At 54.5% G+C, this 57,671-nt stretch carries 45 protein-coding genes (1 of these 45 running past the window's edge); 22 read left to right on the forward strand and 23 right to left on the reverse strand.

From position 1 onward, the window contains the following. Positions 1–231: 231 nt before the first annotated feature. From ROO76_04300 to ROO76_04325, 6 genes are all read left to right on the forward strand, one after another. A complete protein-coding gene (locus tag ROO76_04300) occupies positions 232–420 on the forward strand; it encodes a Thivi_2564 family membrane protein (protein MDT8067367.1) in 189 nt (62 codons plus the stop codon). Between the two features lie 85 nt (positions 421–505). Beyond that, the gene (locus ROO76_04305) at positions 506–661 is read left to right on the forward strand and encodes a DUF3309 family protein (protein MDT8067368.1); all 156 of its coding nucleotides are present in this window, start codon (positions 506–508) and stop codon (positions 659–661) included. 3 nt (positions 662–664) lie between these two features. After that, the gene (locus tag ROO76_04310) at positions 665–1,987 is read left to right on the forward strand and encodes a zinc dependent phospholipase C family protein (protein MDT8067369.1); all 1,323 of its coding nucleotides are present in this window, start codon (positions 665–667) and stop codon (positions 1,985–1,987) included. Between the two features lie 100 nt (positions 1,988–2,087). Continuing rightward, positions 2,088–3,272 carry a hypothetical protein gene (locus ROO76_04315; GenBank protein MDT8067370.1) on the forward strand — a complete coding sequence of 395 codons (1,185 nt, stop codon included), beginning with the start codon at positions 2,088–2,090 and terminating at the stop codon, positions 3,270–3,272. 109 nt (positions 3,273–3,381) lie between these two features. Continuing rightward, positions 3,382–3,609, forward strand: coding sequence for a hypothetical protein (locus ROO76_04320; GenBank protein ID MDT8067371.1), 228 nt, complete (start codon positions 3,382–3,384; stop codon positions 3,607–3,609). Between the two features lie 108 nt (positions 3,610–3,717). Next, positions 3,718–5,094 (forward strand): patatin-like phospholipase family protein, encoded by a 1,377-nt coding sequence (locus ROO76_04325; protein MDT8067372.1) that lies wholly within the window; start codon positions 3,718–3,720, stop codon positions 5,092–5,094. Positions 5,095–5,478: 384 nt separating this feature from the next. On the opposite strand, the gene ROO76_04330 is transcribed toward ROO76_04325, so the two are convergent. The 5 genes from ROO76_04330 to ROO76_04350 form a co-directional block, all read right to left on the reverse strand. Then, positions 5,479–6,546 carry an AI-2E family transporter gene (locus tag ROO76_04330; GenBank protein ID MDT8067373.1) on the reverse strand — a complete coding sequence of 356 codons (1,068 nt, stop codon included), beginning with the start codon at positions 6,544–6,546 and terminating at the stop codon, positions 5,479–5,481. A 140-nt stretch (positions 6,547–6,686) separates the two neighbouring features. Next, the gene (locus ROO76_04335; GenBank protein MDT8067374.1) at positions 6,687–6,956 is read right to left on the reverse strand and encodes a hypothetical protein; all 270 of its coding nucleotides are present in this window, start codon (positions 6,954–6,956) and stop codon (positions 6,687–6,689) included. A gap of 93 nt (positions 6,957–7,049) precedes the next feature. Then, positions 7,050–7,463 carry a hypothetical protein gene (locus tag ROO76_04340; protein ID MDT8067375.1) on the reverse strand — a complete coding sequence of 138 codons (414 nt, stop codon included), beginning with the start codon at positions 7,461–7,463 and terminating at the stop codon, positions 7,050–7,052. Then, positions 7,463–8,041 (reverse strand): hypothetical protein, encoded by a 579-nt coding sequence (locus tag ROO76_04345; protein MDT8067376.1) that lies wholly within the window; start codon positions 8,039–8,041, stop codon positions 7,463–7,465. The genes ROO76_04340 and ROO76_04345 overlap by 1 nt, the downstream gene beginning before the upstream one ends. A gap of 681 nt (positions 8,042–8,722) precedes the next feature. Then, on the reverse strand, positions 8,723–9,349 hold the full coding sequence (locus ROO76_04350) for a hypothetical protein (GenBank protein ID MDT8067377.1): 627 nt from the start codon (positions 9,347–9,349) through the stop codon (positions 8,723–8,725). A 1,134-nt stretch (positions 9,350–10,483) separates the two neighbouring features. Between ROO76_04350 and ROO76_04355 the strand changes: the two genes are divergently transcribed. Next, on the forward strand, positions 10,484–10,633 hold the full coding sequence (locus ROO76_04355; protein MDT8067378.1) for a lmo0937 family membrane protein: 150 nt from the start codon (positions 10,484–10,486) through the stop codon (positions 10,631–10,633). A gap of 1,236 nt (positions 10,634–11,869) precedes the next feature. Here the strand turns inward: ROO76_04355 and ROO76_04360 are convergent. From ROO76_04360 to ROO76_04385, 6 genes are all read right to left on the reverse strand, one after another. Next, entirely contained in the window at positions 11,870–12,244 is a 375-nt protein-coding gene (locus tag ROO76_04360; protein MDT8067379.1) for a hypothetical protein, read from the reverse strand. A 301-nt stretch (positions 12,245–12,545) separates the two neighbouring features. Next, positions 12,546–13,592, reverse strand: a complete 1,047-nt coding sequence (locus ROO76_04365; protein ID MDT8067380.1) for a sialidase family protein — start codon at positions 13,590–13,592, stop codon at positions 12,546–12,548. A 216-nt stretch (positions 13,593–13,808) separates the two neighbouring features. Continuing rightward, complete coding sequence (locus ROO76_04370) at positions 13,809–14,612, reverse strand: aldolase/citrate lyase family protein (protein ID MDT8067381.1); 804 nt, start codon at positions 14,610–14,612, stop codon at positions 13,809–13,811. A 35-nt stretch (positions 14,613–14,647) separates the two neighbouring features. Next, positions 14,648–16,186 carry a sodium:solute symporter gene (locus tag ROO76_04375; GenBank protein MDT8067382.1) on the reverse strand — a complete coding sequence of 513 codons (1,539 nt, stop codon included), beginning with the start codon at positions 16,184–16,186 and terminating at the stop codon, positions 14,648–14,650. 90 nt (positions 16,187–16,276) lie between these two features. After that, entirely contained in the window at positions 16,277–18,709 is a 2,433-nt protein-coding gene (locus ROO76_04380) for an SUMF1/EgtB/PvdO family nonheme iron enzyme (GenBank protein ID MDT8067383.1), read from the reverse strand. 90 nt (positions 18,710–18,799) lie between these two features. After that, entirely contained in the window at positions 18,800–21,514 is a 2,715-nt protein-coding gene (locus ROO76_04385; protein ID MDT8067384.1) for a TonB-dependent receptor, read from the reverse strand. A 557-nt stretch (positions 21,515–22,071) separates the two neighbouring features. Between ROO76_04385 and ROO76_04390 the strand changes: the two genes are divergently transcribed. The 8 genes from ROO76_04390 (at position 22,072) to ROO76_04425 (ending at position 31,067) form a co-directional block, all read left to right on the forward strand. Further along, entirely contained in the window at positions 22,072–22,908 is an 837-nt protein-coding gene (locus ROO76_04390) for an IclR family transcriptional regulator (GenBank protein MDT8067385.1), read from the forward strand. Continuing rightward, the gene (locus ROO76_04395; GenBank protein MDT8067386.1) at positions 22,905–24,071 is read left to right on the forward strand and encodes a mandelate racemase/muconate lactonizing enzyme family protein; all 1,167 of its coding nucleotides are present in this window, start codon (positions 22,905–22,907) and stop codon (positions 24,069–24,071) included. Before ROO76_04390 ends, ROO76_04395 begins: the two co-directional genes overlap by 4 nt. A 43-nt stretch (positions 24,072–24,114) precedes the next feature. Then, complete coding sequence (locus tag ROO76_04400) at positions 24,115–25,083, forward strand: aldo/keto reductase (GenBank protein MDT8067387.1); 969 nt, start codon at positions 24,115–24,117, stop codon at positions 25,081–25,083. Between the two features lie 5 nt (positions 25,084–25,088). Beyond that, positions 25,089–26,318, forward strand: coding sequence for a four-carbon acid sugar kinase family protein (locus tag ROO76_04405; GenBank protein ID MDT8067388.1), 1,230 nt, complete (start codon positions 25,089–25,091; stop codon positions 26,316–26,318). Continuing rightward, positions 26,315–27,277 (forward strand): 4-hydroxythreonine-4-phosphate dehydrogenase PdxA, encoded by a 963-nt coding sequence (gene pdxA, locus ROO76_04410; protein ID MDT8067389.1) that lies wholly within the window; start codon positions 26,315–26,317, stop codon positions 27,275–27,277. The genes ROO76_04405 and pdxA overlap by 4 nt, the downstream gene beginning before the upstream one ends. A 37-nt stretch (positions 27,278–27,314) precedes the next feature. Beyond that, on the forward strand, positions 27,315–28,259 hold the full coding sequence (locus ROO76_04415) for a dihydrodipicolinate synthase family protein (GenBank protein ID MDT8067390.1): 945 nt from the start codon (positions 27,315–27,317) through the stop codon (positions 28,257–28,259). A gap of 3 nt (positions 28,260–28,262) precedes the next feature. Next, complete coding sequence (locus ROO76_04420; GenBank protein MDT8067391.1) at positions 28,263–29,705, forward strand: aldehyde dehydrogenase family protein; 1,443 nt, start codon at positions 28,263–28,265, stop codon at positions 29,703–29,705. Between the two features lie 447 nt (positions 29,706–30,152). Further along, positions 30,153–31,067 (forward strand): YihY/virulence factor BrkB family protein, encoded by a 915-nt coding sequence (locus ROO76_04425; GenBank protein ID MDT8067392.1) that lies wholly within the window; start codon positions 30,153–30,155, stop codon positions 31,065–31,067. Positions 31,068–31,209: 142 nt separating this feature from the next. Here the strand turns inward: ROO76_04425 and ROO76_04430 are convergent, their stop codons facing one another. Beyond that, positions 31,210–32,169: a beta/gamma crystallin domain-containing protein gene (locus ROO76_04430; protein ID MDT8067393.1), complete on the reverse strand. Its 960-nt coding sequence runs from the start codon at positions 32,167–32,169 to the stop codon at positions 31,210–31,212. A gap of 405 nt (positions 32,170–32,574) precedes the next feature. Here ROO76_04430 and ROO76_04435 point away from each other — a divergent pair, with 405 nt between their 5' ends. Beyond that, positions 32,575–32,724: a lmo0937 family membrane protein gene (locus ROO76_04435; GenBank protein MDT8067394.1), complete on the forward strand. Its 150-nt coding sequence runs from the start codon at positions 32,575–32,577 to the stop codon at positions 32,722–32,724. A 139-nt stretch (positions 32,725–32,863) separates the two neighbouring features. Further along, entirely contained in the window at positions 32,864–33,277 is a 414-nt protein-coding gene (locus ROO76_04440; protein MDT8067395.1) for a hypothetical protein, read from the forward strand. Positions 33,278–33,379: 102 nt separating this feature from the next. Here ROO76_04440 and ROO76_04445 read toward each other — a convergent pair whose 3' ends face one another. The 10 genes from ROO76_04445 to ROO76_04490 form a co-directional block, all read right to left on the reverse strand. After that, positions 33,380–34,789 (reverse strand): tannase/feruloyl esterase family alpha/beta hydrolase, encoded by a 1,410-nt coding sequence (locus ROO76_04445; GenBank protein ID MDT8067396.1) that lies wholly within the window; start codon positions 34,787–34,789, stop codon positions 33,380–33,382. Positions 34,790–34,965: 176 nt separating this feature from the next. Then, positions 34,966–36,489 (reverse strand): carboxylesterase family protein, encoded by a 1,524-nt coding sequence (locus ROO76_04450; protein ID MDT8067397.1) that lies wholly within the window; start codon positions 36,487–36,489, stop codon positions 34,966–34,968. A 37-nt stretch (positions 36,490–36,526) separates the two neighbouring features. Then, the gene (locus tag ROO76_04455) at positions 36,527–37,495 is read right to left on the reverse strand and encodes a carbohydrate kinase (protein ID MDT8067398.1); all 969 of its coding nucleotides are present in this window, start codon (positions 37,493–37,495) and stop codon (positions 36,527–36,529) included. 35 nt (positions 37,496–37,530) lie between these two features. After that, positions 37,531–38,715 carry an alpha/beta hydrolase-fold protein gene (locus tag ROO76_04460; GenBank protein MDT8067399.1) on the reverse strand — a complete coding sequence of 395 codons (1,185 nt, stop codon included), beginning with the start codon at positions 38,713–38,715 and terminating at the stop codon, positions 37,531–37,533. 23 nt (positions 38,716–38,738) lie between these two features. After that, complete coding sequence (locus ROO76_04465; protein MDT8067400.1) at positions 38,739–39,824, reverse strand: SGNH/GDSL hydrolase family protein; 1,086 nt, start codon at positions 39,822–39,824, stop codon at positions 38,739–38,741. Between the two features lie 262 nt (positions 39,825–40,086). Continuing rightward, the gene (locus ROO76_04470; GenBank protein MDT8067401.1) at positions 40,087–40,980 is read right to left on the reverse strand and encodes a Nif3-like dinuclear metal center hexameric protein; all 894 of its coding nucleotides are present in this window, start codon (positions 40,978–40,980) and stop codon (positions 40,087–40,089) included. Positions 40,981–40,989: 9 nt separating this feature from the next. Next, complete coding sequence (locus ROO76_04475; GenBank protein MDT8067402.1) at positions 40,990–41,856, reverse strand: Nif3-like dinuclear metal center hexameric protein; 867 nt, start codon at positions 41,854–41,856, stop codon at positions 40,990–40,992. Between the two features lie 17 nt (positions 41,857–41,873). Further along, positions 41,874–42,998, reverse strand: a complete 1,125-nt coding sequence (locus ROO76_04480; protein MDT8067403.1) for an alpha/beta hydrolase fold domain-containing protein — start codon at positions 42,996–42,998, stop codon at positions 41,874–41,876. Positions 42,999–43,120: 122 nt separating this feature from the next. Beyond that, a complete protein-coding gene (locus tag ROO76_04485; protein MDT8067404.1) occupies positions 43,121–46,792 on the reverse strand; it encodes a carboxypeptidase regulatory-like domain-containing protein in 3,672 nt (1,223 codons plus the stop codon). Positions 46,793–47,085: 293 nt separating this feature from the next. Then, complete coding sequence (locus ROO76_04490) at positions 47,086–48,189, reverse strand: GntR family transcriptional regulator (GenBank protein MDT8067405.1); 1,104 nt, start codon at positions 48,187–48,189, stop codon at positions 47,086–47,088. Between the two features lie 220 nt (positions 48,190–48,409). Here ROO76_04490 and gtfA point away from each other — a divergent pair, with 220 nt between their 5' ends. Both gtfA and ROO76_04500 read left to right on the forward strand, forming a co-directional pair. Next, positions 48,410–49,915 carry a sucrose phosphorylase gene (gtfA, locus tag ROO76_04495; GenBank protein MDT8067406.1) on the forward strand — a complete coding sequence of 502 codons (1,506 nt, stop codon included), beginning with the start codon at positions 48,410–48,412 and terminating at the stop codon, positions 49,913–49,915. Continuing rightward, on the forward strand, positions 49,912–51,165 hold the full coding sequence (locus ROO76_04500) for an MFS transporter (GenBank protein ID MDT8067407.1): 1,254 nt from the start codon (positions 49,912–49,914) through the stop codon (positions 51,163–51,165). The genes gtfA and ROO76_04500 overlap by 4 nt, the downstream gene beginning before the upstream one ends. Positions 51,166–51,534: 369 nt before the next feature. Here the strand turns inward: ROO76_04500 and ROO76_04505 are convergent, their stop codons facing one another. Next, the gene (locus ROO76_04505) at positions 51,535–52,482 is read right to left on the reverse strand and encodes a hypothetical protein (protein ID MDT8067408.1); all 948 of its coding nucleotides are present in this window, start codon (positions 52,480–52,482) and stop codon (positions 51,535–51,537) included. Positions 52,483–52,664: 182 nt separating this feature from the next. On the opposite strand from ROO76_04505, the gene ROO76_04510 reads away from it, so the two are divergent. The 3 genes from ROO76_04510 to ROO76_04520 all read left to right on the forward strand — a co-directional run. Further along, entirely contained in the window at positions 52,665–54,398 is a 1,734-nt protein-coding gene (locus ROO76_04510) for a winged helix-turn-helix domain-containing protein (protein ID MDT8067409.1), read from the forward strand. A 307-nt stretch (positions 54,399–54,705) separates the two neighbouring features. Next, positions 54,706–56,046: a Glu/Leu/Phe/Val dehydrogenase gene (locus ROO76_04515; protein MDT8067410.1), complete on the forward strand. Its 1,341-nt coding sequence runs from the start codon at positions 54,706–54,708 to the stop codon at positions 56,044–56,046. Positions 56,047–56,072: 26 nt separating this feature from the next. Continuing rightward, positions 56,073–57,671: the 5' portion of a PEP/pyruvate-binding domain-containing protein gene (locus ROO76_04520; protein ID MDT8067411.1), read on the forward strand. 183 nt of this gene lie beyond the right edge of the window; 1,599 of the gene's 1,782 nt are visible here — the first part of the coding sequence; it begins with the start codon at positions 56,073–56,075; its stop codon lies beyond the right edge, outside the window.

The following is a 57,671-nucleotide window of genomic DNA, read 5'->3' on the forward strand; positions in this document are numbered from 1 at the left end:
CCCGGAATGTGCTGCTGGGCAAAGTAGCTGCACCCGAATCAGCTCACTCTTTCCTGGCCGCTGTCAGGGGCGCAAAGGCACAGGCTGTAGAGGCCGCGAAGGACTAACTCGGCCGGAATGAGCGCAAGCACCCGGGAGCGAATGCCTTGGCAACCGGATATAGAAGATAGGCTATGCGCCAGGTCGAATCGGGAGAAATGGCCTGGCGGAGCAAGGAAGGTCGGAGCACATATGCCGTTAGTTCAATTGCTTGTAGTTCTGATCGTGGTGGGTGTCCTTTTGTGGATGGTGAATCGCTTCATCCCAATGCAGTCAACCATCAAGTCAATTCTGAATGCAGTCGTGGTCATCGGGGTTGTTTTGTGGTTGCTGAATGTCTTCGGGGTTTTGCATTCCATTTCCCGAATCCACGTTGGATGAAAGACTCGCACCGCCGGCATCAAGAGATTTGAGAGCTTAGCTGTCTTTGAATTTTGCCTGCAAGCCGCAGTCAAAAGGAGCAAACATGCTTGTAACCATACTAATCGTGATTTTGATCCTGGCGCTCCTTGGTGCGCTACCAAGATGGCCCTACAGCAGGAACTGGGGTTATTACCCGACCGGAGGGTTGGGATTGATCCTTCTGGTACTGATCGTTCTTCTCCTCCTCGGTCAGATTTGATTTATGCACCCATTGGCAATGTCGTCAGTCGCCAACACCAAGGGTTGGCGACTGCTTTCTGCACACATAGCGGCGCTTCTTCTCCTGGTGCTGATGTTCAGCGGCGGTTTGTCCGCATACTCGGTTCTCACGCATGAGCAAGTCGTCGACCTGCTCTGGGCCGATGAGATCTTGCCGCTTCTTCTCAAGAAATATCCGGGATTGACGGACGAGCAGGTCAGGGTTGCGCACTCCTACGCATACGGTGGCGCTGTTATCCAGGACCTAGGCTATTACCCATTCGGCAGCAGGGAGTTTAGCGACCTGGTGCATTACGTTCGCAGTGGAGACTTTGTTCGCGAGTTGCTGATCGAGAGCCAGGATGTCAATGAGTATGCCTTCGCGCTAGGTGCACTCTCACACTATGCGTCGGACATTGCCGGCCATCCGGCTGTAAACCAAGCCGTTGGCATCGAGTATCCGAAACTTCGAGCGAAGTTTGGTCAATGGGTTCGCTATGCCCAGGACAGGACAGCGCATTTGAAAACGGAGTTCGGCTTCGACACGGTGCAGGTTGCCAAGAATCGCTACGCTTCGCAGCAATACCACGACTTCATTGGATTTCAAGTTTCCAAATCCCTACTCGAACGGGTGTTTCCCGTCGTCTACGGAGTTGATCTGAAGGACGTGCTCACACACGAGGATATGGCAATCGGTTCGTATCGTTTCGCGATTAGCCGAATGATTCCACGAATGACCCAGGTTGCCCTGCAAACCCACAAGAAAGAACTGATGCGCGAGACGCCGAATTTCGCGAAAAAGAAGTTCCTGTATCGTCTTTCTCGCTCTGATTATGAACGGGAGTGGGGAAAAGACTACGTGAAGCCGGGCTGCGGCACCCGCATACTGTCGACACTTCTGCGATTCATGCCGAAGATTGGTCCATTCAAAGGGTTGGCATTCAATAACCCAACCCCCAAGACGGAGGATCTGTACATCAAGAGCATCAATACTACGGTTGATCAGTATCGGGCCCTTCTTGTTGCGGAGCGGAATGGCGCCCTCGTTCTACCCAATTACGATTTTGATAGTGGGCAACCAACCAAGGCAGCGGAATACTCGCTCGCAGACGACACCTACGCAAAGCTGCTGATGCGCTTGGCAGAACGGAAGTTCGATGGGACGTCACCGGAGCTGCGCGATAACATTCTGCGCTTTTATGCCGATCTCACTCTTCCGTTCGAGACTAAGAAGGACAAGGTTCGGTGGCAGAGTGTGCTGGTTGCCCTGGACCAGTTGAAGGCGGTGTCGGCGACACCGACCGTGGCGGGCAATCCCACGCAATGAGAAAACACGCACAGCCCGTCTGGATTAGTAAAACAGGAAGTAAGTTCGGCCTGAATTCAACATGGAACTTGAGTCAGGCAGCCAAAGCGAGGCAGTCGGTATGAAAACCGTTGGAGTTGTTACCACGACGATCCTCTGTTTGCTGCTCGGTGCCCCTGTTCTTGCCTATACACAACAAGAGCAGCAAAGTGACAAGCAGAAGCAAGAGCAGCAGGACAAAAAGAACAAAGAGAAGAAAGCTAAACCGGAGAAGTCAAAGGGCGCGCAACAAGCTGCGCCCCAGCAACAGCAACGCGCTCAGGAACAACAGAAGCAGAATCAGGATAAGCAGCAACAGCAACGCGCTCAGGAAGTGCAGAAGCAGAATCAGGACAAGCAGCAGCAGCGTGCTCAGGAACTGCAGAAGCAGAATCAGGACAAGCAGCAGCAGCGTGCTCAGGAACTGCAGAAGCAGAATCAGGACAAGCAGCAGCAGCGTGCTCAGGAACTGCAGCAGCAGAATCAGGACAAGCAGCAGCAGCGTGCTCAGGAACTGCAGCAGCAGGATCAGAACAAGCAGCAGGAACAGCGCGCTCAGGAACTGCAGAGGCAGAATCAGAACAAGCAGCAGGAACAGCGCGCTCTGGAACAACGGCAACAAGCTCAGCAACAGCAGCGTGCCCAGGAACAACAAGGAGCGCGTCTTTCGCAACAACGTCAGCAACAGCTTGTCGAACAGCAGCAACAGCGCCTGGTGCTGTACCGCCAGCAACTCGATCACCAACAAGTCGTCCTGCAACAACAGACAGCACAGTTACAGCAGCAGAAGCGCATGGCGCAGTATCGGATCCAGGGGGAGTATCTCGAGCACCTGCGCCAACAGCAGGTATTTCTTCAGAATGATCGTCACCCCGATTACGACCGCGATCCTTATTTCTATACGGCTCCAACCTATCGTTATCGTCGTGCGGGCCACTACTACGAGACCAACCAATACGGCGCGGATTATCTTCGCCAAGCCATTAACTATGGTTATCAGGAAGGTTTCCGGGCAGGGCGGGCAGACCGCGAGGATCGCTGGCGTTACAACTACCGAGACTCTTACGCTTATCGGGACGCGAACTACGGTTATAACGGCTATTACGTAGAACGGGACGACTACAACTACTATTTCAGGCAGGGTTTTCGTCGCGGCTACGAAGATGGCTACTACAGTCGATATCGATACGGCAGGTATTACAACGGAAACTATAGCGTTCTGGGGGCCATTTTGTCGCAGATACTGAGATTGGAATCGCTTCACTAGAGGCCGAACTGATTATCGTCACAACACGTGCCCGGCTTTATCGACCAGGTCGGTCGGTGCAGCCGGACAATATCCTGGTTACCTGGCAGAAGATCCAAGGAGCGCTTTTATGAAGATCTTGCTGTATGTGGGTCTACTCATAGTTGTTCTCGGCATCGTATCCCTGTTCGTGCCAATCCCAAGCACCGAGAAGGAGAGCCTTAAAGCCGGAGGTGTGAAGATCGGTATCCAGACCACTCATAGTGAGCGTGTGTCGCCAATTATTAGCGCGGTGCTCATCGTAGGCGGGATTGGGTTGGCGGTTGCAGGAACGCGCAAGCGACCATCGACCAGTTAAGCAGTCGGGGAACATCTAAAGCAGAAGGCCCGCAACGAAGAGACACTCTGATCAACAGAACGGAACAGCCAGAGTTCCTCTTTATTTTACCAACTGGCGGGGAAAGCGATGCGGCAGCTTCTTCTTGCAACGATGATGATGGTCAGCACGTTCGCTTTCGCTCAATCGATGGGTTGTTTACCGGGAGATAGTCGCGCGCTGGTGCTAAGTGGCGGAGGCGCCAAAGGCGCTTTCGAAGCGGGCGCAATATACCATCTCGTCGTGCATCGACATTGTGATTTCAAAGAAATCTCCGGTGTCTCGGTAGGGGCGCTCAATGCAGCCTTTCTCGCACAAGCGGCGAGTTCAAACGATCCGAAACGATCTCTTAACTATCTTGCGGATCAGGCAGAGGAACTGGCAAAGGTGTGGGAGTCGATCAAGGGGCCCCCAGACATTTTCAAGAAACGCTTCCTTGGGATGTTGCGATTCGGTCTCTTCAGGATTGAGAACCTGAATGATTTCACACCTGTGCGGAATCTCATCCACGACAGAGTAGATTCAAAGAAACTTCTAACGGGCCGAACCGTGCGCGTGGGAGTAGTGTCTTTCTGGGATGGCAGCTATCGAGAAGTCGTCGCCTCAAAATCATCCGCGGAAGACAACCAGAGATTCCTCGACTACGTGTTTGCAAGTTCTCTGATACCGATCTATGGCCGTATGCCCCAAATCCAAGATGATCCGGCAATAACAGACAAGAACCAATGGATGCAATTTGCGGACGCTGGGGTGCGTCGAGTGACTCCGGTGAGCAGCTATTTCATGACTTGTGACACCTCCGTGGTCCCGATCGACGGTGGATCAACACCTCCTTGCAACAGGCAGGGAAAGTGGATTCCCGCACACGAAAGACCCATCCGGGAGTTGTTTGTACTTATGACAAGTCCATATTCTCGATCATCAGACGAAGCGGCGATTCCGGACCCCAATGAGTGCTGCAAGAAAGGCACCCGCAAGTTCACCGATGGCCACAAAATACTGAAGCGAACAATAGAGCTGACCGTGGGAGTTCCGTATCGCTGGGACCTGAGTTTTGCTCAGATCGCGAATGAGTTCCTCGCGTGGCGGCAAGAACAGCACAATATGTTTCAACGCGCTGATATCCCCCTTGAATATCTGGAAAAGATCCGGGCCTTCAACGTAGACTTTCCAATTGAGTCCTACAACCCAGGGGACTCGGCTGAAGTACCTAGTCTGCCTTACGGAATCATTCTGATCGTCCCGCATAAGATCTTCGCGGACTTATATGGATTCGACCGACAAAACATTCGAGAGCAGTTGTATTGCGGGTGCATGGCAGCAGATCAGGTGATGTCGCACGGGGACTCTGAACAGTCGATGGCGACGCAATGCGCGCAGCGGTTCCCCAAACCCGCCGCCGGAAAAACACATCCCACAGATTGGGCGGCTGATGTTTGCAGTGTTGCTCAACTCCACGTCAAATAGCGACAACACAATCTATCGTTCCTGGTCAATTGTGATCAGTATTTCAAGTTCTCCATGGTTGATACTGATAATCGTAATGTTCCGCAGGTTATGACAACAATTGACTTGTGGAGTTGGTAGGAGCTGGGGAAGTGATCGGAACCACGACCGGTGAGCGGCAGTTAAGGCCCACCACACTCCCAGCATTGGGTAGCCGAAGCGCTACCACGCTTCGGTAGTCCGCACGAGCCGGCCGTAACGCGCCGGCTCTTTGTTCATCTGCAGTCCTTCAGTCTTCAAAGAGGTTGTGGAACATGTCAACGACTGCTCCCCCATATCAAGTCCCGGGTAGGACTGGCGGCGGTGGAGCTAGGATCCGGCTGGAGACTGACGGGCGTTATTGTGCTACCCGGAATCCTTCGAGGCACCATCTGTCGCGGAGTACTTCTGCCAGCGCTTCCAAACAATGCGGAGTGTAGCCATGATCGGAATTGAAAGATATACCCCGATCACTCCGGCTATCTCTCCGCCAGTGAGAATTGCGAATAACGCCGCCAACGGATGAAGCTCGAGCTTGCCACCCATAATGCGCGGGGAGTTGACATAGTCCTGCACCAACCGCCACGCGGCCAGGAACAAGGCGATGACAAGCAGGTGGTGGTAGCCGGTCAGGAACGCGACACCCACAATTACCAATGCTGCGACCAAGGGACCAGCGAGGGGGATGAACTCCATGGCACCCCCCACTATGCCGAGAATGATTGCATAGGGTACGCGCAACAACAAAAGGACGACGGTATAAACCACCAGCGACAACCCGGCCAAGATAAGTTGGGCACGGATATATCCCGCGAGCATTAGGTTGAGATCCTCAATGATACTGCTCAAGAATTGGCGTTGCCGTCGGCGTTCTGCGATCTCGATCACCGAATTGGCGAGTCCCCGCCCATCGCGCAAGAAGAAGATGGCCAGGATAGGTATGACGATGAGCCAGACAGCATTCGTCAGCAGCATCGTGGCGCGGCCGCCAAAGTCCCTTGCCCATGCAATAATTGCTTCACGATGTGCTCCGAAGAATTCTTGCACACGGATCTGCGTGTCCTGGCTCCAGCCGTGCTTTCCGCCAAACTGGGTAACCATAACGCCCGACGACAACTTATCCAGAAGGCCGGGCAGGGCTGTCGCAAATGTACGGCTCTCGTTGGCGATTCGTGGACCAAGACCCAATAGCACTCCCGAGATAATCAGCAGCAGGATCAGGTAGACCTGGAGAATAGCGAGCCAGCGCGATCCGCGGGAGAACCTCGACCGACGCTGAACCAACGAGACTAGGGGCTCCAGCAAGTAGGCGAAGAGAACAGCAAACAGAAAGACAATGAGAATACGCCTGGCAGCATAAATGAACCCTGCGATCAGGCCGAACAACACGATGGTGCCGAGCACATTTGCCGTACGCTTATCAAAGAAGCTCATCTCATTTTTGAGGTCGGAGGTCGCGACCGAGCCGGTTGTGCGTACGAACCGGCAATACTCTCGGGCTCACGCCGTCTCCGACCTTCCTTCTATGCTGTAAGAGGATCCAGCCCATCTTCACCCGATTGAACTTGACGAGTTTACTTTCGCTTTATCAGCAAGCCGATGAGTGCTCCTGTGGTAAGGCCCACGGCGAATGTCGCCGCAACAGTTAATGCAGGGTGCCGCTGGATGCGCTGAGCTGTGTCGTTCACAAATTCCTCGGCCGCGTCACCGCCTCTTTTTGCTGTACTGCCCAACACGCCGACTGCATCCTGTAATGCGTCACCAACCTTGCGGGTTGCACAACAAGCCTGGTGGGCTGATTCGGCGATTTGATCCGCTGTTCTTTCCAGTACGGTTTGTGACATACAGCTCTCCTTCATCATGCGAGGTGTGTTGATGCGTTATTTCTCAATCCGTGCTATATCAAGATTCCTTTCCTTCTATGGCCGTCGCCGTTCCTACAGTTTCAGCAGTCTGTCAAAGAAGGAGCGATAGCGCTGCAGGGCGACTCGCAAATCTTCCGTGGACACGTTTTCGCCGCGGTCCCATTGCTTTTCCAGGCCCGATCGTTCGTTGGCAAATCCTTCCGCAAGTCGCTGCATCACTGATGCGACGAGCTTGTCTGCGGCTTCAACTGTCTGTCGCGGGTCGTCCACGAAACCGGTTTGAATGGTGCTCCATTGCGAGCGGAAGTCTTTCAACTCTGATTCAGGGAACATGGCTACGGGTGGTGGGACTGGAACCGCTACATCCAAAGGTTGCGGTTCTTGGCCTTTCACAAGTTTAGGCCCTTCGAGTTCCTTTGGTGGAATGCCATAACCTGCGAGCTCGGCCGTAGTTAGCTCTCCTTCTTTTGTCTTTAGTTCAGCCATTAGGCTACCTCTTTCTTCTCAACGGGAGTCGGTGTCCGCATCAGTTCCTCAAAAAGAGAGCGATAGTGAATCATCGCCGTCCTCAGATCCTCTGTAGTTGCCACGTCTTTCCCCGCCCGTAACGCAATTTCGTGCGCCGACCGGTAGTTTGCCACCACTCGGGGATGGTCGACTGAAATGTCGGCCGCCCGCTGGTCAAAATCGGAGACGGGATACCCGCGAGCTTTCATTAAAGAGGACACCAGGTCATCCGCTTCTGCGACCGCCCCCTTGGGAGAGTCGACGAAGCGAGACTGGACCTCATGCCACTGTTTCGAAAACCGGTCTTGTTCCATCGGATCGAGATCGCGAAGGGTGAGCTTTTCAACACGCTTCTCGCGATCTGTAAGTTTCGTTTCTGCTTTTCGTTCAGACCCATGCTGCTGCACAGCCCGGTCATACTCAGGCCCAAATTTTTGCCGGAGTTCCGCTGTAGTATTCCGGCGTTTACGCACGTACAGCCATGCAAACACGGCGATGATCAGAATCGCCCCGACGACGAGCGCAATCAACTTCGGATCGAGCAGATCCAGTGTCACTGAAGCCTCCTTATTTAGGAACAGGCACAAATGCCAATCGTCTTCGCAAGGCTCTTCTACGGTGTGAGAGCCCCGCGAATAACCAAGTATCAAACTGTTGGTTTCGGAAAACTGTTCATAATTGATCGGTCTCTGGGGAATTTGGGTCCCTCCCGCCGAGATCACTTGCGGCTGCGCAGATGTGACTCGACATGTGTTCCTTTGCATTTAGGGTTGGGTAATCGCTCATAATCTGAAATTGCTGGGGTGACGGGAGTGACTGCGGCAAGAATTCAGTCGCGAAGGCATAGAGAGACACCACACACTTCGAAAGCCTCGACAAGACTTATGGACCGCCGGGTGCCGCCACAGGCTTGTACCTCTGGTTCTACCTTTCCGGCTTTGCGTTCCTGATTGGAGGCGAAATTAACTTCTTACTTAACAAATTTAGAAGCCACAGAACTCCGCAATCGTTTGCATCCGCGTTGCTCAGATCAACAATCTGAAGAGTGCAGCGTGAATTGACTTCAGGACGGGCTTGTAAGAACTGCTACTTGGGACTACTGAGCCATCCGGCGGTCCCCTGGATCGAGCGGCATGAAGGTTGGAGCCGTCATCACCTAGACCGTTTGCTGGAGAGGTTGGTAGCCAAGTGAAACAGGCGACCCGAAGGCCGCCTGAGTTTGTAATTGGACTGAGAAACTACCGTCCGTAATATCCGCGTTGGTAGCCCTGTTGGTAGCCCTGACGGAACTGTTGCTTGTACATTCCCTTGTTGCCATAGCTTGAGTTATATCCGCGATCGCCGTCGTTATAGACTTGGCTGTCGGTCGGACGGAATGGCTTGCCTACACTGCGGTCATGCTGGCCATATGAGAAACCGTTCTGGTATCCCATCTGGTAGCCGTTCCCGGAACCATAGCGCCCGTTTCCGTACCCTCCATTGTTGGGATAGTTGCCCCGGTTCCCATTGTTCCACGGTCCGTTGTTGTAGCCACCGTTGCGGTTGTTCCGGCTGTTGTAACCGTCGTTGTAGCCCTGCTGGTAGGCGCGACGATCGTCATCATCTCTATACCGCCCTGAGTTCGATTGAATTCGACGATTGCGCTCACGATCGCGCTCACCGTCGTTGTAGCCGCTGTGATAGGCAGGACTGTTCTGCCAGCGTCCTCTGTCCCGGTCTCTATCTCGATCGCCGTCATGGTCACGATCCTGTTGCCAACCGCCACGGTCGCTGACATCCCGGTCCCGATTCTGACCCAATGCTGGGATTGTTGCTGCGATCGTAAATGCCAAGCCGGCAACAACCAAATACCGATATGCTTTCATCTTCTTGTTCCTTCCCAGAACACACAGAGACTCGGCCGATCTCCTCAAACTCTTCTCTATCGACGAAGTACTAAATACCTAAACACTTTTGTGCCTGCCATGTTTCGACCTGCGTGGTCTTTATTTTGCGATCCCATTGACCTCTTTGTTTCTCGCGCAATAGTTGAACGCCACCGACGCAATCTGGAGACAGCGAGAAACATTCGGTCGTTTCTATTCACTGCCGAACTGAGATACATCATGGGGTAAGAGTGGTCAATATTGACCAGACATGATTCTCTGAATTTGGCAAAAGTTTCGTGTGACGAATGCACGTCAAGAGTTGGAGCCGACCACCCTTGGGGAGGGGGTCGCGCTCGGAAGGCCCGCGGAAAGCGCGGGCCTTTCCCTTGCTTCATGCCACGTCTGCCCGTCCAATGAAAAGTGACCTGAACTGTGCAATGTTGTACAGGCACGCGCTTTCTCACTCATGCAGAATGAACCGTCTAAAAAAGGCATTGGAGGACAGTGCCAGCTGCTCTTCCAAATGCACGGTGCGAACGGTGACACGCTTAATAGCGATTCCAGATAAGGTTTTGCGTGAGTCTGGAATTTTCAGCATTCAGGACGCGCAGGCACAGGCGAAGCAGGCGGAAATCTTCAATGGGTCCCGACCCGCCGAACGCACCCAGAACTTTTCTGCCCGTTCATTCTCATAAAAGGTAGGAACGCTCTTTTTGGCTGTCTTAGCCTTCCATTATTCTCTTGTCGAATATGGTTTGCCCTTCTTTTAAGTCCGAGCTCGAAAACAGGTTGAAGACTTCATCAAATGTAGAAAGGCCGCCCGAAACTTAGAAGGGTGGCCTTTGGGCTACTTAAGTTATCCCCTAAGAAGAGGACTTAGGATGACGATATCGGCTATTCGTTGGAATGTCTGGTCAATTTGGCACAGTCCGTGAGGCTACGGTTTTTCTGGAGTACAAATTTGAAGGCTTGGACGCAGAGGCGGTGGCCTATCAAAACAGGCAACGCTTTCCAAAGCAAATAGACAATCCGAAGAGTGAGCAATCCTGAACAGTCCTACCCTCGAGTCGAGACATATTATTGAGACTGAAAATCGCGCGGCTTCTCGTCCGAGAAGCCCGGGAGGTAAGTATGTTGTGGACAATTTTCGTGATTCTTCTGATTCTTTGGCTCCTTGGCTTCAGCTTTCATGTGGGCGGCGCGCTGATCCACCTGTTGATCGTCCTAGCGGTAATAGTTCTCGTCTTTAACTTGGTGAGCGGGCGCCGGGGGGTGGCGTAAGGAACGCGGACTGTTCTCAATCTGCGAGCTCAGTTCAGTCACTGGAGGCACCAATGCGCGTAGGTTGAGGACAGCACACGTGTACAGTCCGGGCCGGAGCAAACATCTTTTCAAGGAAGACAACCTGACAAAGACCTCGTCCTCTTGCTTGCAGTTGATGGTTCGAAGTTCTCGGATGCTGCTGCACAGTGGGGCAAGTGCTGTGCCTTTGTTGGTGGCTCGGTTCAGATTCGCGGCTTAAGTATCTTGAGTATGCGTGTCACACGCGGGTGGGCGTTCGCCTGCTTATCTATCCGTAGGATGATTGAGCCGGCCCATGGAATGTGGCGGCAGTAGAACTCCAGGTCATCGGCCCGACGCGGTGCCCGATCAATGCGCATTTTGTTGCTGGACTCAAATGAAAGCGGTTTGCGCTGAGCATAATCGCCGAAAGATCCCGGTTTCCCGATTAGCTGTCCGCCTCTGATGTCCTGGCGCAAGACAAAGGCGGAATCATTGTCGATACGTGCTTTGTGAGATGAGTTACCAAGAGCAGTGAATGTTACGCGCGGCTCAGGCAGTCCTTGGTTCCACCGGAAACTTGCCTGCAATTGTGCACGCACATGAAGTGGCTCTGCTGTGGGGTCCGGAACTGCCGCCATAACAGTGGAACTGAGGAGCGGGGACGCGATCACTGGATGAGGCGGCGGCCGCTGCGCCCATAACAGGCTCGTTGAAGCTACTAACGAACCGAGACCCACAATCGAAAACAGTCGCGAGGGTACACGAAGCTGGTGTCGCATGGGATTCCCTTGCCTCTCGTGCAAAGGCTAAGAATGCCAATGAACGCGGCATGGTGAACCTTTACGGTGAATCTATACTGACCGGTCGGCAAGGCTTTGTCAGGTCAAGATTGCACAGGTTTGCATTTAAGATGTCATGATATGTGTCGGCAAAGAGTTGAAACGCAGCACCGCACGTCGTGCATCGGCACCCGTGTATCACAAACCGCGTTACGAGGCGGACTGTATCCAATCCTGAATTAAGATCCTGCTCAATATTCTCATTTGACACTGTTCCGTGGGCCTGCTCACGTCTGCTAACTGTGGAAGATGCTGGCCGCAAATGAGCAATCCTGCACAGCCGCGCTCCTTTCTCCTGTAGGCACCAAGGAACTGACCATCTCCCTGGCACAGGCGCAGCGAGTGGTTTCATAAACTCCGCACCGGTACGCGCTGACAACTGTCGCTACGGTCATCACCTTCGGCCGCAAACGTTGTGCATTTGCGTTCCGTTCTGTTTGTAGACCGTGATCGCTGACACCCCAGTCAGGATACTAAAGGACGAATCTGATGGAAGCGTTAACGTGAACGTGGCTTGAGATCCGTTTGCACTGTAATTCGATACAGTACCGTGGAAGCCTTGCTGTTCCAGCAAAACCTGGCTTGCATTGATGGTGCCGAACGAAGTGCCGCCTCCCATCATGCCGCCACCTCCCATCATTCCGCCACCGCTTACGACGTCGATCTTCTGACCTTTGGCGATGCTGGAATCGTCGAACGTCGGGGTGAACGGCAGGTTTGCCAAGTCAACGCCATCGGAATCCGCCGAATACGGGGTACTGCTGGACACGTTCACGGTGATGGTGCCTGAGATCGCCGATGCAACGACTGGGCTATGGGATCGAGATGATAGGTGCGCTCGGCAACACGGATCAGTTCGGCTTTGATTGGCAGCGCCAGTAACATTATGTGGGTCCCGTCTTCAGCTATTCCGTCTCGAAGCATTGGACCGTTCAGGTCGAGCCGGCATTCGGACTCTCGGACGTAAGCGACCCATTTGTGTTGCGCCGGTCGAAAGTTGGCTCTCTCTCGCTTGCGCACGTTTTGTAATTCTTAAGGATGAAGGATTGTCGAGACGGACAGAGAAGCTCCTAGCGCACCTTGAACTTCCCTTCGGTGCTTCCCTGCTTTATCCAGTTTTCGTCAAACTCCACGAATTTGATCGTCTGGCGACGATAGGTATAAGCGACGCCAATCTTCCCGTTGGGCATCTGCATGATGGAAGGGTACGAGTACTCTTCCCGGCCAGGATGATCGCTCAAACCGGAGAACTGTTTCGCGAAGTCCGGGTCATGTGTCTCCAAATCGCGAACTGCGGACCATGTGTTTCCACCATCCTCAGACAACGCAACTGAAAGCGGTACTCGTGGTCCGGTGCGCGGCTTGCCTTTCTCGTCGCTAACGTTGACGTTGTTGAAGGCGATCGCAAGGTGTCCGTTCCTGAGCTTCGTAACCTGGATGGAAGCGTTATTGTTGGGTAAAACTGTCGGCTTGGGGGCCGTCCATTTGCAGCCATCATCCGAAGTGCTTTTGTACACGAAATCGGCATAGCGGCTCCGAAAGAACGCAATATAGTGGTGGTCTACGACGACCACGCTCGGTTGGACCAAGCCCAGTGACTCGGGGATCTCACATTCCTCCCATGTCTTGCCGGCATCCGTTGAAATCTCGGTTACTGAATAATTCGTCTCTGCCCCCTTAGTGATACCGTGACTGGGCGTGTAGTACATGGGAAGAATCCATTTATCTTTGCTGACGATTACGAGTGGCTGCCGAGTAAAAGCGCCGGCTTTGTCGAATAGAACCTTAGGACTCGTCCATGTTTTCCCGTTGTTGTCTGACGTAACGTAGAGCACATGCGCGTTCGCCTGGCCTGCGTTGGCATCCTGTTCGGTGTGAAATATCCATATGTGTCCATCGGGAGCCTGGAACGGCACGGGATTCTGATATGACTTCCCCGGCTGATGATCGACCACGATGGGCTTAGTCCACTGGTGGGAACCATGCGGCAACCGCGACACGACAATGGCGACATCGGATTGACCTTCCTGTGTTCCAGAGAACCAGGCGCAGAGAACATCTCCATTTTTGAGCGTGACCAGATTCGCGGCGTGCGAGGAAGGGAATAGCATTGGCATGTATGCCTCTTGGTAGCTCTTGCTCTTTGATAAACGGATCTTCCCATCAGCATTGAACCTAAGATTATTCGAATTCAACTGATTCGCAGGCTGCGATTTCTGCTGAGCTGCCAGGCAGATGGTCAACAAGAAGAATGCCAATGAGCACACGACCAACGATTTCATCCCTCACCCTCCATGAAATAATCACATTGAGTTAGATCTGCTTACGATTCGCTACTTCTGGCCCGCAGCCGATCCCGTAGCTTCATGATTACTGATCGCATCCTTTGCCTGTTGGAGTACTGTCTCAACACCGATCTTCAGACACGCAATATCGTTCGAGCAGAAGAGAACGTCGACACCACGACTGACCCAGAACGGGAAATCCTGCGGAGCCGCGCCGACAGCCACCAGCTTGCCATGCTGTTTCGCGATACGAATCGTCTGGTCGGCGGCTTTCATCACCTTAGGGTGTCCGGTCTGGCCTGGAACGCCGAGGCTTGCGGAAAGGTCCGAGGGGCCGATAAAGACGTGGATATCGGGTGTCCGACAGAGCTCTTCTGCTAATAGCACCGCGTCGGCCGTTTCGATTTGGACCATCAGGCACAACTCGTCATTGAGCTTCTGCTGTTCAGCAGGAACGTTGTCGACCAATCCGTAATGAACAGCTCGGGACACGCTGAAGAAGCCGCGTTGTCCAGAGGGTGGAAAGCGTGCGCTCTGAACCAATTCCTGAAGCATGCTGGTAGAATTCGCCATTGGGAGATCGATAATGTCAGGACCGCATTCCGCGGCTTTGAGGACACTCTCCCGTCTTGCATCCGGAATGCGAATCATCGTCAACATTCCAAGACCCGATGCAATGCGACACAGGTCGGCCGCTTCCGCAAAACTAATGAATGCGTGTTCCATCTCGATCCAGGCAACGCGAAATCCCCTGCGTGCCGCAATCTCGAGAAAGATCGGGTCATAAAAATAGACCGCGATCCCCAGCAATGGCCCAACACTTGATTGAATAGCTCGGTGAAGCCTCGTCATTGTTCCCCCAAAAAGCTACTGCGTTAACATCACGATCAGCCTTCCGCCTCCGCTTGGGAGGCGCTCCCTTGCAATTCTTGATCCCTTCTCATCTTTACCTGATCTAGCCAGCCCCAGACCGTCATGCTGCGTTTCTTCTCGTCTGCTTCGGAGAACACAAAGGCTGCGAAGTATCCAACCCCGAGCAACACGATGTTGCCTATCACGCCGATCATGTACTCGTGTAGAGGGAAGTTCCACGTCCCCAAGTCGACCATCTTTCCGCCCTTCATGGTCAGGGTCGCCCATGCTGTGAATACGAGGCTGGCAATGATCCCTATGTAAGCGCTTTTTCGACCGGCACGGATGCTCAAGAACGCTAGCAGGAAAAGTCCGGCCAGTCCCCCGGCCACAATCGCAGAAATAGCGTAGTACAAAGCGAGTGCGGTTCCCTTCGTATGCGCCAACCGAATCGCGATGATTACTGTAAGCAGTCCGAAGATTGCGACAAATGCTTTTGCTGCTTTCAGGCGCTCAGGATCCGTACACTGTGGACGCACCTTGCGGTAAAAATCCTCCACCGCGACCACGGAGAGGGCATTCAAATCTGAAGACAGGCTCGACATAGCCGCGCCAAAAAGTGTAGCGAGGAACAAGCCCGCAAGGCCAACGGGCACGTGGGTGGTCAGGAAGTGCGGAAAGACCTGATCCGATTTGGTGATATAGCTCGGAAGTTTTTCGCCGGTAATGTGGTAGAAGGACCAAAGCAGTGTCCCGATGAACATGAACAACGTCCAAGCTGGAATACACAATGACGCCCCGAGAGCAATACCACGCAGCGCACCACGATCGCTTTTGGCAACTAAATAGCGTTGCACTACAGTCTGGTCAGCACTGTATTTCTGGAGGTAGAAGAAAAATCCGTATAGCGACAAGACAATTATTGTTGGCCGGCTGAACGCAAAATCTGTGCTTCCAAAACTGAACTTGTGATTCTGTGCCGCGACCGCAAGCACATGCGCCGGACCACCCGGCGGCAAGAAAAGCAGGAACCCTATGGAAACAAGTACGCCAGTCCAAAGAACGAAGCCCTGGATGACATCAGCCCAAATAACGGCCTCGATCCCTCCGATGAGCGTGTAAAAGACTGTCACCGCGCCGGCCACCATGATCACGCGGTCAACATTCCAGCCAGACATGCTGCTGACAGTCAAAGAAAGGAGATAAAAGACAAAGCCCATTTTAGAGAAGTGCCCTGCCGCAAATGCTATCGACGAATAGACCCTCGCAAAATAGCCGAACCGGCGCTCGAAATATTCATAGGCGCTCATCCGAACGACATGTCGGAAGAACGGTATCAACACAGCACCAACAATCATCAGTACTATGACGACCATGGCTCCGGGAACCAGCAACGACCAGTTCCCGGCATAGCCCGAACCCGGGTATGCGATGAACGTGACGCTCGTGATGATTGTGGCTACGAGCGACATCCCCATCGCCCAAGCGGGAACGGAACGCTTCGCGACGAAATAGGTTTCCGTGTCCCGCTGCCGCCTCGCGAATCGCACTCCCACGAGAGCGAGAATGATCATGTATCCGATAATGATGGCGGCATCGACCCAGCGAAGACTAGGCAAGCTGTCCCCCGCGTTTATGAATTGCAACAGCGACAATATTACCGATCATCGAATCGCCTCAACTGGAGAGGCGTTCTGCAATTGACCGTTCTCAAATTCCGATTGGCTGATAATGCGACCGGACGGATCCCATGCCGTCGCCGGACCGCTTGCCTGTTGGCCATTCCAGTGGGACTCCTGCTTCATCTTCCCATTGGGCCAGTACTGCCTCCAAATAGCAGCACCGTCTTCCTGACGCTGCCACTCCCAAACCTTATTTCCGTCAGGGGCCCAATAAGTTTCGTCTCCCACTTTCTTTCCATTCCTGTAGTTCACTTCGTATTGCTTTTTCCCATTCTCGTAATACCAGGTTTCAGGTCCATGAAGCAGGTACCTGCCGCTCGCGTCAACTATTCCGGTCCATTTCGCCTGCAGCCGGCCATCGGGATAAGACTGTGTTCCGTGCAGCACTTTCGTACTCGCTTCTGTTTCTGGAATTGTCGTCGGTCTGTCATCGTTAGACATAATCCAAGCCTCGTTCAGTTCGAATTCAAGAGAGGGTTGAGTCATGGTGGAGATCAGGTGAATCAGGCCATTCGGAGCCTGTCTTGCAACCGCGTAGCCGATGGTTCCGTAGTCGTCGTAATAGTGGCTCCAATTCGGCCGATTGCGATAGAGCGCCGCTTCGTGCGGCAGTGTGTGGGGGAGGGTCTTGATATGCCAAGTCTTACCGTCGTCCCTCGAGAGCGCAACGTAAACTCCGTGATGCGTGATTCCTTGCGGTTGCTTTCCCTTACGGTCCTGCCAATCCGCCGCGAGGAACAGATTGCCGTCAGCAAGGCGGATAAGAGCTGGCCGCTGATTACTCGAAAGAGCTGGAAACGGTGTCTTGAAGGGCGCTCCCCACGTCTTGCCGCCATCCCGAGAAATCACGGCGGGCATATAACCATCTATGTCCGTGTTCTTGCCGCCGAGCCCAAGGATACTGCCGTCCTTGAGAACGACAAATGCTGTATGCCGTCCGGCCGTCCGTCCTCCAGTGTCATACCAGGTTCTTCCGTCATCGCGACTCGCCCACAGGAGAGAGTGCCCACCCACCGCATCGCTGGCGACGTACATCGTCCCATCTGAGGTTCTAAATGCATTCGTGATCGGCTGCGGGGAGAAACCTCCAACCGGGCCTGACAGTAACGGAAATGAGATTTCCGACCAGGTTGCACCATTATCCTTCGAAGTTTGCCACCGGAATGGAACACCCGCTAAGCCAACTCCGCCAGTAAAGAGCTGCAACTTATTTCCGTCATTCCACAACAGTGCTGTTTGATCGTTAACGTCAGCAAAGTCGTAGAAGACGTCTGGCATGTCCCACTCGTCAGAGCCAAACCTTAACCGCGTTGCGATGAGAAGCACGTTGGGAAGATACTCTGTCTCCGGAGTCGGTGCGGCGAACGCGATGTAGAGAAGATCGCCATTGGGACAAACGACAACTCCCGGAGAATGAATGTGCCCTAGAATTCCTGGGTCCAACCCCGCTGCCTTGATTGCGTCTGGAAGTGCATTGTCGGGCGGGATCGGAAGAATTGGACGAATGTGGAACCAGGGACGCTTCGCACTCGGACCGTCCGATACAGGAGGGTCTTTTTGCTTCACGAACTGCGACCACAAGCGCGGCTGGACCGGCGTCGGCTTTGTCGTGGGTTCAGGACCTTCAACAATGCGAAACCCGACCATGTGCAGCCCCTGATATTGTGGCGCAACACTCGCGCGATTCGCTGAGCGCCGATAATAGGGCGCAAGGCCATTCAGTTCCTGGTGTTCCCCAGAACCGCTCGGACCCATGATCCCGCCACCTCTTACAACACGCCCCACTCCGTCGGCAGGGCCAACTGGATCGGTCTGTGCCTCGTAAGAGTACGGACCGTACCAGTCCGCAACCCATTCCAAGGCGTCAGTATTCATGTTCTCGATGCCAAAAGCATTTGGTTCTCCGCTCTTAGGGATCGTGTTGCTGTTTCCGAATAACCCTGTCCCGCCGGCACGTGCAACGTATTCCCATTCGGCTTCAGTTGGTAGACGGTAGTGACGGTGCTCCTTCTCGCTTAACCATTTACAGAATGCCTCAGCGTCATACCAGCTAACACCCGTTACGTACGGTGGAAAGCGCCCCGCCTCCTGGTAATCCATGCGAAATTTTTCGTACTCTGCTGCGGTTATCTCAGTCTGGGAAATGTAGAACGGGTGTGAAATCGTGACCTGGTGAACTGGTTGCTCGTCGTAGTCACCGTGCGTCAGCATCTCGAACTGACCAAGCTTTCTCGGGTCGGTCGGGAGAGAGTTTCCCATTGCGAACGTGCCCGCCGGAATCCGGATCATCTTTATCCCGATGGAATTGACGTACTCTGGGACGTTGTTCTCGCGAGTTTGAGTGCTCTTACTCCTCGCGCTTACCGACGCAGGAGCGACAAGCAGCAGAATCAAGACAGGCCAAAAAGAGCGCATGAGACAGTTCCCCAGTTGTTTATTGGATCATCACAGCGGGTGACGAAGGCTGACCCGAAAAATGGGGGAACGGATCAGCCTTCATCATCGTCAGAAGGACAATCTTGCGCCGACTTGGATCTGCCGGTTGGTTGCCGACGTCAGCTGACCGAAACTGCCCTTGTTGATTTGCGTTACCAGTCCCGTCGGTGTTACGGCGAAGTTGGGATGATTGAACGCGTCGAGGAGATCCGCATGCAACATGAACCGTACCCGCTCCGTAATCGAGAAGGACTTACGAACGGTGGTGTCGTAGTTCCAGAAACCAGGTCCCCAAATCCCATTGCGCCGAATCGTTCCCGGAACCGACTGCGCACCGCTCGCTTGCACGATTGTGTCATTGTTCGTGCAAGTGACGCCCGATGGGCAGGTTGGTGCAGCGAAAGCTGCCGGGTTGAGGTACTGCAGATTCGGGGTGCTTCGCCAGTTGGAGTTATAGGGATTCCCAATGAGATCAGGACGATCACTTGGGTACGACGAATTCGGATTCAGTATGTTCCACGGTGTACCGCTGTGAATCATGACAATGCCCGACCATTCCCACCCGCCCATGACTAGTTTTCCAGCTCGATTGCTCGTCAAAAAATGAGGCGTCGGAACGTCGTACACGTAGTTGAATGTGAACATGTTGGGAACGTCGTACGGTGTCGGTCCAATATCCCCACGAAGATTGTTGTTGTCCTGGGGCGGGTTCTGCAAAAGGAGATCGGCGTCACCATAGGATTCGTTGTACTCGCGAGTGTAGCTTGCGTTAAACATCAAACCGCGCGAAAACTGCTTGCTCAACGACACCTGCAGGCTGTGGTAGGTACTCGAATCCTTGGGGGTGTAATAGCGGAACTGGCTGAACGTCGGAACCGGAGCCACACCCGTGAGCCGATCGGGTAGATTCTTGATTTCTACCATGTTCAGCTTCAGGCCACGTGAACCGACATACGACACACTCAGGCCCATGTGGTACGGGAGTTCGCGTTCGACACCGAGCATCCACTGGATGCTGTATGGATTCGGGAAATTCGGATCGATCGCAGTGTTAGCAAACTCTGAGGAGAGGACTCCAGAGCTTTGCAGATTTGCCAGAATGTTTGAGTACTGGTCACGTGTGACCGGGTACTGCAGTCCGGCCGCGATCGCCTGGTCGCGATTCAGATAAATCCGGAACGGCACATTTGCAGCGGCCTGCACCTCTTCGATAGGTCCACCAAAGATTGGGTGGGGACCGACAAAGACACCACTGCCACCACGGATCACCGTCTTACGATCGCTGCCAAGCCCCCACGAAAATCCGAGACGAGGACTGAAGTTGTTGAAATCGGCCTTGTACATCGAGTCGGCCGGACGAAATGGACCGAAGCCTGGTCCCAGTTGTGGATTGTTCGGGTCCACACCGCGATCGAAAATTCGATTGTGTGCTTCCTTCGGAACCGTGAAGTAGTCGTATCGGAGCCCAAGGTTGAGGGTCAGATTGCTGGTTACCTTGAAATCGTCTTGTATGTAGCCGCCAATCTGATAGGTGTAGATTTCGAATTTCGGCAGGTCGAACGTGATCACGACCTGGCTGGGGATGTTGTTAAGGAAATCCGACAAATCTGAATAGGACAGCGTAGTCGTATTCAAGTCGAGACGTCCGGCATTCTGGCGCTGCAAGATTCCACCGAACTCGATTGTGTGTCGCCCCTTGTTGATAGCAATCGATTCTTCGCCAGAATACGTTGACCCAATCTTGTCGAAGGTCTCTGCACCCTGGGAGTCGAACCCGAACTTCACTTGTTCGAGATCTTGACCGAAGCCGAGGTCTTGACGGTCAAGCCTCAAACGGTTGTAGCCAAACCTCGTGGAGGACGTCCAGTTTGAGTGCCCCGTATGTATGAGGCTGGCATTGAGTTCATCGCTATGTCCCGTCGTTGCACGCGGGTCTACGAGCGTGATGTTGGGCCTGTTGAGATAGGGACGCGAGCGGATATAACGAAGCGTCACAATGTTCGACTGACTTGGGTAGAAATCAAAACGTGCAACTCCGTTGCCGTCGTTCTGCACTGTCGAGCCGGCACGCGTGACCTGCGCCGTCAATGCTGTGGGGTCTCCGGCGGGTTGCGTCACCCCCGGGAAAGCCTGAAAGACCTGCGAATAGACAGACGGCGAGATGCTGATCAGATATGGCGTTGGCACGTCATCCGTAACTGCCCGGAAGGCCCTGAGCTTTGCGCCCTGATAGCTGCCGAAGAAAAACAGACGGTTCTTAATGATCGGACCACCAATTGAGCCGCCGTATTGATTGAACGTAGAGCGATGTTTCGTCGGGAGAAACCAGTTGCGGGCGTCCATAGCGCTGACGTCGTTTATTTCAAAGAGGTCGCCTCGGAAATTGTTCGTGCCGCCCTTGGTGATGACGTTAACGTTCCCCGACATCGTCCCACCGGAACTCGCAGGCGCAATCCCCTTCGTGACGCTAACTTCGGAGATCGCGTCATTGTTAACGGAATTGATTATGTTAGGTGACTGGTAAAACCCAAACGCCGGCAGCTCCGGGTCGTTTGACGCATTGGTACCATCGACGGTGATGTTGAATGCAGCGGTCGCCAGTCCGTTGAAGCTGAGCCCGGCACCATTGCCGTTGTTCGTTTCCGTCGTTCCCGTGTGCTGGGTCAATAGCGCGGTCCAATCCTGTTTGGGCAGGGGAAGATCCTGGACCTGTTGGTTACTCACAGTGTCGAGTTGCTGAGCGCTCTCCGTATCAATTAATGGCTGCTCGCCGGTCACTGTCACGGATTGCCCTTCAGCTTGGATTTTAAGAGGGAATTGCAGAGCAATCTTTTGTCCTGCTGAGAGCTGCAATCCTGTCTGGGTTTGAGGCTGAAATCCTTTCGCTGTAACTGAAAGCGAATAGGTCCCCACCGGCAGGAAATTGAAGGTGAACGCCCCTTGAGAGTCGCTCGTGGTTGTACCAGTCAATCCTGTCAGCTCATTTTTGAAAGAAACGGCCGCTCCCGGAATCTCAGCACCGCTTGAATCCACCACTGTTCCGTGCACGTCGGCAGTGTTGACTTGAGCCCACCCCGTAAGTGCAACAACAAGCAACAGTACTAAACAGGCAATGCGTGTAGCTCGCATACAATCACCTTCAATTGAAGTTTTGTAAAAAACCTGAAATCGAAACACCCCAGCACGGTCGGGCATTATGTTGCCGATAATTTTCAATGTCAATAACAATTTTCAATTTCTTCAATAATTTTCATTTTTCAGAGATTCTGCTCAGAATAGATGTATAGTACGTGTAATTCCGCACTGTATATGCGGATCCTGCTTTGATGGAGTCTGCGAGCGTGACGAAGAAACCAGCAGCGAACATCCAGCGGCGGCGGCGGCCCAAATCGTTCCTACCCTCGGGCGATTCCAACGGAGAACGGTACCACTCCAAGGCCATCGGGCGTGCGCTCGACATCCTGGACTGTTTCCACGATCCAGAGGCCAGCCTGAATCTGAAGGAGATCAGCGATATCACGCGCCTCTCTGTCTCCTCTTTGTTCCGCGTGCTGGTGACTCTGGAAGTCCACGGATACCTGCAAAAAAACGAAGATGGTACATATCTGCTTTCTTCCAAAGTTCTCTTTGGGCGCCTGCGAGAACGTGCCGAGCACATCCGCGATATCGCACATCCATTCCTGGAGGCGCTGGCACGGAATTTCAACGAAACTGCCAGTATGGCGTACCTGTTCGACGATCACATCCAGGTACTGGACTCGGTGGACAGCTACCATGAGATCCGCCACAGCAACCGTATCGGTCGTGTGTTGCCGCCCCACTGCAGTTCGATGGGAAAAGCGATAACAGCATTTCAAAAACCGGCTCGTGCGGACCTCATACTCGAGGGATACGGATTATTTCCACGCACCTCCAAAACAATTGTCGACCGTCACATCCTGCATAAAGAGTTCGAAAAGATCCGTCAGCAGGGGTACGCATTCGACCGTGGTGAAGCGGTTGAAGGCGGTATCTGTGTGGGCGTTCCGATCGTTTTGGAATCTGGCTCTGTTTGTGCGGCGGTCAGCCTTTCAGTTCCGGTAATCCGCATGAACGAGACTCGCGAGAAAGAAGTGATCCAGGGGGTGCTCGCGACCGCTGCTCAGATCGGGAAAGCCATCCAAAGGGCTGCCCGATGAGAATCACCCAGATCGTCGAGGAAACGGTTCCCATCCGCTCCGAAATGGCGAACGCTGTTATCAGCTTTAAGGAGATGACAGCCTCAGCTGTTGCGATCGCGACTGACGTCATGCGGGATGGGCACCGTGTCACTGGATACGGGTTTAGTTCGAACGGACGATATGGCCAAAGCGGGATCCTGCAAAGCCGCATGATTCCCCGCCTGCTTGCAGCGCCAGAGAGCGCGTTGCTTGACGACATGGGTTCCAATTTCGACCCGGAACGATGTTGGCGCGTAATGATGCGCAACGAGAAACCGGGCGGTCATGGGGAACGCAGCGTCGCTGTCGGCGCTCTCGACATGGCCTTGTGGGACATCGTTGCAAAAATCGAAGGCAAGCCTCTGTTCCGGACTCTCGCCGACCGGTATCGCGGAGGCAAAGCTGACCGCGATGTCTGGGTGTATGCGGCCGGCGGTTATTACTACAGCACACGCGGGCTCGACGCTCTGAAGGACGAGATGAAGAGCTACCTCGGCATGGGCTACGACACCGTAAAGATGAAGATTGGCGGCGCATCCCTTCCCGAGGACCTGGAGCGAATCGAAGCTGTACTATCGGTATTGGGAGAAGGCCAGACGCTGGCGGTTGACGCCAATGGTCGCTTCGACACGAAAACCGCTATTGAGTATGGTCGCGCGCTCGACGGCTACGGTCTGCAATGGTACGAAGAGCCGGGTGATCCGCTCGACTTCGAGCTCTTGAAGAGCGTTGCGCAAAGCTGCCGCACACCATTGGCAACCGGTGAAAATCTCTTTTCTTTTCAGGACGCCCGCAACCTCATCCGATATGGTGGTCTCGACCCTAAGACTAGTGTTCTCCAGATAGACCCTGCACTCAGCTACGGCCTCGTTGAATACTTACGGATTCTCGGGATGCTCGCCGAACTCGGTTGGTCCTCCAGAACGTGTATTCCGCATGGTGGTCATCAGCTTACATTGCACATCGCGGCAGGCTTGGGGCTCGGCGGAAATGAATCTTATCCCGGAATCTTTCAGCCGTTCGGAGGCTTTGCCGATCGTGAGCGCGTTCAGCAGGGACGTGTGCGACTTCCAGAAGAACCAGGAATCGGCATCGAGTTGAAAAGCGAGTTGTATAAGTTGTTCCGGAGGATGGCGGCCTAGGTTTAGGCTTCGATTTCCTGCGTCATTGCGTTTGGTGGGGTAAATGGAACTACGACTGTTAAGTGGAACCGACCTGAACGTGTCGCGACTGTGTTTTGGCACGATGACCTTCGGCAATCCTGTGGAGACTTCCACGGCTTGCGAGATGGTGAGCCGGTGCATCGATGCCGGGATTAATTTCTTCGATACCGCGAATGTTTATCAGCAGGGCATTTCGGAGTCGATGCTCGGCGATGCCCTGAAACGACGCCGGCACCGTGTCATTCTCGCGAGTAAAGTCCGCGGCGCGATGGGTCCGGCGCCCGACCAAAGCGGCCTCTCCAAAGCTTCGATCATGCGAGCGATCGAGGAGTCCTTGCGGCGCCTGCAAACCGACTACCTGGATGTCTACTATCTGCACCAACCGGACTACGAGGTGCCGATCGAGGAAACGCTCGAGGCATTGCAGCGACTGGTAAATGACGGCAAGGTGCGCTGGGTCGCGACGTCTAATTATGCAAGCTGGCAAGTCTGCGAGATGTTGACCCTCGCCAGAGATCACAACTACAAGCCCGCAGTCATTGCGCAACAGATGTACAACCTGATTGCACGCGGTCTGGAACAGGAGTTCGTTCCTTTCGCCTGCAAAAACGATGTCTCGATCATCGCGTATAACCCATTGGCGGGCGGGTTGCTCACTGGAAAACATTCTGGGTCTCACTTCACGCCGGGAACCAGATTCGCGGACAACCGTATGTATCAGGACCGGTATTGGCACGAACAGAACTTCGAAGCCGTCGCTGGACTTATGAATATCGCGGAACAGTGCGGACGTTCGCTGCTCAGTCTCGCATTCAGCTGGCTGCTCCATCACACCTCTGTGCAATGTGTCATTCTCGGGGCTTCCCGCCTCGAACAGTTGGAGCAGAACCTCGCCGCATGCGAACAAGGCCCTCTCTCGCCTGACACTCTGCGAGTTTGCGATGAGGTCTGGAACCGTCTACGTGGGCCAGTGCCCGTGTACAACCGGTAGAAACCATGCCGAAGCTGTTGATCATCGCCGACGACCTTACGGGCGCAATCGATACCGGCGCGCAGTTCGCGGAGCAACAAATCTCGACGCTCATCCTTCCAGAACTGTCGAAAGACGAAGAAGGCCCATTCGATTGCGAAGTTCTCGTAATCAACACAGAGACGCGTCATTGCACCCCTTCCAATGCAGCAGACGCCGTGTTATGCGCCGCAGCTTTCGGACAGAAGCACGGAATTCAGCATTTCTACAAAAAGACCGACTCGACACTGCGCGGCAACCTGGGAGCCGAGTTCCAGGCCCTGATGAATGCCACTCGAGAAAAGAGGCTGTTCTTCGTTCCCGCATTTCCCCGGCTACAGCGCGTGACGCGCAAAGGCAGGCAGTACGTAAATGGCGTAGAACTGCACAGGTCGGAGTTCGGCAACGATCCATTGAATCCAATACTGACTTCGGATATATCGATTTTGTTAGAACAGCAGGCACAACTTCCAACACACCTTTTGGCTGCAGATCCTAACGACGTCTCCGAGCTCACGGACGAGGGCGTCTACATTTTCGACTGCGAGAGCGAGGCCGACATTCGCTCGATTGCGGCAACTCTGCACAAAGTAAGACCCCTCACCAATCTCGCTGGGTCTGCGGGGTTCGCTCCTTCGCTGAAAGATTTGCTGCAATTGAATGCCTCCATACCGAAGGCAGTTCTCGATGTCGCGGCACGCACATTGGTAGTGAACGGAAGCCTTAACCCGGTAGCGCGGCGCCAGCTGACCTTCGCTGCTCGCAATGGGTTCATCATTACGCAGATAAATCCAAGCGAGTTGGTGCGAGATGGCGCATCTGGCGAGATGGCCAGGGCAAAAATTACAGAGAATATCCTTCAAACAATGCGCTCGGAAAAAACTGTGATTCTCACCACGGATGCCGATTTCTGTTCGTCAGATGGGGTGACCGCGATGCTCGCGATTGCGAACCGAGTTGGAGAGCTTGCGAGCGCAATAGTGTCCAAAGCCGGCCCTTTGTTGCTGATTGTCTTTGGAGGCGACACTTTGTCCTCGATCACGAGAAGCCTGCATTGCAAACGAATCATACCCATGGCGGAAGTGCTGCCTGGAATCGCGTTGTCACGACTTGAAACTCGAGAGAGTCGGCTGTTCGTTGTTTCGAAGGCGGGGGGATTCGGGGCAGAGGATATTTTGCCCGTCATTTTGGAGTCGTTAAGGAGATTTCAGCAATGATTGCGATAACAATGGGCGATAGCAGCGGCGTTGGCCCGGAGATTGTGCTTCATTCGTTCGCCAAAGGCGAACTTCCGCGAGAATTCATTGTTGTCGGCGACCTCAGCGTTCTCAATCTCTGCAATGACATGCTGCACTACCGAGTTCCGCTCCATCGTGTCTCCGATTCGCTCACTCTTAAGCCCGATTCGCTCAACGTTTACGACCTGGAAATGCTGAAAGCGGAGGACCTTCGCCCCGGAGAGATATCGAGGCTGTCAGGACAAGCGGCGCTGCGTTACGTCGAGGTGGCGACTCGGATGGCGCTGGACGGAAATGTAGATGCAGTTGTGACGCTGCCCGTCAATAAGGAAGCTTCACGTTTGACTGAACCCGACTTTACCGGCCACACCGAATATATTGCCAAGCTATGCGGCAAGCAGCGCAGCACGCTGATGCTGGCATCTCCAAAGGCAATCGTCAGCCATGTAACAACCCACGTGTCGCTACGGAAAGCAATTGATCTGATTCGGAAACAACGTGTTCTGGATACTGTTCGGGTAACGAGCGAAGTAGTACCCAGGCTAAGGAACAGCAACCGAATCGCGGTTGCAGGTTTGAATCCCCATGCTGGGGAGAATGGTTCTTTTGGGCGTGAGGACCTCGACGAAATACGTCCCGCCATTATCGAGGCTCAAGAAGAAGGAATCGATGTTCGTGGACCTTTTCCTCCTGACACAATCTTCATGGACCTACTCAAGGGCCGATACGACGCAATCGTTTGCATGTATCACGACCAGGGACACATTCCAATGAAAATTCTCGATTTTGAGGGGGCAACAAATGTGACTCTCGGCTTACCCGTGATCCGTACATCGGTCGATCACGGAACCGCATTCGACATTGCTTACAAGGGCATTGCGTTTACAAGCAGCCTACGCGATGCCGCGCAGATGGCGCTGAAACTCGCAGGCAAATAAGCGGCCTTCTTCTCAGATTCCGGACAAACGGTCCTCTATGAAACCTAAGTATCCTCTGAGCGGTGTCGTGGTGAGCCTTAATACGCCGTTCGATTGGTCCGGCAAGATCGACTTTGAATCCATGGCTCGCTCCATCGAGATGCACCTGCGCGAAGGCGCTTCGGGATTCCTCGCCCCAGCTCACGCGGGTGAGGTCACAGCGCTGACAATAGATGAGCGAATCGAGATCATTCGGTTTGTTCGGCAATGTATCGGGACTCGCGCTGAGTTCATTGCTTGCGCAACAACTGGAACGCAAGAAGGGAGTTCTACAATCATCCGAGCTGCATTGAAAGCCGAGTGCCAGTCAGTACTCGTTGAAATTCCGAAAAAGTATCGCTCGGACCGGAATGCGGCGATCCAATTCTGTCGTTCGATCGCGCAGATCGGGGCGCCGATGCTCGCCATTCAAGATCTGGATTGGGATGGATTTGGCTTACCGGTGGAATGGATTCTGGAACTCTTTGAAGTGGTCGACTCGTTCCGATGCTTGAAAGTGGAAGTGCGTCCCGCCGGCCCCAAGTATACCCAAGTAATAGAGGCGACAAGTGGTCAGTTGACAGTGGCGGGTGGCTGGGCTGCCGACCAAATGATTGAGGCGCTTGATCGCGGCGTCGATATTTTCATGCCTACCGCAATGACTCGAATGTACTCGCTCATAGTCAGCAATCATCGCGCTAAAAATCGCGAAGACGCCGTAAGAGCGTTTCACACGATCCTTCCAGTGCTGGCTTTCACCCGCCAGCACCTCGACATTTCGATCCAGTTCTATAAGCAGCTATTTGTTCGTCGTGGCATATTCTCCACGCCCGCGACCCGCAAAACGTGCTTACCATATGACGGCTATCACCAGCGCTACGGTGAGGAGCTAATTGAGTATCTCGGACGAGTGGAGGCCGCGATACTAAACCGGCAGACCGTAGCCACTAAGTTGACCAGGTGAAACATGGAGACGACGAAGAATGCGGCAATTCATTACCCTTTTTGGCTGAATGGAGAGTGGATTTCCGACGGCAAAGCAACCGAAATACGCGCACCTTATAACGGCGAACTGATTGGCACTGTGAGCTGCGGATCCCGCCAACATGCAGAGCTTGCACTCGATGCGGCGGTGCGGGCTTTCGAGCAAACCAGGAGGCTTCCATCATATGAGCGCCAGCGGATACTCGCGACGACCGCTCGCCTGCTCAGCGAACGAAAGGAAGAATTTGCGCAAGTCCTGGCGAGAGAATCGGGAAAACCGATTAAGATAGCCCGCTTTGAGGTCGAACGAACCGTATTCACTCTTCAGGTGTCGAGCGAAGAGGCTACGCGGATTGGCGGGGAGGTACTTCCTCTCGATCTGCTTCCCTCAACCAGAGGGAGGTGGGGAATTATTCGGCGCTTTCCCGTCGGTCCGGTAATTGCGATTGCGGCGTTCAATTTTCCCCTGATCCTCGCTGCCCATAAGATTGGTCCAGCCATTGCTGCCGGCTGCAGTGTGATTTTGAAACCGCCGCCGCAGGATCCGATTACCACTCTAATGCTCGCCAAACTGTTCGAAGAGGCTGGAACTCCTGCCGGAGCCATAAACGTGCTCCCACTCGCAAATGAGGATGCCTCACTTCTGGTCCAAGACACCCGGGCACGAATGCTTACGTTCACAGGCTCTATTACCGTTGGTTGGGAGTTACGAAACATAGCAGGACGCAAGAGAGTTCTCTTGGAACTGGGCGGAAACGCTGCCGCGATCGTGCACAGAGACGCTGATCTCGAATACGCTGCACAACGATGCGCAACAGGCGCGTTCTCCTACGCTGGGCAGAGCTGCGTTTCAGTGCAGCGAATTTTCGTGCATCGCGACGTCCAGGAGACGTTCATGCAAGAGTTGATTGCGGCGGTGCAGCAACTGCGGGTTGGCGATCCTCTGGATGAAGCTACAGACGTAGGTCCTATGATTCGTGAGAGGGATGCAGTGCGGGCGCTTGACTGGGTGCAGGAAGCGATTTCCGGCGGAGCTCGTTTGCTCTGCGGTGGGCAACGGAAGGCGTCTCTTTTACAGCCTACCGTGCTCACAGGGACATCGCCGAGGATGCGTGTGAATTGTCAGGAAATCTTTGCCCCCGTTGTGACTGTCGAACCGTACGGCGACTTTGAGAGTGCACTTCACCAGGTCAATGATTCTCCTTTCGGTCTCCAGACGGGGCTATTCACTCGTGACGCAAGTTTGATCTTCCGTGCCTATGAAGAACTCAACGTGGGCGGTGTCATTGCCGGAGATATCCCGACATGGCGCATCGACCACATGCCCTATGGCGGCGTAAAAGACTCGGGAACTGGCCGAGAAGGCGTTCGCTATACCATCCAAGAGATGACCGAAATGAAGCTCCTCGTCATGAACATCGCATAGGAGAATTCCTTGCCGAGTGCCGGTACGATCTGTACCCCATGTCTCCGGTACAAACTGTTACCTATGTCTCGGACCGCTCAGCGCGGGCCCTCGAACCACTCGAAAGAACGTTCGGCTCAAAACTGTTACCTGTATAGCCGTCTTGCGGGAGATGCCGAAACGGTCGGGCTAGGAAGACTGTTCACAATTGACAGTCTTCCGGGAATTATCCCTTCCCGAGCAGACGCTACTTACGGCTACGCATTTGCAATGTGTTCATTTCTATACAGAAACTCCCCTCTTCGCTGACTATCATTTTAGTTTGGGTAATCGCTCTTTGGTCCGAAGTGCTGGGATAACGGGATTGGCTACGGCAATGCGCTGTGTCATTCGACGTCTACCTATTGGGTTCGCAATCGTGATCGGCCCCTGAGGACCCTATGGAATGAAACGTTTTGAGGTGACTCGATGCGCACATCAAACGTGAAAGCCGCATGGCCGACAATTAGAAGATCGCTGATAACCATCTACTCCGATGTTTACGACGAACATCTCTTCGTCTTTGCCGCCGGCTTGTCGTACTATTTCGTACTCTCACTGTTCCCGCTGTTGATTTCGATGGCGTCGTTACTCGGGTATGTCCCCATCCCTCACCTGTTTGAGGGCTTCCTGAGCTTGATGGCCAAGCTTGTCCCAGGCGATGGAATGAGCTTAGTGCGTAACATCGTGTCCGACGTCACCCTGAGGCACAGACACTTCTTTACGCTCGGATTAATCTTCACGCTGTGGACAGTTTCGAGCGGATTCGCTGCCATTATCGACGGCCTCGATGTCGTTTATCGGGTTCACGAAACGCGGGGCGTTTGGAAGACACGCCCCATCGCGCTCGGACTGACATTGGTTGCGGGCTCCCTGTTACTCGTGGCGGTGGGACTGATGGTCGAGGGGACATACTTTGGAGTCTGGCTTACAGGTAGATATGGCCTGAATCCTGCCATACTTGCTGCCTGGCACTATCTCCGTTGGGGCATAGCTGTCGCCCTTTCGGTACTCGCAGTTGACCTGCTATACCATTTCGGTCCAAATGTGAAGCAGCGCTTCCGGGATAGCCTAGCCGGGGCGATTATTGCCGTCATGATTTGGGTTGGACTGTCATACCTGTTGGGTACTTACTTCCGACACTTCGAAAGCCTTGACAAGACTTATGGACCGCTGGGTGCCGCCATAGGCTTGTACCTCTGGTTCTACCTTTCCGGTTTTGCGATCCTGATTGGGGGCGAAATTAACTTCTTACTCAACGAAGTTAGAAATCGCAGAGTTCCCCATTCATTCACATCCACGCGTGACCAGATCAACAACCTGAAGAATGCCGCTAGGTCTTGAAGAAGGTCGGACAGATCATGAGAATGATTCGAGAGATAGATCAGAAGGTTTCCCGTTCGGCATCTTCCCTGGTTCCTGGCCTACCGAACAAACAACGACCCCGTCCGCAATGGGACGGGATCGAGGCTAGCTCACACAACTTCTAGCGGACTTGAAATTCGGCCGAGCAGCCGTTAGCAACCCAGAGACGGCCATCGTCGATACCCCAAGTGACGTTCTTGCGGCATGTCCCAGACGAATTAATCATGTAGGCCTCGCTGGCATAACCTGGAGTGCCGCAGTAACGCTGCCGTTCCCCGGGTTGCGAATTGCATCGGACCAGGTTGCGATCATAGCCTTGACGGCGATCGTCGTTAACATTATCGCGATAGCCCCCAACATTGTCCCAGCGCTGGCCCCGGCCCGGCGAGTCCACTCGCAAGGAAGATATTCGGCCACCCCAGTTCTTTGAGGGATCATCGGGAATCCTCCACGCACGCAAGTCGGCAACGTCGCGACTTGTGCGAGCAGCGGCACCGGAGAAGTTGTTGTCGTTGAACATCTGGACCTCCGAGTCGCCGATGACACGGATGGACTGGATGCGATCGTTGAATCCAGACGGGAGATTGTTAATTGCCTGGCCGCGATCAATGCAAAAGCTGCGGCCGCGGAAATTAGTGTCATCGAAGAAGCAGGCTCCCGTCCCACTCCTGGCTTGTCCATTGCCCCAACTGTAATTCCAGTCACGATTGCGTCCTTCGGACTGGCTCACCTGCAATGATGAGATGCGTTCGGCCCAATTGCGACCAGGATCATTCGACATCGGCAACATACGGAGATCCGGGACGTCGCTGCGCAGCGCTGCGTTTGCACCCGCATAGCGGTCGTCATTGTAGATCATCACTTGTCCATTGCCCTGGATGCGAATGGAACGGATGGCGTCCTTGAAGCCAGAAGGCAGAACTTCGAGTGATTCACCAGCCTGGACGCAGAAGAACATCCCACGATAGTTGGTGTCGCGATAGAAACATGCACCGTTACGCGGAACACTTTGAGCTGTACATAGGGCGGCGGTCAACAAGAATAGGAGGAACGGAAGTCTGACCATCCATATGATTTTCATCGTGATCTCTCCTTCACACTGCGTTGTAGAAACTGTTCGGAGCAATCCGGGAACGGAGCCTCGATGAAATTGGCGCTGGAAACGCTTGGTCGTCGCCAGGTGCGCCGCTTCGCTTTGGCCCGCACGAAACGGCCTGACTGAACCCCGACTTTAGGAAGTCTGACAGTCAAAGCTCGAGCAGTCTGTTCAAAACAGAACACAACTGCGCCGATTACTTTCGGGTGGGAGGTTGATGAAGCCGAACACAGGCGGCGAACCGGGCGGCCGCGTCACCGAGCAGGGGACAAATAGACAATGCGAAGAGTGAGCAATCCTGAACAGTCCTGCCGTCTCGTCAAGACATATTATTCAAGGCTGGAAGTAATCGTCGCACGGCTTCTCGTCCGAGAAGCCCGGGAGGTAGGTATGCTCTGGACAATTTTCGTGATTCTTCTGATTCTTTGGCTCCTAGGGTTCAGCTTTCACGTGGGCGGAGCGCTGATCCACCTGTTGATTGTCCTGGCGGTAATCGTCCTCGTCTTTAACTTGTTAAGGGGGCGCCGAGGAACGGCGTAGGGAACCCGGGCGGCCTCCCAATCTGCGAGCTAAGCTCAGTCATTGCGGTCACCAATGCGCCGAGTTGGACGGCACATCGTTTAGCGTCCGGTCGGACCAATCCGGCCTTAGAATCGGCCACCAAAGCGGGGGGGCGAAAATGAGAAACAGATTGATACTCTGCCTGGTCTTGCTGGTTGCCGGATTCTTAGCAGGCTTTGTTCCGCAGTACCTGAAATCACAGCGCCGTGCTGCGGAACTCACAACGGCCGAGCAGCAGTTGGCCTCGTGCCGAGTGGAAACACAACTGTCCCAACTGAGAGACACAGCGGCAATGATGTACCTTGAAGCGACGCGAAAGAATTACGGACTTGCGCAAGAACATTCTCGACGTTTCTTCGACCAGCTCCAGCAGGTCACCGCTCAAACTACTGATCCAGCAGTCAAGACAACCCTGGATGGCGTTCTCAAACTGCGCGATCCAATTACTGCAACACTTGCAAAGGGTGATGCCGCTGTGCTTTCGGACCTTCAGCTGGTCCTGACCAGCATCCAGGCGGGGACGAAACGTTAGCCACCGTCCATCGGAAAAGGCAGATTCGATCAGCACGAAAGTCTCGCGAGAAAGAGCTGCAAGTCCGATCGGGTGGACAGGTGTTTCGACCTGTCAGGGCGCTCAACGGCATTCGAAGTTGTTCGCATCCTGGACATCACCGAATCCCTTATATTGTGCATGCTTAGGATAGGGGCACAGGGGACGACTGCGTCCAGGAAAGGCTTTGCCCGTTGCCACAACTGATTTCGGCGTTGCGCCTTTTTCTACCCAGTCCACCATCGCACTCAGTAAATCAAACTGATCCAATCCCGGGCCGCCGCCGCAATGGGACATTCCTGGGACGAAATAAAACTGGCCCCACTTCGACACTGCATCGAGTCCGCCATTGGCCGCTGTCATGTCTCTGAAATAGCCGAACGTATCGAGTGGCGAAAACCATGGGTCGCTGTCGCCGTGGTAGAAGATGAGTTTCCCACCGTGAGCAGCAAAAGTCGTTAGGTTCGTGGACATCGAATCAACGAGCGGCTGGCCAGCCGCCAGCGCTTCTTTCTCTACGTCGACGGCCATCGCAGTTGTAGCTGGTCCAAAGATTCCCGGTCCCGGGGAGAGAATTCCACGGATCGGACCAACGGCAGTGATTCCAGTGTCGTACAGGAACCCAGGATATACCTGGACGCCCTCAGACGTCTTTGGACCACCCATAGCCTTCTTGATCGCTGCAACTTTTCCGCTGCTCAGGCAAGATTCTGTGTTCTCTCCCTTGCACGTCAGTTCTGCCGGATCGAAATCGCAGTCGAGTGGATCGGAAATCATGCCGTCGACCAGGCCATCTTTGGCATCGCACCTTTTCAGGAGCGCATCGACGACCAATTTCCGATCATCGTCTGTAATGGACTGAGAAATGATGGGCTTTCCATCATTGTCTTTTGGCGCGATCTGGTTAAATGCAATGGGAATCCATTTTCCGATCGCCAAGTTGGAGAAGCCGGTGCGCATCGCAGGGTCCCCAGAAATGATGCCGTCGAAAAGCCTCGGATAGCGCTGCGAAAGAATCATTCCTTCACGGCCGCCCGTGGAACACCCCGCGAAATAAGAATAACGAGCAGGTCTGCCGTAATGCTGTGAGATTAGTTGCTTCGCAAGCTCTGCCACTTGGGCATTTGCAAGATATGCAAAATCCAGATAGGCCTGCTGGTCCCGCATGAAGTCAAAATCGAATGGGCCTCGGTGGCTTTTGTGACCGGTATCTGTGCTGACCACAGCGAATCCCCGGAGGAGTGCTGGCGTACTACCAGCGGCGACGAGCCCAAGCGGCGGCAGCACAACGCCATTTCCCCCGCCTCCACCCTGCATGAGGAAGTCGCCATTCCATGTATCCGGCATCGCCAAAGCGAAATTGATCCCGAACTCCTCACCCCCAACGCCGGTTCGGCGATTGATTACACCATCCACCCGGCAATATGCGGGAAGAGCTGCGCTGTGACCTTGGCCCCATGGATTGGGCTCGGTGGAACCTGCCGCTATCGGCACAGCTTTCGTGATCTCAACGCCGGAACTCTTGAATTGTCTTAGGGCAGAGCATGATTTTGCCTGCTGTGCCCAAGAGCAAGTGGACAACCATAAAACTGTTCCAGCAGCAACCCAAAGAAAGCGGAGATGCATAACGCCTCTCTTTTGGTGAACGAGCGTAGTTGCGCAATCACCTGCTACTGCGCAACATGGGTGTTCAGAAAATCGAGTTGCGCGGCACGCGGATGAGTCTGCATCCCAACCTTCTGATCGAGGATCATCACTGCATCATCGTTTTCCTTATAAGATTTCCAGTCTGGTAACCCGGCGCCATTCGGATTGAGCGTTTTGACGAAGTTCGTCCAGTACGACATGACAATGCCTTGTAGTTTGAGGTCGTTCTCCGGAACCGTCGCGTTCCAGTGGCTCAGTAGCCCGAACACGTATGGAAGTTCTGCACCGTGATCCGCTCCCAAGGTGAGTCCGAGACTTGGCGGCTCACTGTTGTATCCCCCCGTATCTAAGTAGGCGAAATAATAAAGATAGGCTTTTGCTCCACCTCGAACCACATACCCCGCCAAATTACGCTCCGTGAGCGCAGCTTCGTCCGCGAACTCATGTTGCTGCGATACCTTTGCAGACTGGTCGGAGTCGCTCGGATATAGCTTTAGAAACTTGTCGGCATCGGTTCCATAGTCTTTTCGGGCACGCTCCGCGAAGTCACTGGCAGATAGCACTGACCGAATGAAATGCTGCCCCTCGTCGGAATTCGACCCCAGAAGCATCGGCAACTTGTTCTGCTTGCCACTCTTGTAGATCGCCTCGATAGACTCAGGAAAAAACCAGCCGTCGACATTTGGTTCGGGAAACCGGCTGTCTTGTAACAGCTTTTGTGCTGGCATCGCCCTCAGTGCGTCCAGAGAACCGGCACCCATAGATTTCGCGAACTCGATGCCAGCTTTTTCACTCTCTTCCAGAGACGGCATCTTGGTACGGCCGAATCCCGCTCCAACTCCCCCGCTTTCACTAATTCCTGCGCGGAAGAGTCCTTTCGCAAGAGGACTGGCCACTAACGCATTTACCGACAATGCTCCTGCGGACTGTCCGAATATCGTGACCTTGTTGGGATCGCCACCGAAAGCAGCGATGTTGTGGTGTATCCACTTTAGGGCGGCCAGTTCGTCGAGAAAACCGTAATCACCCGAAGCGTGGTGAGGTGACTCCTTCGTAAGATCTGGGTGAGCGAAGAAGCCAAGGACGCCCAGGCGATAGTCCAGTGTTACGACAACAATTCCCTTTTTTGCTAGTTCATCGCCGTCGAAGAGAGGCTCGCGGGCAGCACCAACAACTAGTCCCCCGCCATGAATCCAGACTATGACGGGCAGTGCCGCGCTGCTCGACTTAGCCGGTGTCCAGACGTTCAAATACAAACAGTCTTCATTCATCGGAGTGCCCAATTTAGGAAAGTTTTGCGGGCAGCCCTCTGTGAAGTGGTCAGCCTTGCGCACTCCTTGCCAATGCTTGGCAGGGCGGGGTGCCGCCCACCGCAATTTCCCGACGGGCGGTGCGGCATACGGTATCCCTTTGAATGCAGTTATCGCTGCGTCTTTTCCCGGAACTCCGCTCACAAGCCCGCTTTCCGTACGCACCGGTTGCTTCAGTTGTGCGAAAGAGCAGGTGACCAGAGCAGTTGTGAGTAAAACCACCGAGCACTTTCTCATCTGCCTCCCTGTCTTGACCAGTCTGATGCGAGGTGTTTCACGGCGCCTCCTGTTCGGTCGCCTTTGCCGCGGTACCGCCCAGAAGATCCGCTTCTGAAGGAATCTCGACGCCTGTCAAGATGTTGTGCAGCTGCGTTGGGCTAATTGGCGGGGTTGCGCCAGTCTGCGTCGCGACCCACGATGCGAATCGATTGGCAGCTTGACTCATCTCCTCCAAACTGCGACCACGCAGGTACTCATGAGCAAGACAGGCGGTAAAAGCGTCACCTGCACCGACAGAGTCGGCAACCTTCACGTGAAAACCAGCATGTGCCACCGTCTGGTCGGCCGAGATTAGCAAACTGCCGCGAGCGCCCCTGGTTACACAAACCAACCGCAAAGCACACTCGCGCAGCAACCGTTTTGCAAGCGTTTCGTCGCTACCCGCGCCCAAGGTGAATAATGATGAGACCTCAAACAACTCGTGTTCATTGAGCTTAAGGATGTGGGCGTGCCGGAATGATTTCCTCAGTAGTTCCAAGTTGTAGAACGACTGGCGCAGGTTGACGTCGCATATGCGTAGCGCGTCTTCGGGTGCATTCTGCAGGAAGCGCTCGATAGTGGCAGCAGACGTTGGCGCTCGCTGGGCCAGTGAACCAAAGCAGATTACATCGGCTTTTCCAGAGAGTTCATCCCATTCTGGCGTCCATTGCAGAAAATCCCAAGAGACAAACTCACTGATGGTAAAAGTTGGCTGGCCGTCACGATCAATAACCACACTGGCAGTTCCGGTTTTATGTTCAGGGTCGCTCTGAAGATGCGCAGTGTTGAGCCCAAGTCCTTCCATGACCTTGCGGGCCTCGCGGCCAAGATCATCTTCACCAACTCGGCTCGCAACGATCCCCTGATCCCCCAGCACATTGGTCATGTAAGCGAAATTCGCGGGTGCACCGCCCAGGACTTTTCCCGACGGCAATATGTCCCATAGCACTTCTCCCAACCCGACCATGAGCGCTGGTTTTGTCATCCGTTCGTCCCCAACACCGGCTTCAGACCTAACTCTCACTGAAATAGCCTGGGCGCAAAGTCGGCGAGGTACTTGCGCCACACCGTCCAGACATGTGACCCGGAACTCACAACCCAGACATGTTTGATCCCAGCTTTCTCCAGATTCTCGTGCGATTCATGGACGGCGTTGAAGAGAAAATCGTCACTCCCGATTCCAAGCCACAGAAGCCGAAGCTGTCGATTTACTTTGGCCGGATCGGCCAAGACGCCGTCATAGTCCTTCTTGGTGTCCGTTATGGCAATGGCAGGACTGAAGGCACCGATATACGCAAACGTATCGAGGTGATTTAGTCCCACGCGCATGGCCTGAGCTCCCCCCATCGAGAGTCCGGCCAACGCCCTGTGAGTGCGGTCAGGTATCGTCCGGTAATGCGCATCGATGAATGGAATGAGATCGCTTGTCAGAATCTTGTCGAACGTTGTGTAACGTTCATCCATGAAGAAGTGCGACACCGCTCGTGGAGGTGGCGGTGCGGCCTTGTCGGCCCCGTGTGGAGGCGGGGGTGGCGGCTCAAAGTGGACATCCGTCATACCGTTCTCATTGACGATGATCATCGGCTTGGCTTTCCCCGCCGCGATCAGGTTGTCCAATATGAAGTTTTCGTGCCCCTGATCGCTCCAGCCTGCCTCGTCTTCGCCCCATCCATGCTGCAGATACAAAACTGGATAGCGCCTACTAGAGCTGTCATACCCCGGCGGCGTATACACAAAGATTCTTCTGGTCTGTCCTGTTGTCTTAGAGAAGTACCACTCCGTGCGGACCGTACCATGCGGTACATCCTTAACCGCAAAGAAATCTGATTCGGGGCCCGGAACCTCCAGTCCGCTGACTTCCTTCCTAGCGGCGAAGAACACCCTGCTTCCGGGATCATTGGAGGCAAAACCATCCGCAGAGATCGCGTAGTAATGGAACCCAGGCAGCAGAGGCTTGGTTGTTACCTCCCAAATTCCATCGGCGCCTTTGACCATGTCATAGGTGGATTGCCCCAACTCCATCAGTAATTGTACTTTCTGCGCTTGATCGGCCTGCACTCGGAAGGTCACGCTCCGGTCCGGGTTGATGCGTGGGAACTGCGCGCCGGGAATGTTCGTCGAGGCCGGATGTGAACCAGGGCTCTGTGCCCAGCATGTGGCGATTAAAAGCGCGATCAGTACGATTGTTTGTCCGAGTTTACGCATTCTTTCTTTTCGACCCCCGCTTTCTAATGTCCGGAACTACCGCGTCGTACTTGGGCGCGTTTTGTAGTGGTGAGCGTCGAGAGATTGATTGCACCGACCATCGCCTTATAACCTGCGGCGCTGGGGTGGAGATGATCACCGGATTGATAGTCTTCACGGAAGCGCGACGGATGACTCGGATCTCGCACAGCGGCATCAAAGTCGAACACTCCATCAAAGGCGCCACTGGTGCGGATCCAGTGGTTCACCGCTTCGCGCGTCGCTTCGCCTTCCGCCGTGTAGTAATCGGCCCCCTCGAACGGCGTCAGCGTGGCCCCGAATACCCTGATTCCGTGTTGATGAGCGCGTTCGATGATCTGCTGTAATCCGGCGATTATGTCTTCTGCGCTCACCACCTGGTGAGCAAACGGCAACTCCTTAGGAGTACTGCCATCCTTGGACGGACGTGGCTTTATGTTTGGCCATCCGATGTCGTTGATGCCTTCAAGGACAATGAGATCAACAACTCCAGGTTGCGCCAGTACGTCTCGGTCGAAGCGCGCAAGCGCACTGACTCCGGCGCCATCATGCAATACACGATTCCCTCCGATGCCCTCGTTAAGGACGGCAAAAGTCGTGGCACCCTTCTCGGCATCTCCCATGCGTTTCGCCAGAGTGTCTGGCCAATCAGTGTAATCGCCTTGCTTGGCACCAACTCCATCCGTAATGGAGTCTCCAAAAGCTACAATCGCCGCGTTCCGTTTTGGCGCCCATACCTCAAGATCGGACAGAAAGTACCATGAGGTGGTTGTGGTCGCATCTGGCAGTTCGGGCTTTGCTGTGAAATCGCCTGTTCCCGAAATGTACGTTTCGTGTTGTGCCCAGAAATGCACCGTCGAAGAGTTTGTTTTCTCGGGAAAATAGAGACTGACGGCAACTTCCGCGAATGGAGAGACTTTTAGCTCGACCGGGTCACTTAAGATCGGTGCACCTGGGGGAATCGTCACCGTTTTTCTTCCGCTAAAGGTCAGTTCATGATCCGAACCAGGCACAATCTTTGGACCCTGCGCTACTAATGCAATGTGGGCGGCACCGATAGTGAGTCCCGTACTTCCGAATTGATTCGACAAGCGTACTCGCACGCGATCACCACCCATGGTGGGGCGCACCACCATGCGAACAGTCTGATTATCAAAGACTGGGGACGGAGGAAGTCCCGGAAATGGTAGCGGTGTATGTACGGCGGTACTCCAGGCGCTCACCCAATGGCCATCAGCCTTCGATCGCTGAGCCGGCGCCGCTGCGCTTAGAATGAGGATTAGACTGCAAATGAGTACCGGTACGGATTTCGTTCTCTTCACTGGTTCTCCTATTCACGAAAATTGATGTTCGTCACGCCGGGATCCAAAACGGATCACCCGATTCAATAAACTTGATCGGCACTTCGCTGACAAATGTTCTCAACCAGCGAGCGCACTCCTCCATTCCGGCTTCTTCGCCGGCCTCGTGTGGCAACTGAATGAGTGCTTTCTTCTCACCCGCTGCGATCGCGTCTCGAACGTACTCGGCCGCTTCCCACTCCCTGCATTCGAATACAAGGAGGACGTCCACTTTGGGGAGGACTTCCATGCATTGCGTAATGTAATGGCCCGCATTGCCAACGCGGCTGACTCTCAAATTGGGATCGCCGACAAGCCGTATGCTGCGCGTTCCCAACCTTCGACGCATCTCCTCGGCCAACTCTCGGAAGGTAGTCTCAGGGATGACGTACTCATGCGAGAACGGGGTCGCGCCTTTGACGGCATAGTTCTCCCAACCCATCGCCTTGTCCCACCCCAGGAAGATTCCGTCCGGACGATGCGCATGCCAGTGATCGTGAAACCGCCAAACTACAAGCTTGTTCTTGTAAAGGAAATCCAGCTTCTCATGATAGAGCGGGTCGTCTCTCAGGACAGAGACCACATCCGCGGCGCTCCAGAACGTGGGTTCATGAGTGATTACGAAGTTGTTCCCTGCCTTCACCGAGCGCTCCAGCAGATCAAATGTAGACATGAAAGTGGTCGTGATTCCGGTAATTGGGGCATCCGGATCACCGACCTTGAAATCATCGGCCGTCGGAGTAAACCAGGGCACACCCACGTTTTTGTGAATACGCGACACCACTTCGCGAGCAGTAAGCGTCGCTGACGAGTGTAACCATTCCGCTTGCATCAACGCGGGCGCCAAAAGCAAGCCGGTGCCAGCAACCTGGCAAAAACGACGCCGCGTTACGGTCCTCTCATCCATGGTTCACCCCTAAGTCAATGTCCAGAACGGCTCACCGGCGGGGATCCATTCGATCGGAACTTCCGAAACAAAGGTCTTTAACCACGTCGCGACTTCGCCACTGCCGGGATCTTCCGACGCCTCGTCGCCAATCAGAAGCAGGCCTTTTGTTTTCTGGGCTGTTACGAGGTCCTGGAAATACGGAGCCGCTTCCCACTCAACAGCATCTCCCGCGATCACGGCATCCACGCTCGGTTCGGTGAGGATGCGTTCGGCGTCAGCGACCAGCAAGAGACCGTGGGTTAGTGCCACCTTGCGAACGATGGAGTTGGCAGCACCAATGACGCGAACCGCCTTGATTTTCAGCTTGTTCTGGACTTCCTGCGCTAGGCCATTCAACGAGGTCGCAGGCAGTTGGAAATAGACATTCTCAGGTTCGTATGGCTCCGTGCCGCTCCTCCCAGCGGTGTGAAACTGATCCCATCCGAGTGCACGTGTAAGGCCTCTCAGTTGTCCGTCCGAGGGCCGCGCATCCCAGTTATCAAAGAAGCGGATAATTACGAGGTTGTTCTGCGCTATGAACTCCCTCTTCGCGACACAGACTGCATCGTTGTCGGTCAACTGCTTAGGAGGTGCAGGACCGTTCCTCCAGAACAAAGGTGCGCGCTCGCCACGACTGTAGAACGGAGCCTCGCGGCAGACGATCGTGTTCTTGCCCGAATCGACAGCTCGCTTCAGGACCTGCAAGGAGGGCGCGTATGTGGTCACGATGCCGGTTACCGTCGCTTCGGGATTCCCGAACAGAATACCGTCGGAGAATCCATCGGAGCGCTGGCTCTGCCATGGAACTCCCACATTCTTCTGAATCCGATCGAGCAATCCCTGTGCGCTGATCATCCGGAATGCCTGCCCCCTTAATTCCTGGCTGTTGAAACCTCCGCTGCCTGAATTGATCCGCCAAGATGTCGATCAAAGAATTTGATGATCACATTCAAGGCATCTCTGGACTCAGGTACGTCCACGTTGTAGAAGAACCCGTGGAAAAGTCCTTCCCAGACGTGCAGTTCGGTATCTACTCCTGCTTTGACAAGCTGTTCGTGTGTGTAGAGTGCGGCGCTCAGTTCAAAACCTCGCGTGGCCGTGATGATGAGCGTGGGCGGAAACTTCGCCAGAATTTGGGGTGACTCCACTGGTGCAACCATCGGATCTTTCGGATCGGTGCCGTCGAAATAGCCCAACGGGGGCCGCTTTGGCGGTGGCCCGGGAGGTATCACCCGAGCCTCCCCCAGCGGCATTGCAGTGTACATCGCGTCTCCGCCGAAGATTCCACCCGCGGATGCGCAGAAGATTCCAATGGCGCCAGGTCTGGGCAGTGAGTGCGTCTGGAACCACGCCACGGACATCGCGGTCTGTATGCCCCCGGCCGAGCACCCATAAATTCCAATATTCTCCGGCTTGTACGTCTTGAGGAGTTCCCGGTAGACACTCGCAACGTCTTCACTGGCTGCCGGAAATTTGTAATCGGGGCCTTCACGATAATCGACCGTTACCACGCGGATCTTTCCCAAAGCGGAAACGGGTATCGATTCAAGTTCAGCACAACCCGGCCAGCAACCGGAAAAACCTCCACCGTGAAGGTTAATCAGAACACGGTCCTTGTTTGCGGTGGAGACGCCTCCTTTCGGTGTGTACACGTAGGCATGGACCCCACCGATTTTCTCGTCCTTCTTGTCCACGGCGAACAGAGCATAGTCGCGCTCGAGGTAAGGCTTCATGAAGCGCGGTACTCCGGCATCCTGTTTCAGAATCTCCGGGTTCTGCATGTCCTTCAAATGCTGCGTGACATAAGCTTTTGCTTCGGGACTGAGGAACGGCGATATGGGCACCGTCTGAGCCGGCACCTCGACTGCACCATCCGACTCAACGATCACCTTTGGCGGACTGTTTGCGGGCTTCTCCTGAGCAAAGCCGTTCATTGAGCACAAGATAAAAAATGCAGATAAACCCAACGAGAGAAGAACAAGACGATGCTTCGACATTTACGACGATCCTCTGAATGTTTTGACTCGGTCGTGCTGATTTGAAAGTGGGCACCGTCCATCTCTGGACGGTGCCGGCTAACGGCACCGCCTTAGGAGAAGACGGTGCCGGAATGGGGTTCTTAGAAGCTGAGTCGCAATCCAAACTGGATCGCACGTGGAGTATTCGCCTGGGAGGTAATCGTCCCAAATAAGTTGGGAGGATCCGACAGGTTGTTGTCGGGCGCGCCAAACCGTACGTGGTTGAACGCGTTGAAGAACTCCGTCGTGAACTGCAGGTCCGCGCGTTCGGTGATGTTGAAGCGCTTTGCGATTGAGATATCCCAGTTCTTCATGGCATCCATGCGAACGGAGTCGATGTTTCGAGGCTCGTTGCCGAATCTCACTTCACTTCCAGTGTTCACGGGGGAGAAGCAAGCAGTGTTGAACCAACCGTTGGCTGCCCTTTCTTGACGCGACCCTGATGTTTGCAGATTGCATCCAGGGATCAGGTCGGGGCGCATCCACAAGCCTTGGGCCCCGAAGTAGCCTTGGCCTCCTCCCAAGTTGCTGAGAGTTGATCCGAGGAATATCTGGTAAATGCTAATGGGAACACCGCTGCGGAGCGTGGTAATGCCGTTGACCCGCCAACCACCCACGATCGCGTTAAGCGCTCCGTGAGCGTCGCCCAGGAAGTGCTTGCCTTTGCCGAAAGGCAGATCGACACCATAACCCACGGACAGATTGTGTGGCACATCGTAGGAACTGACTGAGTATTCCCGCTCCGGATGGTTGTTGTCCTGAGCCGAGCCGCCGAAAATGAATCCTTCGTCCAGGAACGCGCTGGAAGAATCGGTGTTCGACATCAATCTTGACCATGTGTATGCAACACTAAGTATACCTTCGGAGCCAAATCGCTTCATGAACGACGTCTGCAGTGATTTATAGTTTGACTTTCCGAGGTGAGGGTCGAGTTCCAGCACGCGATTGTACTGAGGGAATGGCCTCAACAACTGCCCACGAGTGATCGTCGGAGCCGAGAGGTACGTCTGCGAGTTCGGCAGCAGCGCAGCGAATGGATTCGGCAGTTCCTCATTTAGCTGGCCTGGACCTGTGCCCGTACCTAACGAAAAGTACTGGTCCGGCAGCTGGTTCAGTCCGATATTCGAGACCGTGGCCCAGCCCTGCATGAGAAGATGCGTACCTTTCGATCCCGCGTACGCGACCGTCAGAGAGGAATCCTTTCCGATCTGCCGTTCGAACGCTACGTTCCACTGCTGCACATATCCCATAGGCTGTCCGGGAACGCGCATCACAAATACACCCTGTCCGTAAAAATTGTCCGGCGTTGCTTGTCTGCGTAATGGTTGGCTGATGCCGCCCGCCGACGTCGGGTACGGATTCGAGACAGAGAGACCGGGTGTCGAAGCTGGAAAGAACGTCGGAGCATTATTGACCGGCGACAAGTTAGGCCCGTCTTGGCTGAGAACCGTAGGCGGATAAGAAATGCCGTATCCGGCCCGCAATACAGTCTTTTCGGTGACTCGGTAAGCCACACCAAGACGGGGCGAAAACAACTTCCAATGCAAGTAATCTTCTCGTTTCGAGGGCCAATCCGGAGATCCGACTAAAGCAACGGTGCCCATCAATTGCTGATTTGTGCCAGTCGCCGGATTGAAAATCGTCCCCAGCGGACTCGGCTTATTGGGCAAGAACACTGTGTCATTGCCGTTTGCTTCGGCCAATGCGCCGGGCTGGTCCCACCGCAGGCCTGCCGTGATCGTCAGCTTTTTTGTCGCCTGGAATGTATCCTCCACAAAAAAGCCGTAGGCGTTGTAATACACTCGCGACCCGCCGAGGAGTCCGGGCGCGAGCTGTGTGTCAAATGGAATTCCGAGTAACGCGGATGCGAGCGAACTCCCGCCCACTCCACCGTTCGAGGTGGCCGCAGTATTGAAATCCAACCTGAGTACACCATTGCCGGGAGCCTGCAGCATCTGCGCGTGACGGGCTGAGCCGCCGAATTTAATCTGATGTCGGCCCAAGATCTTAGTTAGATTTCCCGACAGCATGTATACGTTCTGGGTCCAGAAGAGCTGTGACCCGATACCATTACTCGCACTTACGCCCTGACCGTCACTTGCGAAGTTCATGGACGGCCAGTTCGCCGGTGCCAGGAGTTGAGTATCCAGAGTCGCCCACCCGCCTCCAAACTGCGAAAGGTCTACACCGCTGCTGTCAGGGAACTCGTGCTGGAAGACCCGCAGATAAGCCAAGCGAAGATCGAGAATCGTCGAAGGATTAAATGAGTGTGTATCTCCAACGACTGCCTCGTGGGTGTAGATCCCTGTGCGCCCTTGACCTTGAGTTTGGGTACCCCATGCATCATAGGGATTGCTGTCGGCTTTCCAATAGGTATAGCGGGCAAATAGGCTATTGTTGTTCGAGAAGCGATGGTCCACCCGAATGTTGTACTGATCGTTTTCGCCGCCGATCTTAGTTTGAGCAACAAAATTCCGCGTCAACCCTCCAAGTTTTGCACGCGGGTAATTGAGCGTCATGATTTTCACTGCTGCCGGATCAAGGCGGTCCGGACATATGACGTTGAGCACTCCGTTGCACTGAAATTGCTGGCCTGTAGTGGGATCGTAGATTGTAGGCAAACCAGGCGCGCTGAAGTCCCCGGCCAATTCGGCGTCCGTGGGTACAGTATAAAATTGTGCCTGTGTTGCGCTTCTGATCGGCTCACGCTCAAACCCGAAGAAAAAGAACGTCCTGTCCTTGATCAGCGGACCGCCAATCGTAGCGCCATACTGATTCTGGACTAGTGGGGGTCGCGGCAGCCCTGCCTTCTTTGTGAAGTAATCATTCGCGTTTAATACCTTGTTACGCAGATACTCGTAGGCCGTCCCATGAAATGTGTTCGTACCGGACTTGGTGGTCAGGTTGATCACGCCTCCGGCGTAGCTCCCGTACTCGGCGCTGACATTGTTGGTGACGACACGAAATTCCTGCACAATGTCCTGCGACGGAATGAGCGCGTTTAGATTGCCTGCGACAGCATTGGATGAAACGCCATCAACAAAGAACGAGCTCTGGTTCCCAAAACCACCGCCAATCGCGTAATTACCAAAGCCGATGGCATTCGTGCGGGCGCCGTTCGCCTGGTTGGAGGCCGCGTTGCCGTATGTGCCGCCCTGGGCGACAACGCCGGGCACCAGCGTCAGCATGTTGTTCACGTTTCTTCCGCTTAACGGTATGCTCTGAATTTCCCGTTGCGGAATGACTGTGCCCAGAGAAGCGCTGTCGGTCTGCAACGGTGGCGCTTCGCTGGTGACGACAACGCTCTCGTTAACATTGCCAACCTGGAGTGCCGCATTCACGCGCGTCGCAACATCGATTTGAACCTCGACTTTTTCCTGAATGAACTGCTTGAATCCCGACATCTGGACCTCAACCTTGTAGGTTCCTGGGATTAGGTTGGGAAAGGCGAACGTGCCAGCACTGCTAGTCTGCATCGTGCGGGTCTCGTTCGTGCCAAGATTAGTCAGTTTGACGGTTGCGCCGGAGATGACGGCTCCGCTCGTGTCGTCTACTAGTCCTACCACACTTCCAAATCTGACCTGCGCCGCGGCGCCGACAGACAGAATAAGAAGAGCGGCAAAAGTCATGCTCACAACGAGCAAGGCGGCGAGCAGACGGTCCGTCGTCCTCGAGTCAATACCGTCCGGAAGGAGGCACTTGCCTTGGTTCGATGAGCGATTGCGGTGGGACTTGGAAACATCAGCAAGGACATCGGCCAGCATTCTATACATTTGTCACTCCTTGGGCGTGGAAGACAACGAAATGAACTTCTGCCAATCGATTGAGTTTTCTACTTCGTCCTAAGGGTAGTGGGACGAATCCCCATTGAGATCACGCGAGCATGTAGAAACACGTGATCACAACTGGAGTGAACTTGTAGGCTTTCTCACTGACTATTGTCAAGGCATTTGGCAGACAACCAGATAAAAGTTGTCTATACCAGGAGAGATTCGCAAAGTATGTTTTTAAGTAGAGGCACTCACCTGAAGGCTGCGTCTTCGCTTACAAGCATGGTGCAGTCCAGTTAAGCCCCTGCGCTTTTCGCAGCCGTTCCACACGACTTGCGGACAACCACATCGCATCCGAGAAGGACATCTCGCGGCGGCAAGTCGGGGTTGGCTATACGGTCCAACATGACGGTCAAAGCGACTCTTCCGATGTCACGGCAAGGCTGGTGCAGTGTCGTGAGTGGCACCGGTAAAAGGCGTGCATATTTCACGTCATCGATCCCAACAATCCGGACGTCTTCGGGTATGCGATAGCCGAGAGATATCAAGGTATGCATCAGGTTTCCGGCGGTGAGATCGTTAGCGCACACGAATGCGTCCGGCCGTTGTTTCTTCACAATCGACCTTATGAACTTCTCATCCGACACGTCACCAATATTGACAAAGTCCATCCCTTGCCTTTTCTGTTGGAAAAACAGAGCTTCCCGGTAACCCGCAATGCGAGCGTCGACGGTGGGAGCTGAGTTTGGCCGGGCGATAAACGCTATGCGCTTCGCTCCCGCCTTGATTAGGTACTCAGTAGCGATGTAACCCGTACGCCTGTTATCGATTCCGACGAGGTCGTACTTGCTCCGGTGAGGATAAGGCTCGAGACAACGGTCAAGAAGAACAACGGGAATTCGGGCGCGGTCAAAGGCGGCAACGATGCGATGATTCGCCTGGAACCTATTTGTGCTGAATTCGACGGGAGCAAAGAATACGCCGGAAACCTTGCTTGAGATGTAGTGTTCACAGAGTTGCTCCGCAGCGCGTTCCTTGTCCTGTTCCTGGGAGACCGCATGACCCCAGAGCAAAGAGTGATGCATCGCCTCCTGCGCTTCCATCATGCCCTTACAGATCGCCTCGAAGATCTCCGTCTGGCCCAGTTCAGGGATCAGCAGGCCGAAAACATGGCTGCCCGTGTTTACCGCAGAAGAAACGAATGTGCCCGAACCCACACGCCGAGTCACCAATCCCAACGACTGCAACTCCCGCATCGCGCGGAACACAGTCATTCGCGATGCGCCAAAACGCCGGACCAATTCGGCTTCGCTGGGCAAGCGTTTGCCCGGTTTGTAGCGACCCGATGAAATGTCTTCCTGGAGTTTTTCGAATATTTGATGGTACTTGTGATTTGCCATCGAGGCCTCTTTTCGTCGTGGGGAGAAAGCCGCGCTTCCGGGCCCAAACTGCACTTACGCGCTGAACATTAACATATACAACTTAATAGTCAATATTTATGCAATTAGGCTTGACAGTGTAAGCACATGTCTCAGAGAGTGTCCTAGTTCTCGCGCGCACCAAGATGATGCCCAACGCGACAACGGCAATGGATAGAATTGTCATTGGACGAGATTCGCCGTGAAAAACCAGGTTCAACTCATCACCTACGTCGATCGGCTGGCGAAGAATCTCAAAGGCCTCACGTCGCTTCTGCAAGGGCCGTTTGCGAAACTTTTCGGGGGTGTACATTTGCTCCCATTCTTCACGCCCATTGATGGTTCTGACGCGGGATTCGACCCCATCGATCACACCGAGGTCGACGCAAGACTCGGCGACTGGAACCACGTACGCCGATTAAGCGAAGAGGTTGAACTAATGGCCGACCTCATCGTCAATCACATCTCGAACGCTTCACCCCAGTTCAAAGATTTTTCGCGTGATGGGTCTGACTCGCAGTTCGCGGGAATGTTCCTGACCTATGATCGGATCTTCCCAAAGGGAGCAACTGAAGCGGACCTTCTGCACATTTATCGCCCGCGACCCGGCCTGCCATTTACGAACGTGACATTGCAAACGGGTGAAAAACGCCTCCTCTGGACGACATTTACTCCGCAGCAGATTGATATTGACGTGCAGCACCCCGAAGGCGAGCGCTACCTGGATGCCATTCTCCGCCGGTTCCAGTCTGCTGGTATTCGCATCATCCGGCTTGATGCTGTTGGGTATGCGATCAAAAAGGCCGGGACAAGCTGCTTCATGATACCGGAGACGTTTCGCTTTATCGGGGATCTCGCGTCGAGAGCCCGTACTCTCGGGATAGAGATTCTCGTCGAGATTCACAGTTACTACCGGCAACAGATCGAAATTGCGCGTCAGGTCGACTGGATCTACGATTTTGCGCTTCCGCCGCTTGTTCTGCACTCTCTCTTTACCGGAAATGGGCGAGCACTTGGACAGTGGTTACAAGTGCGACCCAACAATTGCGTCACCGTCCTCGATACGCATGATGGGATCGGAGTCATTGATGTAGGTGCCGGCAGCGAAGGTGAGCCGGGACTTCTGACGCCGAAAGAAATCAATACATTAGTCGAGACGATTCACGCGCGAAGCAACGGAGAGAGCCTCAAAGCGACAGGGGCCGCGGCAAACAACCTGGATCTGTACCAGGTGAATTGCACATATTATGACGCGCTCGGGCGCCGCGAGAATGAGTACCTCCTCGCTCGGGCAGTGCAGTTCTTTGTCCCAGGAATTCCGCAAGTTTATTACGTCGGTCTTCTTGCTACGACCAATGACATGGAACTCCTTGCCCGCTCGCAGGTTGGCCGCGACATCAACCGTCACTACTACACCCAGGCTGAGATACAGGCTGCGGTGCACACAGCGGTGGTAGAAAAGCTGTTTGATCTCATCCGGCTGCGGAATACCCATCCGTCATTCGCGGGCCAGGCGGAGATCCAGATGCCATCGGATGAGATTCTAATGATCACGTGGACGAAGGATGATCACTGGGCGAAACTGGCCGTAGATTTTGCTAAACCCAGCGCCACAGTTACCTATTCAACCGATCCCGCCAGACAAGATTCTCGCGGTCTGTGGGAAGCAACGGCTGTCCGCGCCACTGCCGCAAAGGACACTCCATGAATGCGCCCGCTCGCCAAAACCTGACCGCAATTCGCTGGCTTACATTCTTCATGTTCATGATGTTTGCCATGACGACCGATTCAGTGGGCGTAATCATCCCGGAGGTCATCAAGGAGTTTCATCTGAGCATGACGGTCGGTGGTGCGTTCCACTACGCCGCCATGTCGGGAATCGCATTCGCAGCCTTTTTCCTCGGTTATCTTGCGGATAAATTAGGACGCAAAACCAGCATCATTCTGGGCTTGGTGCTGTTCGCGCTCAATTCTTATCTTTTTGCCGTAGGCAATTCCTTCCTCTTTTTCGTAGTCTTGCTGGCGATTTCGGGAATTGCTATTGGCATCTTCAAAACTGGTGCACTCGCCCTCATCGGTGACATCACGAAATCGACGACCGAACATACTTCCACGATGAATACCGTTGAAGGATTCTTTGCCGTAGGCGCGATCATCGGACCGGCGATTGTGGCGCGGCTACTGGCTGCCGGGACATCGTGGAAGTGGTTGTACGTCATTGCCGGAACCTTGTGCGTGCTCCTTATCATCACAGCCTTGCTGGTTAAGTACCCTCGAACGAAAGCGAGCAGCGAGCCCGTCAAACTCAAGCACACAATGGCGATGATGAAGAATCCCTACGCTCTCGGATTTTCGGGGGCTATCTTCCTGTACGTCACCGTCGAAAGCGCTGTCTATGTATGGATGCCAACGTTTTTGGCAGCGCGGCACGACTCGAGCTTTATTGCGATTTACGCCATTTCGATCTTCTTCATGCTTCGTGCAGCAGGCAGATTTGTTGGCTCGTGGATGCTGGCAAAACTGAACTGGGCCGCGGTTACGACCGTGTTCAGCGCCGCTATCCTCGTCTGCTTTGTGTTGAGCATGGTTCATGGAATGTCGATGGCGGTATTTCTCCTTCCGCTCTCCGGCCTATTCATGTCGGTAATCTATCCAACGATCAACTCCAAAGGCATCAGTTGCTTTCGCAAGTCGGAACACGGTGCGGTTTCAGGCGTCATTCTGTTTTTTACTTGTGTTGCAGCGGTTGTTGGGCCTTTAGCGATGGGCGCAATCAGCGATTCCCTCGGTGATCCGAAGTACGGTTTCTTTTTGGCAACCGGCTTTGCCGCACTCCTTTTCATTCAACTATTGCTGAACTGGATCTTCGACCCTACTCGACAGCTGCTCCACGCCCTGGACAAATCCGAGTATGAATTGCAGGGCAGCCCTGAACTGGACCCGGACGCTGGAATTTAACCTCCTTTTGGCCATTTGCTTTGGCCGGAAAATTAGCTGCGCTATGCCGGTCACAACCCTTGGATAAATCAATCTCCGCAATACGACGGTGGCAATTGTCATCAGCACCGTGGTCTTGAAGCCTGTTTCATTACACCCTCACGCCGGTCGAGCCGCTGTAATCAGCAGGTCGATCAGTTGGATCCACGGACTGCCCTCGCCTTGTTAACCGATCGATAAGTTTTGTACAACTCGGTACATTGAAGAGTCTCGAGTCGGAGAGGGCGTAGTACCTAGCCGTGTGCAAAGACGACCCTTACCCGGTACCTTCGGTAAATTCGATATCGCCTTTGCCTTCCTGACGGAGAGGAGCGCCGGCTCTTCCGTTCACTATTCACTCACCCGTGTCATGTCGCACGAGACAGGCGGGTACGCGACCGTTGTCTTGCTGTTCTCGTAATAGAGTTCCAGCGGAAGCGCAAAGCCCTGCTTGCCTTCGTCATACAGGACGAACATGTAGCGAATGATGGCGCCAGGAGCGAATTGCGGCGCGGAAAACCAACCTTCCCCAGTACAATCGGCGTTCACCTCGCGATACCCTTTGAGCGGCGTCGACGTGACCTGGGACGCAGATCGGTTGTGGAGAGCTCCCGTCATAATCCCGTTTTCGAGGATACGGACATCAATCACTGCCGCCGAACCCACAGTCTGAAAGGCTCCAGTCGGACTGAACAACGGACCAGGGCACGTGAGGAGATTCGAGCCGCGACTTGAGTTCGCGCTGCACCGCGGGGCGGTATCGCCGCTGCGGTGAATGCGATGCGCTACGCCGAGCGAAGCAACTGTTGGGAAAGCCGGGGTCTCGACAGGCAGGCTCCTTATTTCGCGGCCGTTGTCCAGAACAAAGAACTTATCTTTGTGCACCAGCGACGTGCCGAAAGGTTGGTATTCGACGATCCCGGCGCACCCCAGTACAACACCGTCCTCCGTGCGATCAGGCGCGATGTCGAGAATTCTTCCGCTGGCGGTCACACCGGTCCGCATCGAACTCCAGGATCCGATGGTGGACCAGTACTTGAAATCGACACTGGCGTCCGGATGAATCGTAAACACGCCAACAATCACACCGCTGGCGTACAGACCCGCTGAGTGCACCGGGATGGTCCCCGGCCCCGGTTCGGCGCTCGGAGGCGCCGGCAATCCACCGAGGAAGCTTTCCCCGGTGTAGCGGAAAACATACGTACCGGTGATGGTGTTGAGAGAGCAATCCTGCGCAGCGGCTGGCAAAACCGCAACCATAACGAGGAATTCAAGCAGACTTATAGCAAGGCTCCGCATAATGACCTCCTTTGGCGGATATTCCTACCCAATGCGGGTTACGACGGTATTCAAGAGACTTGTACAACAGAGCCGTGCTGGAGTCCTGAGGAGAATCTGAGTGTTTGGTGTGGATTCGGGGGACGCAACCAAGCAAGGCGGCAGTACAATGGGCGTGCTGTCCCGGCTCACAGGAGCCTGCGATGCAATCCCCGGCGGAAGTACCGGCCGCCGCATTTGTGGACGGCGAATTCGTCATCGGCGAGTGGTTGATCCAGCCGAGCCTGGGACTGCTCTCGCGCGGCGATAACCATTTCCATCTCGAGCCCAAGACCATGCTGGTGCTGGTGTGTCTGGCGCGGCATGCAGGTACCACTGTTTCCAAGCAACAACTTCTGCAAGAAGTGTGGCCGGAAACCTTTATTACCGAGCACGTTCTAACTCACGCCATTTGGCAGCTCAGGCACATCTTCCGCGACGAACAGGTCATCCAGACTGTCCCGCGCCGCGGCTATCGTCTCGCGCTTGACGTTCGTCCAGCGGTAACAAACATCCGCTCTCTGGCGGTATTACCGCTCGCCAATCTTACTGGTGATCCTGAGCAGCAGTACTTTGCGGATGGTACGACTGAAGCCCTCATTACACGGTTAGCACAGATTGGGGCGTTGCGCGTGATCTCGCGCACAACAGCAATGAAATATAAGGACACGGCGCTTTCGTTACCGGAAGTCGCAGCGGCACTGAAAGTTGAGGGAGTAGTAGAGGGCTCTGTGATGCGAGATCGCGAGCGAGTGCGCATTTCAGTCCAACTGATTCACGCAGCTACCGACCAACATCTCTGGGCACGCAGCTATGATCGATGTCTTCGTGATGTTTTGACACTGCAGGACGAAGTCGCCCGCGCAATTGCCGCTGAAATTCAGGTGACGCTTACAGATAAGGAACGGGCCCAACTAACACGTTCACGAAGCGTCAACCCGGAGGCACACGAAGCCTACTTAAAGGGTCGTTTTTGCCATGCGCGTACGTCAGAGAACGGTTTGCGGATGGCGATCGCGTACATGCAAGAGGCAATTGCAACGGATTCCACGTACGCCCTCGCCTACACCGGCCTGGCGGACGCTATTGCGCTTCTAGCGAGCCCCGTAGCAGAGGCCATCGCTCCGGCGGAAGCCAACAAGATCATGCAACCTGCCGTGCAAAAGGCACTTGAACTCGATCCGGATTTGCCTGAGGCACATTTTCTAAGCGGCTGGATAAAGGTGTACTACGAGTGGGATTGGCAAGGTGCGGAGGCCGCCTTTCAGCATGCACTTTCGCTTAGTCCCAACTATGCGATGGGTTATGACGGGCTCGGGACGGTGTACGAGGCGCTCGGATCCCAGGAAAGAGCAATTGCTGCGTGGAAGCGTTCCTGCGAACTGGACCCGTTATCGTTGCTCTCTAACGTATTATTGGGCTGGACGCTGGTCCTGGCGGGCCGTGCAACTGCCGCAGTTGAGCAACTACGCCAGACGTTGCTCATGGACCCTAACTATTGGTTTGCTCGTGAGGTGCTCGCACTGGCATTAGTAATGGAAAACCGGTTCGACGAAGCAGTAATAGAGGCAGAGACAGCGGTGAGACTGGCGCCCGAACCCTTTCCAAAGGGGGTACTGGGAAATGTGTACGCACGGGCAGGGCGTCGCAGCGATGCCCTGGAAGTTTTGCGGGAATTGGAACTCCTTAGTGCTGATCGATACATCGCACCCAATCTGCTCGGGTTCATTCTAGCGGGGCTGGGACAAATGGAGCGAGCGTTTCACCTATTAGAGAGAGCATATGAAGTGCGCGATGCTTCGCTAATCTGGTTGAAATCGTTCGAGGTGCTTTGGGGACGATCACTTCGAGGACATCCGCGGTACGAGGCGTTGCTTGCGCGCATGAACTTGAAATGAGCGTGGGCACTGTGTTGTTTCGGAATCTTCCCCCACGCTGATTATGATCGCACCACTCCGGGGAGTGTTTCACGACCCGGTGTTTGGCCAAGCCGCTATTTTCGGCGGTTGTTTTGTTGGGTTTAGGAATAGAGCGAAGACAACTGACCACCGGCAATCTTCATGCGAGTTCTTGGAATGCCGCCGGCATTGGTAGCACGTCACCCACCTCAGTGGCATCCATCACAGTGCACGATATTTCGGAGTGGGACAGTTGAATAGAGCGAGGTGTCTCGTTCAGGGATTCTTACGCTTCAAGGAGATTCTCATGTCAAGTATTGTGGCCGAGAGGGTAGCCCCCAATGCGAAGGCTAACCCGGCAAAGCCCACCAAGGCCCTTAATTCCTTTGAAATTGCCCAGGCGCAGTTTGATAAAGTAGCCGAGTATCTCGGTCTCGACCAACCGACGCGGGACCTCTTGCGCTACCCTCTGCGCGAGTACCACTTTGCAATTCCTGTTCGCATGGACGATGGCACGGTGAAGGTCTTCCGTGCCTTCCGGGTGCAGCACAACGACGCACGCGGTCCAGCCAAGGGTGGCATACGGTTTCATCCCCAGGAGACGGTCGACACAGTCCGGGCCCTCTCGACGTGGATGACGTGGAAGTGCGCGGTCGTCGACATTCCGCTAGGCGGCGCGAAGGGTGGCGTAATCTGCGATCCGCATAACCTCAGCATGCGCGAACAGGAGCAGATTTGCCGCGGATGGGTACGGCAGGTTGTCAACAATGTTGGCCCGACGATCGATGTCCCGGCGCCCGACGTCATGACCAACTCTCAACACATGCTCTGGATGCTCGATGAATTCGAGAAAATACAGGGCGGACGTTTTCCTGGCTTCATCACCGGCAAACCAGTTGGGATGGGCGGATCGCAGGGACGCACGGAAGCGACTGGCTACGGAGTCGTGTTTCTCCTTCGTGAAGCGATGAAGGAACTCGGGATGAAAGTCGAAAACACCAGTGCCAGCGTGCAGGGATTCGGTAACGTCTCCCGCTACGCCATCGAACTGTACGTTCGTCTCGGAGGTCGTGTCATTTCAGTTTCCTGCTGGGACCAGGCCGATCAATGCTCTTATACGTATCGCAAGGTCTCCGGAATCGATCTTCAAGAGTTGCTGAAGATCACCGACAAGTTCGGCGGCATTAATAAGGAAAAGGCCAAGGAACTGGGATATGAACTCCTCCCCGGAGAGGCGTGGATTGAACAGGATGTCGATGTGCTCATTCCCGCCGCCTTGGAAAACCAGATCACCGGAGAGAATGTCGGCAGGATCAGCCAGAAGGTAAAAATCATCGTCGAGGGCGCGAACGGCCCGACCACGCCCGAAGCCGACATAGTTATCCAGGAACGTGGGATTTGGCTCATCCCGGACTTCCTCGCGAATGCCGGCGGCGTAACCTGCAGCTATTTCGAGCAGGTTCAGAGCAATATGAATTACTTCTGGGAGAAGGACGAGGTCCTTGGGAAACTTGATGTGAAGATGACGGCAGCGTATTACGCGGTATCGGATTTGGCGCACCGGCAGAACCTCTATATGCGCGATGCCGCTTACGCCATTGCGATTGGCCGGGTCGCCCAGGCGTGCCACGACCGCGGTTGGGTCTAATCCTTCGCAATTCATGGGAGGTGCCGATGAAAAGCCCGGAACTGGTCACAGCAGAGTTGCCGGCATTTGATCGGAAGTTCTGGGACGGCACCTTCCGCTTTACCCGAATTGGCAAAGGCGACATTGGCGGAAAAGCCAGCGGTCTTGTCCTGATGAGAGACTTGCTGGCTACCCAGTTGCCCGAACTGGGCCTGCCCGCCGGAATCGAAATAACGGTCCCCACGCTTGCCGTCGTCGCTACGGGCTTCTTCGACGAATTTCTCGAACAGAACAAATTGCTCGACTTGGCGTTCAACAGCATGTCCGACGACAGGATCGGGCATGCATTCCAGAATGCGCAGTTACCGGTTGAACTTCTCGGCGACCTCCGCGCCCTCAGCGAGCAGGTGAAGACGCCCTTGGCAGTTCGTTCTTCAAGCCTGCTGGAAGATAGGTTGGGAAGACCGTTTGCGGGCGTTTACGCCACCAAAATGATCCCCAACAACCAGATGGATGCCGACACTCGTTTCCGAAAACTGGTTGAGGCGATCAAGTGCGTCTACGCTTCCACATTCTTCAGGGAGGCACGCGAGTATATCCAGACCACGGGCCGCGCCGCCAAAGATGAAAAGATGGCCGTCATCATCCAGGAGATTGTTGGACTAAGGCACGGAGACCGGTTCTATCCGGATATTTCCGGTGTCGCCCGTTCCTACAACTACTACCCGATGGCGCCGGCTCTGCCGGAGCATGGCGTCGTCAGTCTCGCCGTGGGGTTGGGAAAGACCATCGTTGACGGCGACTGCACATGGACGTATTCGCCCGAGTTCCCGAAAGTCTCTCCTCCATTTGGCTCGATGGATGAACTGATGGAAGGAACTCAGACTCGCTTCTGGGCGGTGAACATGGGCAAGCCGCCCGCTTATGATCCCGTCAGCGAGACGGAATACATGGTGCACCCCGATCTTGGCGCGGCGGAGACCGACGAGGTCCTTTGGCCGCTTGTCTCCACCTTTGATCCCGAGCGCGACCGCGTGGTCCCCGGAATGAACGACAAAGGCCCTCGCATTGTGAATTTTGCCCCTCTGTTGGTCTATGAGCAACTGCCGGTCAACTACGTCATCACATCGCTGATGCACGCTACCGAACATGCCCTGAATCAAAAAGTGGAGATCGAGTTCGCGCTGACGCTGCAGACCTTGCAAGGTGGCGCGCGGAAACTGCGCCTCGGATTTCTGCAGGTCCGGCCGATCATAGTCTCCCAAGCCACCGTCAGCATCACCGATGACGATCTGCATGACCCGACGGCGATCATCGCCTCTGACCGGGCACTCGGCAACGGAGTGGTTGACGACATTCGCGACATTGTCTTCGTTCGTCCAGACACCTTCGCTCCCGAAGATACCCCTGCGATCGCTCAGGAGATCGACGAAATCAACAAGAGCTTGCGCGAGGAAGGACGGCCGTATCTGCTGATCGGATTTGGCCGGTGGGGCAGTTCGCACCCATCCCTCGGAATACCCGTCGACTGGAGCCAGATCTCAGGCGCGAAGACGATCGTTGAGTCCACGCTTCCCAACATGAACGTTGAACTCAGCCAGGGTTCGCACTTCTTCCACAATCTTTCCAGTTTCGAGGCCAAGTAT

The organism is Terriglobia bacterium (genome assembly GCA_032252755.1).
Lineage (GTDB): Bacteria > Acidobacteriota > Terriglobia > Terriglobales > Acidobacteriaceae > JAVUPY01.

Coding starts and splice junctions, on each gene's coding strand:
- ROO76_04300 (MDT8067367.1), top strand. CDS start 232: ATGCCGTTAGTTCAATTGCTTGTAGTTCTGATCGTGGTGGGTGTCCTT.
- ROO76_04305 (MDT8067368.1), top strand. CDS start 506: ATGCTTGTAACCATACTAATCGTGATTTTGATCCTGGCGCTCCTTGGT.
- ROO76_04310 (MDT8067369.1), top strand. CDS start 665: ATGCACCCATTGGCAATGTCGTCAGTCGCCAACACCAAGGGTTGGCGA.
- ROO76_04315 (MDT8067370.1), top strand. CDS start 2,088: ATGAAAACCGTTGGAGTTGTTACCACGACGATCCTCTGTTTGCTGCTC.
- ROO76_04320 (MDT8067371.1), top strand. CDS start 3,382: ATGAAGATCTTGCTGTATGTGGGTCTACTCATAGTTGTTCTCGGCATC.
- ROO76_04325 (MDT8067372.1), top strand. CDS start 3,718: ATGCGGCAGCTTCTTCTTGCAACGATGATGATGGTCAGCACGTTCGCT.
- ROO76_04330 (MDT8067373.1), bottom strand. CDS start 6,546: ATGAGCTTCTTTGATAAGCGTACGGCAAATGTGCTCGGCACCATCGTG.
- ROO76_04335 (MDT8067374.1), bottom strand. CDS start 6,956: ATGTCACAAACCGTACTGGAAAGAACAGCGGATCAAATCGCCGAATCA.
- ROO76_04340 (MDT8067375.1), bottom strand. CDS start 7,463: ATGGCTGAACTAAAGACAAAAGAAGGAGAGCTAACTACGGCCGAGCTC.
- ROO76_04350 (MDT8067377.1), bottom strand. CDS start 9,349: ATGAAAGCATATCGGTATTTGGTTGTTGCCGGCTTGGCATTTACGATC.
- ROO76_04355 (MDT8067378.1), top strand. CDS start 10,484: ATGTTGTGGACAATTTTCGTGATTCTTCTGATTCTTTGGCTCCTTGGC.
- ROO76_04365 (MDT8067380.1), bottom strand. CDS start 13,592: ATGCCAATGCTATTCCCTTCCTCGCACGCCGCGAATCTGGTCACGCTC.
- ROO76_04370 (MDT8067381.1), bottom strand. CDS start 14,612: ATGACGAGGCTTCACCGAGCTATTCAATCAAGTGTTGGGCCATTGCTG.
- ROO76_04375 (MDT8067382.1), bottom strand. CDS start 16,186: ATGATCATTCTCGCTCTCGTGGGAGTGCGATTCGCGAGGCGGCAGCGG.
- ROO76_04380 (MDT8067383.1), bottom strand. CDS start 18,709: ATGCGCTCTTTTTGGCCTGTCTTGATTCTGCTGCTTGTCGCTCCTGCG.
- ROO76_04395 (MDT8067386.1), top strand. CDS start 22,905: ATGAGAATCACCCAGATCGTCGAGGAAACGGTTCCCATCCGCTCCGAA.
- ROO76_04400 (MDT8067387.1), top strand. CDS start 24,115: ATGGAACTACGACTGTTAAGTGGAACCGACCTGAACGTGTCGCGACTG.
- ROO76_04405 (MDT8067388.1), top strand. CDS start 25,089: ATGCCGAAGCTGTTGATCATCGCCGACGACCTTACGGGCGCAATCGAT.
- pdxA (MDT8067389.1), top strand. CDS start 26,315: ATGATTGCGATAACAATGGGCGATAGCAGCGGCGTTGGCCCGGAGATT.
- ROO76_04415 (MDT8067390.1), top strand. CDS start 27,315: ATGAAACCTAAGTATCCTCTGAGCGGTGTCGTGGTGAGCCTTAATACG.
- ROO76_04420 (MDT8067391.1), top strand. CDS start 28,263: ATGGAGACGACGAAGAATGCGGCAATTCATTACCCTTTTTGGCTGAAT.
- ROO76_04425 (MDT8067392.1), top strand. CDS start 30,153: ATGCGCACATCAAACGTGAAAGCCGCATGGCCGACAATTAGAAGATCG.
- ROO76_04430 (MDT8067393.1), bottom strand. CDS start 32,169: ATGAAAATCATATGGATGGTCAGACTTCCGTTCCTCCTATTCTTGTTG.
- ROO76_04435 (MDT8067394.1), top strand. CDS start 32,575: ATGCTCTGGACAATTTTCGTGATTCTTCTGATTCTTTGGCTCCTAGGG.
- ROO76_04440 (MDT8067395.1), top strand. CDS start 32,864: ATGAGAAACAGATTGATACTCTGCCTGGTCTTGCTGGTTGCCGGATTC.
- ROO76_04450 (MDT8067397.1), bottom strand. CDS start 36,489: ATGAGAAAGTGCTCGGTGGTTTTACTCACAACTGCTCTGGTCACCTGC.
- ROO76_04455 (MDT8067398.1), bottom strand. CDS start 37,495: ATGACAAAACCAGCGCTCATGGTCGGGTTGGGAGAAGTGCTATGGGAC.
- ROO76_04460 (MDT8067399.1), bottom strand. CDS start 38,715: ATGCGTAAACTCGGACAAACAATCGTACTGATCGCGCTTTTAATCGCC.
- ROO76_04470 (MDT8067401.1), bottom strand. CDS start 40,980: ATGGATGAGAGGACCGTAACGCGGCGTCGTTTTTGCCAGGTTGCTGGC.
- ROO76_04475 (MDT8067402.1), bottom strand. CDS start 41,856: ATGATCAGCGCACAGGGATTGCTCGATCGGATTCAGAAGAATGTGGGA.
- ROO76_04480 (MDT8067403.1), bottom strand. CDS start 42,998: ATGTCGAAGCATCGTCTTGTTCTTCTCTCGTTGGGTTTATCTGCATTT.
- ROO76_04485 (MDT8067404.1), bottom strand. CDS start 46,792: ATGTATAGAATGCTGGCCGATGTCCTTGCTGATGTTTCCAAGTCCCAC.
- ROO76_04490 (MDT8067405.1), bottom strand. CDS start 48,189: ATGGCAAATCACAAGTACCATCAAATATTCGAAAAACTCCAGGAAGAC.
- ROO76_04500 (MDT8067407.1), top strand. CDS start 49,912: ATGAATGCGCCCGCTCGCCAAAACCTGACCGCAATTCGCTGGCTTACA.
- ROO76_04505 (MDT8067408.1), bottom strand. CDS start 52,482: ATGCGGAGCCTTGCTATAAGTCTGCTTGAATTCCTCGTTATGGTTGCG.
- ROO76_04510 (MDT8067409.1), top strand. CDS start 52,665: ATGCAATCCCCGGCGGAAGTACCGGCCGCCGCATTTGTGGACGGCGAA.
- ROO76_04515 (MDT8067410.1), top strand. CDS start 54,706: ATGTCAAGTATTGTGGCCGAGAGGGTAGCCCCCAATGCGAAGGCTAAC.